This is a genomic window from Alteromonas sp. K632G (assembly GCF_017653625.1).
GTDB lineage: Bacteria > Pseudomonadota > Gammaproteobacteria > Enterobacterales > Alteromonadaceae > Alteromonas > Alteromonas naphthalenivorans.
This window is the reverse complement of sequence record NZ_JAGGDM010000010.1, coordinates 1-57671: the sequence shown is the minus strand read 5'-3', so window position 1 is coordinate 57671 and position 57671 is coordinate 1. Positions and strand designations below refer to the sequence as shown.

Below are 57671 nucleotides of genomic sequence, written 5' to 3'. Positions count from 1 at the left end.
CGTGCGAATGCGTTTTTGCATCATATGGTACGTAACATCACGGGGTCACTGCTTTGCATTGGGGCTGGAGAGCAACCTGTTGATTGGATGGCGCATCTACTTACCTTAAAAGACCGAGCAAAAGCCGCTACCACCGCCAAACCTAATGGGTTGTATTTGGTAGATGTGACTTACCCTGAGCACTTCGGTATACCAAAATCACCTCTAGGGCCTCTTTTTCTTCCAGAATCTTAAGAGCGTGAACGGTAGCAATGGGTTACCGTTCAACTTCTTAGACCAGTTTTGTTTTTTCCATTTTACTGTATTGTGGTCTAATAGCGCGCTATATTAGGTGGTTGTACTAACGTAGTGCGTATTTTTCTCTTGCGCTACAATAAAGTAACCGAAATATTCATGTAGTATTGACACAAAGCACGAATGAAAAAACAGTGTCGGTGCGCTAATAAATATAAAGGATTCCTTTTCCATGAGCTGGATTCAAAAAATTCTTCCGCGTACGCAAACATCCACAAAAGGTAATGTACCTGAGGGGATTTGGACAAAATGCGGCTCTTGCCAAGCTGTGTTGTACAAAACTGAGCTGGAAAAACTTCAAGAAGTTTGCCCTAAGTGCGATCATCACATGCGTATTACGGCCCGTCGCCGTATAGACGGTTTTCTTGATGAGGGGGATCGCGTAGAACTTGGCGCTGAATTCGAACCACAAGATATCTTGAAATTTAAAGACTCAAAGCGTTATAAAGACCGGATTGTAGCCGCGCAAAAGCAAACCAATGAAAAAGACGCCTTGGTTGTTATGCAGGGCAAGCTAAAAGGTATGCCGGTTGTAGTAGCCAGTTTCGAATTTGCCTTTATGGGTGGTTCAATGGCCTCTGTGGTAGGTGCTCGCTTTGTTGCCGCAGTAAATGCTTGTCTTGAAAACAACACACCACTAATTTGTTTCTCTGCCAGTGGCGGGGCACGTATGCAAGAAGCGCTTATGTCGCTAATGCAAATGGCCAAAACTTCTGCAGCATTGGCAAAAATGAGCAAGAAAGGTTTACCTTACATTTCTGTGTTAACAGACCCAACAATGGGCGGCGTTTCTGCCAGTTTAGCGATGCTAGGTGATGTTAACGTTGCCGAGCCAAAAGCCTTGATTGGTTTTGCTGGTCCTCGTGTTATCGAGCAAACAGTACGCGAAAAGTTACCACAAGGTTTCCAGCGTAGTGAGTTCCTTGTTGAGAAAGGCGCTATTGATATGATTGTTGACCGCAGAGAAATGCGTGATAAATTACACGGCTTGTTACTTAAGCTGCATCATCAGAATTAGTGAATACACAAAAAAATCAAAATACTGGCTCAACAACCACGTTGAGTCAGTGGCTTTCTCATCTTGAATCTATTCATCCAAGCGCCATTGATATGGGGCTTGAGCGCGTTAAATCTGTGGCAAATGCCATGGGTATCCATCTAAAAGACGCTTTACTTATTACCGTTGCCGGTACTAATGGCAAAGGCACGACCTGTCGCTTGTTAGAGCAAGCTATGCTTGCGAAAGGTAAAACCGTTGCGGTGTTTAGTTCTCCTCATCTAGTGAGTTACTGCGAACGTGTGCGGCTAAACGGTGAATTGGCTGAAGAAGGCGCATTTTGCCGTGCTTTCGAGCTTATCGAAAAAGCCCGTGGCGATATCACGTTAACCTATTTTGAATTCGGCACCTTGGCTGCAATGAAAATGATGCAGGATTGGGGTGTTGATGTGGCCGTATTGGAAGTGGGGCTAGGGGGAAGGTTAGATGCCGCTAATATTCTTGACCCAGATTTAGCCATTATTACGACTATTGATCTTGATCACCAAGACTGGCTGGGTGATACCCGCGAAGCAATTGCTCGTGAAAAAGCCGGTATCATGCGAAAAAATGGTAAAGCTGTTATTGGTGAGCTTTTACCGCCAAGTTCACTACGTGACGTTGTGTCTGAATTAGATGTTGATGCTCGATGGGCTCTGAAAGACTTTTTCATCGTTGAGAATACCGCGCCTGACAATAGTCCTAGCACCAGCACCAGTCGAACGTGGCAATGGAAGGGTAAGCATACTGAATTTACCCAGCTGCCATACCCACATATTCCTCAGCAAAACGTGAGTACGGCACTTGCGGCACTAGAATTATTAAACTTACTGCCAGATGAAACAGCGATAAAGCACATTATTGCCAATACCCGTTTGCCAGGGCGCCAACAAGAAATTAGCCATAACCCGCTAGTGGTGGTGGATGTCGCGCATAACCCCCAAGCAACCAAAGCAATGCGGGAATGGCTTAAACGTTACCCCGCAAGTAAAATACGCGTGGTAGCGGGTATGTTAAAAGACAAATCTATTGTAGAAACCCTTGCGCCTTTGTCGTCGCTGAATGCACAATGGTATTTAGCAAGCACATCAGGCCCTCGAGGCTGCGATGCAGACGTACTAGCGGAGGCGCTTTTGGATGCTCAGCTTGATAAAAGCTATATCCAAACCTTCAGCGATGTGACGAATGCTTATAAAGCAGCACGTAATGATTACCATGAAGGCGAACTTATATTGGTCTTTGGTTCCTTTGTTACCGTGGCTGAAGTGTTAGATTATTCCAACGCAAATGAACAACAATAAAATCGAACAATAAGTTCAACAGGAGATAATAGTGACGTCGGCATTAAAGAATAGACTCGTGGGCACCATCATCATTGTGGCGCTGGCAGTTATTTTTTTACCAGACTTTCTTGATGGCAAGAAGCAAACCAATAAAGAACCGTTTGTATCTGTTCCTGCAAGTCCTCCTAAGAAACCCATTGTAGAGCCCGAAGCCTTTCCTAGTGAGCGGGTAGCTAAAGCGGCACAGTTGCCCGTTACGGTAACAGATGACAAAGCGCTGGATGATGAAGGCGCACCGTCTAATGTGCCTAGTGAGACTCAAGCGTTGCCTGAGCCGGTAGAGGCTAAAATAACGCCAGAAGACACTCTTGCCAGTCAAACCATTGTTGAAGCACCAGATTCATCTACTGTGGATGACGCAGGTTGGGTGATACAACTAGGCAGCTTTCGCCATGAGAAAAACGTAAAGTCATTATTGAATAAGCTTGAGAAAGCCGGGTATCGTGCGTTTAGTCGCAGGATAATGACTAACTCTGGTCCGCTCAACAAAGTGTTTGTTGGGCCAGACTTAGAAAAACAAAAATTAGAGGCAGCATTGCCCCATTTACGTGAACTCACCGACCTGAAAGGTAAGGTCACCACGTTTAAAGTAGAATAGTGTAAACCGATAGGTACACAGCACGTTCTACGCCGTGAAAATCAGAAGCTAAAAATATTACACATTGGTAATTTTTCCGGCTTCTGTTAGAATGCGCGCCATCTCGCCAACGGCATGTCGCTACTAACAACTTCCGCGACTATAACGCAATTAAGAGACAATGAACTGGGTAGACTTTTCCATATTGGGTATCGTTGCGGTATCTACCTTAATAAGCCTTATTAGAGGGTTTGTTAAAGAAGCCACCTCTCTTGTGGTATGGTTTGGCGCACTCTTTATTGCCAGCCATTTTTATGCCGACTTAGCCGTATATTTTACTGCCATCGATGATTTGTATCTTCGAAATGGTGCTGCCATTGCCGCGTTATTTGTATCAACTCTGATGCTAGGCGGCATGTTAAATTTTGCAATTGGACAACTGGTTCAGGCTACAGGCCTGTCAGGTACCGATCGCGTTTTAGGCATTGTATTTGGAGCGCTCCGCGGCGTACTTATCGTTAGCGCGCTTCTCTTTTTCATGGACACTTTCTCTGCCGCTGCCTCATCGCAGTGGTGGCAAACGTCGGTACTTATTCCCGAATTTGGTGTCATTATTGAGTGGTTTTTCACATATGTGAAAGGCTCCTCCAGTTTCTTAAATCCCGCTTGATATAGGTAACGCACATGTGTGGTATTGTCGGAATAGTTGGTAAAACACCAGTAGCTCAGTCTTTGTACGATGGTTTAACGGTAATCCAACATCGTGGACAGGATGCTGCTGGAATAATGACCATCGACCAAAATATGTTTAATTTGCGTAAGGCAAATGGTTTGGTTCGTGATGTATTTCATACGCGTCATATGAAGCGTTTATCGGGTAATATGGGTATTGGGCACGTTCGCTATCCTACTGCGGGCACCTCAAGTTCAGCCGAAGCTCAGCCTTTCTATGTGAACTCACCGTTTGGTATTGCGTTTGCACACAATGGTAACTTAACCAATGCACACGATTTGCAAGAAGAAGTATTTCGAATTGCCCGTCGTCATATTAACACCACATCTGATTCAGAATTGTTGTTAAACATTCTTGCTCACGAGCTACAGCAAGTGGCAGGACTAAGTGTTACCGCTGAACATATCTTTGAAGTAGTTACTAAAGTACACAAGAAAATTCGCGGTGCGTACGCGGTTGTTGCCGCTATTATCGGCCAAGGTATTGTGGCATTTCGTGACCCACACGGCATTCGCCCGTTAGCGCTAGGTAAGCGTATGACAGAGCTTGGCGAAGAGTGGATGGTAGCATCGGAAAGTGTGGCACTGGATGCCGTTGGTTTCCAATTCATCCGCGATGTGTCGCCAGGTGAAGCCGTGTACATTACTGAAAATGGCGAGCTTCATACCAGACAGTGTGCCGAGAACCCCATTACTTCGCCTTGTATTTTTGAGTTTGTGTATTTTGCACGCCCAGATAGCTTTATCGACGGTATCTCAGTTTATGCGTCTCGCGTGAATATGGGTCGCCGATTAGGTGAAAAAATTGCCCGTGAATGGAGCGATTTAGACATCGATGTTGTTATTCCTATCCCTGAAACGTCTATGGATGTGGCACTGCAAATTGCCAACACCTTAGAGTTGCCATACCGTCAGGGCTTTGTGAAGAATCGCTACATTGGTCGTACCTTCATTATGCCTGGCCAAACTATGCGTAAGAAGTCTGTACGCCGCAAGCTAAACGCTATCTCGTCTGAATTTAAAGGCAAGAACGTGTTGTTAGTTGATGACTCTATTGTTCGAGGTACTACATCTGGCCAAATTATTGAGATGGCCAGAGAGTCTGGTGCTAAGAAGGTATACTTCGCCTCTGCAGCGCCTGAAATACGTTTCCCTAACGTATATGGTATCGACATGCCTTCAGCCAACGAACTGATTGCCTATGGCCGAGAAATCGATCAAATAGCCGACCTTATTCAAGCTGACGGTCTTATATTCCAAGATATCACTGATTTAGTTGAGGCAGTGCGGGAAGAAAACGATTCAATTCAACGTTTTGAAACTTCAGTTTTCGACGGCAACTATATTACCGGTGATGTAGACCAAGACTACCTTGAACGTATTGATATTTCGCGTGGTGAGAAGTCTCGTGAAGCGCCCATTCTGCAAGCAGAGTTGAGCAATTTAGATATGCATAATATCGATTCTAACGACTAGGATAATCGTCAGCAGATAGTTATCGCTATGTGCTGTAGTTGTAAAAAAAGCCGCTAATAAGCGGCTTTTTTGTGTTTATTATTTTATGGCTGAATAGGTAAAGTAAATTACAATTTTTTATTCGCTAGCTGGCGAAAATAGGGCCTGTTGTAATACCCCACAATAGTACTGCGCCAGTCATTAAAATAACCATTAATACTAGCCCACAGGTAACCACTGAGCTGGAATAGATAAACCCTTTTTCTTGTGGCAATTGTAATAACAAAGGCACACCAGAAAAAAGTAGGTAGACTGAATAGCTTACACCTACTAATAGTGCAGCCATTACCACCCAAAGCTCTGGATACAAACCAGCAAAACCCACCATAAATAATGGGGTAGCGGTGTAAGCGGCTAACTCTAGTGATTGCGTGAAAGTGGTGGTTGATTCAAACGCTTTAGCTAGCTCATGAATGACCACTGCCAAGGCCACTACGCCAGCAACTAAGCCGAAATACATACCCGTCGCCATTAATAGCGCACTGCTTTCGCTTAATTTGATGAGATCTCCGCCCATACTCCAACCTGTGTAAACAGTTGAGTAATACGCCACAATAGTGGGTATTAACGCAATAATAGCAATGTGGCTAAATGCGTAGAAAAAAGTTTCCTGGCGTCGATCGATATTACGGCATTCTTCTTTTGGATGTGTGTACATCCCAATAACATGGTTTAAAAGCATTGTCCTTCGCCTCTGAGAAAGTCTGAAGAGTATTATTTTTTATAAGAATCAATGTTAATACTAAAGTATAAAATGCAACATTTAATTTACACGACAATTTTGCTACAGGATGATGAATCAGTCAAATAAATAGTGTGAAAAATAGGTCTTAAAACGCACTTATTAATCTATTTGGGTGGGGTGCACCAAGATGGGTCGAAATCAGGCTGTAATTTAAACGAATTGAAGGCTAAATAGCTTAATTGATATAAGGATTATCTTAGGTAAGGCGGTGCTATCGACCCGGTTAGCCGCGTAAAGAAGAGCAATTAGGTAAGTGCAACCAAGTAAAAGTAATCAGGTAAGAGCATCAGACGAGACTAATTAGTTGAGAGCAACCAGATAAGAGCATTCAAATAACTAGAGAAGAACATCCAGACAAGAAAAAGGGTATGAATAAAAATAAGTAAACAAGACTCAAAGAGAAAAGGTGGCGATAAACGATGAGTTGAAAGCGTGACATGACACCACGCATTATCAACTTCCAACCCTTCATTTTAGAAAGCCTGTAAGGGCGTTATAAATACCTTAAGCTGGAAGCCCGCTATGGAATTTAAAATCGCTGTCATTGGTAGTGATTAATTCAGCCTCTACCTCACCAAAGTACGCAATTCTTTCTGAAATATCTTTGCCCGCGATATCGGTGGCCAGCGACAAGTAGTCTTGATAGTGCCTAGCTTCAGAGCGAAGCAAGGAAATATAAAATTCACCAAGCTTTGCATCTACGTGGGGCGCTAATTTTGCGAATCGCTCGCAAGAGCGGGCCTCGATATAAGCGCCACATATGAGTTTGTCGACTAAGGCATCTGGCTCGTGAGTTTTAACATGCCTTAGTAACCCTTTTGCGTAGCGCGAAGGGGTGATGCTTCGATACTCAATATCGAAATGGTCCATCATCTCCAATACTTGATAAAAGTGATGTAACTCCTCTTTAATTAGTAGCACCATTTTATCAACAAGGTCTTGGCCATATTTTGAATCAGAGCGTGGGATAACAGATTTCGACAGTTTATTTTTCGACGGTAAATCTCGCCAGTCACCTTCGCGTTTATACACGTATTGCTCGAAAGGTTGTAGCCACGCCAAAAGGGCATCGCCACTTTCTTTATCGACGGCATATTTTCGAATAAGAAACATGGCCGATTGAGATGCTTTAAGCTCACAAATCAAATGATCTAAAAGCAGCATGGAAAAGTTTTCAGGCTTGGTAGCTTCTTCAACCCATGCACCTGGTGTTGTAGCGTGTAAAAACGTATTTATAGGGGCGAGTAATTCTGCTGTATTCACTGTCTTTAAAACTAAATTAGGGCCAACGTAAAGTATAATTGTACCACACTAGAGGCATCGGCTGGCGATGGAAATGCACGTTATTATCATTGCACTCTCAACTATAACCTTCGCAAGCATAGCCCTTTTCAGGTATAGCCCCCTGAAGCATCGCCTCCGCAAGTTGTTTGCTAACTATGATTTTTTTGAGTTGATAACATCCTCTGCTTTAGCTGCTCTAACCACATCATGAAATAGCAGCATATCTAAATATCGCATTGAGGCACCCTGATAGAACCCGGTTTCACTTACAAAGGTTTTTGGGTTTTTAAATGTTCCAAAAATAATGTCAAAAATAGGTAAGTCTGAGTAATTGTAACGATGCACTCCCTTCTTGTGGTGAAAGGAGTGGCTCTCTGGCCTTTGGATAAAAAATCCTAACCATTGGGGCGTACTAATATTTGTGTGCTGAAAGATAGCTAAAAACGAGCTGAAGAATAGAAAGTATGTACTAGCCTCTGGGCTAACGCCCGCAAATACTACCAAAGCCAGACTGCTTAGTGCTGTAAAACCAATCATATCGAATGGACTAAAATAAAAAGCACCAAATGTATCGATGCGTTCTGCGCTATGATGAAATTGGTGAAATATTCGCCATAGATACCGATTTTCATGAATAGCACGATGCCAGCCGTAGAGTAAGAGTTCGAACACCAAAAGGGCAATAATACAAGCCGCAAACGGATTCATATCGGTAAGATCGAACAGTTGATATTGATAAAGGTGAGTGTCCCATATAAGGGGCAAATAACTTGATGCGTAGAAATATATTACAAAGGTCAATAACGCTCGCGCCTGCCAAAACTTAGTTGGCGGCAACGCTCTTGCAGGCCTCAATGTTTCGACCATGATAAGTAATAAGTACAAAGCGAAGAAACCAAGAGATATCGGATCTAGAAGTATAGCTAAAGGGGTTGGCATGTATTCCTCCGGTAAGCGTTAATAGATGTTGCCAAAAGTAGGTGCTATTTTAAGGTCGGCTGGGTGGAGAAACTTAAGGTTTAGATAATGATTAGCTAAAAAATAGCTAATCATTATGTAACTACAGCGCAGTGACGTTAGGTTATGGCTCTCGCGTTACTAATCTTTTCAAAATAGCGGTGAATAAAATGATTTACCAAGTGGCAGATTTTCAGATAGACACAGAAAACTTTGTCATCGTAAAGCATGGCGAGCCCCTAGCGGTCGAGCCTAAGGTTTTCGACTTAATTGTTTATCTTATTGACCATCGCGACCGGTTAGTAACTCGAGATGAGTTATTTAAAGAAATTTGGGCTGCTAGAGAGGTTTCAGACACCACACTTAGCAATCATATAAAAGCCGCAAGAAAGCTACTTGACGACAATGGTGAGATGCAAAGGGTCATCACTACGTTGCGAGGTAGAGGTTATCGATTTGCCGCGACAGTAACCCAGCTCAAAAACACGCCTACCTCTGAGCAGGCTTCAGCGAATAGCAATTCAACGTTAAAACAGCCTGAGGCTTTATTAAAGTATCTCTTTTCAAAGACCTCTGTGGTCATTTTCTTTACCTTACTGCTGGGTTTAATTTTTATTACTTTCTACAGGGGGGCAGCAGAGACTAATAACCAAAATAGTCAGCCATATATTTTAGTATTGCCGTTTGGCATATCAAGTGATGACGACAAAAAATGGCAACCCTTTACGGAACAAATAACCAGAGAAATGATTACAAAATTTGGCCATTTACCCGAACTTCGAGTTGTACCTTCATCTTCAGCATTCGTTTTTAAAAACGATAAATCGTTTACGAATATTAGAACCAAAATTCCAAGCGTTACGCATGTTTTAGACGCGACTGTGAACGTGAGTTCGCAGGGAAACATTAAAGTTTCTGCTACGCTATTTAGCCTTGAAACCGGCGCGCTTATTTGGGATCAAGCTTTTTTAGGGCAAGTTAATGATAGGAATTTTTTCTCAATTCAATCTGAAATTGCCAGTGGCGCAGCATCGTCTTTGTCGGTTGCCATTAGCCCTAAAATGGAAGAGGCACTGTATGCGTTGCCTACTAATAATGTAGCCGCTTATGAATTATACGTAGAGGGGCAGCAGCAGATGAATCTGTTAAGCCATGAGCCTTTGCGTAAATCCATTGAGCTTTTCAGTGGTGCTATTGCACTTGATCCTTCTTTTGAAGCTGCCTATGTTGCAAGGGCAAATGCATATCGTTTGATAATGTCTTATTTTGACACTCCCAGTGAAGTACTTCCAATGGTGGTGAGTAGCGTGCAAGGTGCGCTAGCGGTCTCGAGTAATAACGCAGATGCGCTATCGTCACTGGGTCTTGCCTACGTATTTGCGTGGAGGTGGAATGATGCTTGGAAGGTGCTTAATGCCGCGAAATCCCAAAACTCCGAACTGGTGTTAACCGAGCTAGGTTTCGCCCTATATTACGCTGGCTTAGGGGATGTTGAAGGTGTCAAAAGAGCGCTAAGGCAGGCCGATAAGCTTGATCCGTTAAATGTTGAGTTAGCAGATTGGGGGCATTGGGCATTGGCAATGGTAGGTGATTTTGATGCAGCGGTGGCCTGGGCTAGGGTCAAAATAAAGCAACACCCTCGGGTAAGCGTATTATATAGCGGAGCGAGTGTTTCGCTTTCGTTAATGGGGGAGCACGAAGAAGCTATTGCGTTTGCTCAAAAAGGAGTAGCGCTCGCTCCACAATATCCGTTTGCTTTAATTGCACTGTCTCAAGCATATGGTTATGCAGGTGATAAGCACAAAATAGCGCCGCTATTAAAGCAGGCCGAAACGTTAAACGCATTTATGTGTCCTTATGAAACCGCGATAAGTTACATTATTCTGGACGAATTTGATCGCGCATTCGAGCTGTTGAATAGTGCAATTTCATCACGTTCAAACTGCCTGGTATTCAGCCGGTTCGACTCTCGCCTTTCACCCATAAGGCAAGATGAAAGGTTTGAGGCTCTACTAAACCAAGTAGGGTTGGACGATGTCTCCATAGCCAGCTATCAACGCTGACGTTAAACCATGTACCCCACATTCCTACAAACTTTATTTGTAACTTTACGTATAATGGAACAATGAATTATCTAGCACACCTTTTTTTAGCCCAACCTACTGCCGATTCTCACTACGGGAATTTACTTGGCGATTTTCGCAAAGGTGTAGCACTCGCCACGCTCAGTAATGGCGTAAGTAAAGGCCTAGAAAACCACTATACAGTAGATAAGTTTACTGACAGTCATGCTAGCGTAAAACAAGCAAAAGCGTTGTTTAAACCAGAGCACAGGCGTTTTGCACCTGTGGCGATAGATATGCTGTTCGATCATTTATTAATTACGCATTGGACGCGATTCTCTACCATTCCATTTGAAGCATTTTGTGAGCAAAGCTTTTCATTATTGGAAAAGAAGTTGCCTGTTATGCCCACCACCATGCAGCGTAGTGTTTCTCATATGATTACGCACAACTGGTTTGCAGACTACGCGGAGTTTGAAGGGATAGGTTTCGCTATACAGGCAGTCGCGAAGCGTATACGATTTAAAAATGATTTTGCTCAATGCGTGCAAGATATAGAAGCAAACTTCACGCTCTTAAATAGCTTATTTCTAGGCTTTTTTCCTGCCCTAATTGAACATGTTCAGCAACACGGGCCTGAGCGCGGTACTCCCAGCGGACTTATCACGGTTTAGATTCGATCCTCGGCAAAAATACCTGCCGCCACCAACTGTTGTAATTGGTATTGGCATTGTGTCCTAAGGGTATCTCTTAGCAACCTTACGGCGGGCGTTATGGATTGCCTACTAGGGCAAATTAGCCATAATTGGGTAGGCTTAACAATATAGTCAGGCATTAAGGCAACTGCGCGGTTATTAAGTAGGTCGTCGCACATGTCCAAACTAGACTTTACTGCAAGGCCATGGCCATTCACACACCATCTTCGCACCATGTCGCCGTCATTAGCAGCACGGTTACCCTGCATTTTAATTTTCACGGGTTGATTGTTGCGGGTAAGCTCCCACTCGTTATAAATAATATCGTGTAGCTGATAAAAAAGGCCGTTGTGTTTAGGTAGGTCTTCTAAGGTTTTTGGTGTGCCGTGCTGTTTTAAATAAGCGGGGGAGGCTACCAATAACCTAGGCACTTCACATATTTTAAAGCCGTATAAACTGGCATCATTTGGCGAACCGTAACGAAGGGCGATATCAACAGGATCGCGATAAAAATCGATGTTGCTGTCGCTTAAATGCAGCTTCATGCTAATACCAGTATGCTCATCCATAAAGCGGTTAAGCCAAGGGGCAATAACATTGCGGCCTAAATCTGACGATAAGCCTATGCGTAATTCACCCTCAATATTTCCTGTATCTTCTTGTAAGTTTTGCTTTGCGTGTTCAAGCATGGTGATGGCTTGCTCGCAAACAGGTAAGTAACGCTCACCCGCAGCAGATAGGCGAAGCGAACGAGTTGTTCGAATAAAAAGGTCGGAACCTAGCGTACTTTCAACTCGCTTAACCGCAGCGCTCGCGGTTGCTGTGCGCATGTCTAAGCTAGATGCTGCTGCAGTAATACTGCGAAATTCAGCGACCTTTAAAATAACAATGAGATCTTCAAGCAACATAGATTATCTATTTTCTATTGAAAATGTTTCAAATATTGTGCTGTTTAATTTGAAACAGTCAAGGCGTATTATATTCTCATGGCATATGAATATGCACATTCGTTCAGTATTTTACTTAAGCAGAAGGGGATTTCTCGATGAAAGCAATTGGATACACTACATCTTTACCTATAACAGATGAAAACGCACTAACGGATGTAGAGCTTGCCAAGCCTGCCGCGTCGGGACGGGATGTCTTGGTGAAAATCAACGCAATTGCCGTTAACCCAGTAGATTTTAAAATTCGCCAACGTGTGTCGCCTGAAAATGGTGAACCTAAAATTTTGGGGTGGGATGCGGTAGGTGAAGTGGTTGAAGCTGGTAATGATGTAGAAACCTTGAAAGTAGGTGATAGAGTATATTACGCGGGCGATTTAACACGCCAAGGCACCAATGCTGAATTCCAGTTAATAGACGAACGCATTGTTGGCCGTGCTCCGAAAAGCTTGTCTGATAGCGAAGCGGCGGCATTACCGCTTACCGCGATAACTGCATGGGAATTATTGTTCCAACATTTGGCGCTTGAAAAACAACAAGCGGGTAATCCCAAGAAAACTAACGAAACCGTGTTGGTAGTAGGCGCGGCTGGCGGGGTTGGTTCAATCATGCTTCAACTGCTAAAAACCTTAACCGGTGCTACGGTTATAGCCACTGCTTCTCGTGAAAGTTCTATACAGTGGGTGAAGAGCTTGGGTGCTGATTATGTCGTTAACCACCGCCAACCATTAGCTGAACAAATTACTGCGCTAAATATTGGGCCAGTTACACATGTGGCAAGCTTGAATGCCACTGATGCATATCTCGATGCCTACGTAGAAATAATGAAGCCTATGGGTAAGATTGCACTTATTGACGACCCTGAAGCGTTAGATATTTCAAAGCTCAAGCCAAAGAGTATTTCTTTACACTGGGAGTTTATGTTCACCCGTTCAATGTTCCAAACAGAAGATATGAGCGCCCAAGGTGAGTTGCTATCCGATGTTGCCGCGTTAATTGACGCAGGCCACGTAAAAACGACAGTAGGTAAGCATTTGGGTAAAATTAATGCGGCGAACTTAATTGAAGCGCATAAAACCCTAGAAGCAGGCACAGCAATTGGAAAAATCGTTTTAGAAGGTTTCTAACTTGTTTGTTGGGGGACCGCATATCGAGTTTGATGTGATAAAACTAGCTCAATGCAATGTTGACTAGCGAAACATAACGTATTCAACGTGGCGTACTAAGTGGTACGTCACGTTTATCATCCTATTCACGTTTTTATTTAGAACCTGCCTATGCAAGATTTTTTAGTAAAAATACTACAAATGGCTATATTTCGAACAAATAGTTGGTTGTTTTTGCGTTTTCTCGCAGTGGTCAGCTTTTATACCTTAGAGGTTCTGTTATTGTACTAATCCTCAATTCGCTATCTTCTTATTAACAATTTTTTACCCTACACCCATTGTTAATAAATTCTAAAAAGGCGAAGTGTTAAAAACGGAACTTATAATATGAATATAAAAAAATTTACCCTTACGTTATTAACGGTGGGCATAACTATGTCGCCTTTTACCCTGCAAGCAAAAGAACATCCTAATCTTATTCTTACTAAACCTGGTGTGGAAAGAATGAGAGACAATTTAGGCCAAGTTCCCCTGTTTGACACAACATTATCAAGTGTTAAACAGGAAGTCGATGCAGAAATTGCTATGGGAATTGATACGCCTATTCCTAAAGACTTTTCAGGCGGTTATACCCATCAACGCCACAAGCAAAACTTCTTTGTAGCTCAAAAAGCCGGTGTGTTGTATCAGGTACTGAACGACGAAAAATACGCAAAATACATTCGCGATATGTTGTTTCAGTATGAAGCCATGTACAAAGATTTACCGCTACACCCTCAAGAACGCTCGTATTCGCGTGGTAAATTGTTTTGGCAGTGCTTAAACGACAGTAACTGGTTGGTTTACATGAGCCAAGCTTATGATGCCATTTATGATTATCTTTCAGCTGAAGAACGGGAAACGCTAGAAACGAATTTGTTCCGTCCGTTCGCTGATTTTATCTCACTAGAGAACCCGCAGTTTTTCAATCGCGTTCACAACCATAGCACGTGGGGCATCGCGGCGGTCGGTATGATTGGCCTAGTCATGAACGACGAAGAACTTATTCAGCGTGCCTTGTATGGTATTGAAGATGATGGTTTAGAAGTAGGCGGTAAAGATAACGACGGTGGCACCATTAAGGTAGAAGGTCAGCGCAAAGGCTTCTTTGCTAACCTAGAAGAACCTTTCTCGCCAGATGGCTATTATACCGAAGGACCATATTACCAACGCTATGCAATGTATCCTTTCCTTATTTTTGCTTTAGCAATGGACAACAGTCGTCCAGACTTAAAAGTGCTTCAGCACAAAGACAACGTTTTATTGAAAGGCGTAAACGCGCTTCTTAATTTGTCTGATGCTGATGGTGAATTCTTCCCAATTAATGATGCCCAAAAAGGGATGTCTTATTACAAGAGTTCCTTGGTGAGTGCGGTGGATTTAGCTTATTTCTACGGTGATAAGAATCCACAACTGCTTAGTGTTGTTGAAAAACAAGGCGAAGTGTTATTGCAAGAATCAGGGCTACAAGCGGCAATTGACGTTCGCGATGGTAAGGCTGAACCTTTTATCAAGCAATCAGTGAACTTAAGTGACGGCGTGAATGGCAAGCAAGGTGGCATAGGTGTGTTGCGCCAAGGTGATGAAGATATGACCTTGGTGTTTAAGTATGCGGCCCAAGGCTTAAGTCATGGCCATTACGACAAACTTTCTTTTTCAATGTATGAAAAAGGCGAGGAAGTATTACAAGATTACGGTTTAGCGCGTTTTGTAAATATTGAGCAAAAAGGTGGCGGTAACTACTTAAAAGAGAACAAAACCTGGGCGAAAACCACCATCGCGCATAACACTTTGTCGATAAATCAGAAGAAACATTTTAACGGCGATTACGATATAGCGAGTCAGCATCATTCAGAGTTATTTACTTTTGATGCAGAGCGCGAAGATATCAAAGTGGTAAGTGCGACAGAAGAAAATGCGTACCCTGGTACCTTGATGCACCGCACTATGGCTATGATCGCTAACGACAACTTCGAAAAGCCGTTCGTGTTAGACATTATGCGGGTTGAGTCAGATAAGAAAAATCAGTATGACTTTCCGTTCTACTATTTTGGCCAAGTATTAGATATGAACTTCAAATACGATACGCCAACGAGCCTGAATCCGTTAGGTGATGATAATGGCTATCAACATTTATACGTTGAAGGAAAAGGCGATGCGGCTGACCACAACACTCAGTTTTCGTGGTTAAGTAATGGCAAGTATTACACCATTACTTCTATCACTAACAGTGAAGATGAAGTGTTTTTTACCCGTATAGGCGCTAACGACCCTGAGTTTAACTTACGACGTGATCCAGCCATCATGCTTCGCAGAAATGATACACAGGATACCCTGTTCGTATCGGTAGTAGAGCCTCATGGGTCTTATAGCCGAGTTAGTGAATCATCACAGAATTCAAAAAGTAGTATTACTGACTTGAGTGTGGTGCTTGATAGCGAAGCCTATACAGGTATTAAAATTACCGACGTTAAAGGTACTGAGCAAGTGTTTATTATCTCCAATGAAGATGCGTCGAAAAACGCCAAACATAGTGTGAAAATAGACGGTGAAAAGTATAGCTGGACGGGCCCTTACTTGTACCAGTAACTTAGTTTCGCTATAGAAATTACGTTATAAAATCAAAGCATGGTAATCACAGTTTCATGGAAAGTGTATGCGAACGCTGTTTTTAAATAGCAATGCTTTGCGTAACGAAATGCGCAGTGTAACTAAAGCCGCACAAACTCCGATAGTTGTCGTTTACATTCATATGTTAACGGCAACCTAAAGAGCGTGCGGTTTTTCTTTTTTTTTAACCGCAACATTTAATGCTGAACCAAACATAAAGAGGAGGCGTAGTGAAAAGGTGAATGACAAATATTCAGCTAACTCCTGAGCAGTAATGGATTGATAGCTGTACGGTATAGGAAAACGCCATGTCCACTCTTTTTGTAAATGAAGAAGCTTATCCCCTCCCTGAAGATCCAAGAACCACGCTACTCGATTTTTTACATCAACACCTCTCTATGTTTGGTGCCAAAAAAGGCTGCGATCACGGCCAGTGCGGTGCCTGTACCGTATTAGTTGACGGAGAGCGAGTAAATGCGTGTTTGGTTTTCGCCTTTCAGCTTGAAGGAAAATCGGTTACCACCATTGAAGGAATAGCCAAGAATGATGAGTTACACCCCCTACAAAAGGCCTTTGTAGAGCGGGATGCTTTTCAGTGCGGCTATTGTACTTCAGGGCAAATTTGCTCGGGTGTCGCGTTAATGGATGAGCTAGCGGCAAAGAACCCCAGTGCGGTGACCTGTAGTGCTGACTACTCACCCAAAGAAGATATTAGTGAAAGAATGAGCGGCAATTTATGCCGCTGTGGCGCTTATCCCAATATTGTTGATGCAATACAAGATGTTATTGCTTTGGAGCCACAATAATGAACCCATTCAGCGTACAAAATATAAAGCATACTCAAGATATTACCGGTTTATCAACCGAAGACAGTGCTAAGTATATTGCGGGAGGTACTAATCTTATCGACTTGATGAAACTTCAGGTTGAAACCCCTTCACAGTTGATTAATTTAAGCCAATGGGAAGATGAGCAGAGTATTACTGAACACGACGATCATTATCGTGTTGGTGCCATGGTTACGAATACGGCGCTCGCCAATTACGCTTATCACAAACCATCACTTTCCTTGCTATCTCAAGCATTATTAAGTGGCGCCACGGTGCAGCTTCGAAATAGGGCGACGACCGGAGGCAATCTACTACAACGAACGCGGTGCTACTATTTTTACGATACCACTAAGGCCTGCAATAAGCGCCAACCTGGTTCAGGATGTGATGCGCTAACAAGTATGAACCGTATTCATGCCATTTTAGGCACTAGTGATGATTGCATTGCCACTCACCCATCGGATATGGCGGTGGCCATGATGGCTCTTGATGCAAAACTGCTGCTAACCGCAAAATCGGGTAACGAACGGGTGGTACCCGTACGTGAATTTTACTGCGAGCCCGGTAGTACACCTCATATAGAAAATATTCTAGAGAATGAAGAGGTTATTACTGCCGTCATTATTCCAAAACAACGTCATGGCAGCCAATATTACCGTAAGGTGCGTGACCGTTCTTCTTATGCCTTTGCTTTGGTATCGGTAGCTGCTGGGCTTGTGGTAAAAGGCAATAGAATTGAAAAGGTTACATTAGGTTTTGGCGGGGTAGGAACTAAACCTTGGTTCCCTGTGAGCGCTATTAAAGTGCTTACAGGCGCTGAGTTTTCTGATGAAGTTTTAGACCTCGCTATTGATGCTGAGTTGGCCGATGCGAAGGTATATGGCAGTAACAATTTCAAACCTGATTTACTCCGTAATACATTCAAAAGCGTGCTGAATTCACTTTATGAACATCAGTGTGAAAATGATGATTACGAAGGAGCGCTTTATGAAAATTGATACTTCGAAAAACGTATTAGGAAAGCCGAAAAATCGCGTAGACGGTGTTTTAAAAGTAACTGGACACGCACGCTACGCAGCCGAGCAGCAGTTCGATGAAAAAGCGTTAGTGGGGTGGCTGGTATCTTCTGACACTGCCGTAGGAGAAATTACTCATTTATCGACAGAGAAAGCTGAAAAGGCAGAGGGCGTGCATGCTGTACTAACCTATAAAAATGCTGGACCGCTTAAGCCATTCAGTAAGCCCGCAAGCGAAAGCCGTTTTACGCAGAGTAGGGCTGTACTAAACGAGCCTCATATTCGTCATTTCGGTGCGCCAGTTGCTTTAGTCATTGCCGATACATTGGAGCAAGCCCGTTATGCTGCAAGCTTGGTTGAGTATACGATTGATGCTAAAAGTCCAGATTTGCTTCTATCTTCAGAGCAGGCCACTACCGTGCCTGATTCCCTTGATGGCGGATTTGAAGCTGATGTCGAAAGTGGAAATAGAGAACATGATAAAAAGGCAGTGGAGATAGAGGCTGACTATACCACCCCCTCTCAAATATCCGCGGCTATGGAGCCACATGCAACCATTGCAAACTTTGATGGCGAAAAGCTAAGCGTGTATACCAGCGTGCAAATTATTGCTTCGGCAGTGGAAGCGTTAGCGGTTACTTTCGAATTAGATGAAGAGAACATTGAGGTGAAAAGCCCCTTTATTGGGGGAGGTTTTGGTTCAAAACTAGGTTTGCATTACGATGCCGTATTGGCCTGTTTAGGGGCGCGATATTTGAAGCGACCGGTGAAGGTTGTTCTAAGCAGACGCCAGGTATTTTACAATGCGCCTCATAGAGGACATAGTTTTCAGCAGATGCATTTGAGTTGCGACAGTGATGGTCTGATAGGTGATATTGAACATCATAGTGCTATGCCGAAAGCAAAAGGTTACGAGTTTGCCGAGGCTACTGGAGCGGGAGCACGTGTAACGTACGCTGCAGAATTTATAAACAGTACCCATAGAATAAAGGATGCAGACACCCCGCTTATCGATTCTACACGTTCGCCTGGTGATGCCATTGGCTCGCTGGCGTTTGAATCGGCCATAGATGAACTAGCCCTAAAAGCGGGGATAGATCCGCTTACCTTTCGAATTAAAAACCTACCTGAAGTTCACCCTGTTAGCGGTAAGCGCTTTACCACCCATAGGCTTGGCGACTGCTTGCAAGAAGGGGCACAGAAGTTTGGGTGGCAACATAAACCAGCGCCCAAGCCTGGGAAATTAATAGGCCACGGTGTAGCGAGTGCTATGCGTATGAACGTTCTGGTACCCAGTGCAGCCAGCATAAGCCTCGACAGCAACGGAAAGCTTACTGTGCGTTCGGATATGACAGATATCGGAACGGGATCTTACACAATATTGGCGCAGATAGCGGCAGGCGCATTCCATTCACAGCTTGATAGTGTAGATGTACAACTTGGTGATAGCAGCTTGCCACCATCCTGTGGTTCTGGGGGCTCTTTCGGCGCGGCAAGTACAGGCTCAGCATTAATGAAGGCCTGCGAGTCGTTGAAGAAATCGTTGAAGAAAGCACTCAGACAAAAGTTGCCAAACCTTACGCCGGAATGTGAATTGGTGTTAGAAGGCAACACGCTGGTGGTTTATGAAACAGATGTGGACACCCACACTAAAACAGATGTGGACACCCACACTAATAGTAGCGAGCCACAGCGTTTTCTTTTAAGTGAGCTTATCGATAAGGATGACTTTCCTTTAACGGAAGTAGGTGAAGTGAGCGAAGACGACACCAGTGAAGACGAGCAATACTCTTGTGGCGCGCATTTCGTAGAAGTGGAAGTGGACACCCACACAGGTGAAGTGCGACTGAAAAGACAATATGGTATTTTTTCAGCAGGTAAAATCCTTAATGAAAAAACGGCGTCTTCGCAAATTAAAGGCGGGATGGTATGGGGGGCAGGGTATGCACTTACCGAAGCCATTCATCATCACACTGATTCGGCCAGTTTTATCAATCCTGACTTCGGTGAATATCATATTGCGGTAAACCGCGATATTGCTGAGGTCACGTTAGATTTCCTAGAAACGCCAGATTATGAAGCATCTCCTATTGGCGCCAAAGGTATTGGCGAACTTGGTATTACAGGCGCTGGAGCCGCTATTACCAATGCGATTGCAGATGCAACAGGCGTGCGAATTCGGGAATTTCCAATCACAATGGATAAGGTGATGGAAGGACTGCAAAATAAGTGATTAGGCTAGGTATGAGCTTAGTCAATAATTTATGGAGAACCGATAGGCTTTAACCGTAAAACGTTACCATTATCCTTAACTTATGAAGATAAAAATATGTGTGACTCTTAAATCGCAAGGACGCGAAGAGTCACACGTTGAGAAGATATATAAATCACGTTGATTATTTTAAGATGATTTCACGGAAAATATATTCCCCAGTCAAGGTGCGGATTTTTGGGTATCCGGCGCTGAGTTCTTCAGACATAGTTTGATTGTCTTCCCCCCACTTTTTCATAAAGGCTTCATATTTTTTCTTACTGGGCTCCAAATCAGAAAGTTTCTCGTAGGTAACGACTAATAGCATATTGAAGTCACCAGTTAAGGGGAGTTCACTTGCGTATATTTTCCAGTCTTTGATGTAACCCATATCTTTTTGAATTTGCACGGCTTTAGCCCAAGATTGCTGTAGCCCAGCTAAATACATATCTTCCATGTTGGGGTCGACTTTAACCATGGTCATCGAAACAAGCTCGGTACCAATATCAAAATCTTCATAGACATCAAGGCGATCTTTGGCTTGTAGGTTTGTACAAACGCCAATTAGCGTAAGGACTAAAAGTATAATTTTCATTCATTATCTCCTGATAATATTGAAGTGAGTTAATGCCCCCTACTTCAAACTCCAAGAGACTTTCGGAGTGTAACAGTTTTTTCACATATTGATTAAATTTCATACTGATTTTATTTTTACTTCAATCAAAAAATCGAATATTTTGATAGAGTTCCAATATTTAGACATCCATACATCAGCTGCAATATAGGCCATTTATCTATTTGAGGTTTTAAGAGTAAATAATAGCCCCTCTTGTTGCTAAAAGTGATTTATTGGAGAGGTTAGAGTAATTCGTATGGTGCTTTTATTAAGTGGTCGAGATATAAAGTTTTTTATAAAATTGAACGTGCGATTGGTTACTATTAGAAGAGTTGCGCTGAGGGTGTCTTTTAGGTTTATGTAGCGTTTAGGTTTATACAGTTAGTTAGGCGGTTTCCAGTATCTTCTGTCTCCGTATAGCTATTGAAAGGCTAATTGACGATGAAAACTGTGTTTCAATTCCTTGGCACATGCCTTCCCAGTCTATATTTTGTAGACCAGTGCGATCAAGAATAGGCGAGTGAATATTGGAAATATAGCCATTCTGATCAGAACGGATTTTTCTTCCCAATTTATCGACGAGCTCTAGGTAATCATGGAGAAGAAAAGGAAGCCCTTTAACTACATTTCCGCTACCAGAAAAAGGTTGTAAATACTGAGGTTGCTTTCCAATCTTAGCTGCAGCAACTCTTTTTTTGATACTGGTGAAGTCAGATTGTTCTGGAGTTTCTGATAAACCTACGCGCAATGGATTTAAATCCACATAGGCCATGCAGGCGGCCAAGGCGGCTTCATCAAGTAATGATTGAGATTTAAACCGCCCCTCCCAAAAACGTCCGGTACATTCGTCTTCTTTGTTTGCTAAACGCGCAATAAACTCATTTAAAAGCCGCATAAACCAACTGATATCGTGCAACCTTTGACGATATATATTTGCAGTTGCTATTACGGATTCTATTTGGGCGTCCGAAAGCAAGCTACGCTGTTCAGCTTGCATATATTGACGGGTTAAGTTAGTGCCTTTGTGAAGCGTATGCCATCGTTTCAATACTTCGTGAGTAGTCCACGATAAGGCTTCATCTCTGTCGACATGCAAAACGACGTGTGTATGGTTGCTCATCACTGCATAGGCGCAAACGTTAATAGCAAATATGCTTCCTAGTTTGATTAGCCTGGCTTCAACCCACTGACGGCGATGCTCGTAGCTCTTTTTGCTGTAATGGTCTTCACCACACAGGAACGCTCTGCGCACGCACCGCGAAATACAATGGTAGTAAGGGGTATCTTGTAAGCAGATGAGCGATTTTCGAGGGCGCGGCATAGCGTAAACTCTGTAATTTTATAAGTTTCACAATAGTGCCGTTTACATAAATATTAATATACTGAACTTGTGGCGGGTTTGTGTGGCTGTCCGAGCTTAAGTTGCTAGTGTAGGCGAGGCATCGAATATGAAATTCGGTGGGTGTCTAAGTTTTGCTTAAAGAAAGTGAATACAGCCTATCAATATAAAACAAAGAAGCCCCTAAAAGGGGCTTCTTTATGAGCTTATCTGCTACGAAATACTACTCCGCTAATGCATCGGGTTTAGGAGGAGTGGGGGCTTTTATGACAGGTGCGTTAGCAGCTGTGCCTGTTAATATTTCACTTTTGCCAGTAAGTAAGTCATCGAGGGTACCACTTTCACCATTTACCAAACCAACTTCACGAAGCATTGCATCAACTACAGGTGCATTCGCTCGGTAACTTAAAGCCGCTTGTGTAACCTGGTCGGCTAAACCGCTACCTGTAGCAACGGTTTGGCCACTACCAGATTGACCGTTCCCTTGACCATAACCTTGAAGAATTTTAATTCCTTCGATGTTCTCAAGAGGTTTAACTGCTTGGGCGATAAGCTCAGGTAAAACTTCCATCATAGCTAGCGATTTTTGAAGTTCGATCTGTTCATCTTTAAGTGTATTTTCTGCTTCATAAAGTGCTTGTTTACCTGCGGCTTCTACGGCAAGCACTTTCTCGTCCGCTTCAGCTTGTAGCATTTTCGCATCAGCGCTAGCTTTTGCTTCCGTTAAAATAGCTTCAGCAGTATTTTCAGCCGCTTCTTTCTTCGCAGCTGCTTCAACAGTAATATTCACCGCATCACGTTCCGCTTCTTTTTGCGCATCGATAACTTCAATTTGTTTCTTACGTTCAGCATCGGCCACCAATTTTGCGGTAATAACGGCTTCTTCTTTTTCAACTTTGGTTTTCTCTGCTTCTGCGGCCTTCGCGCGTGCCGCAGATTCTTCTTCAGACTTATTAGCAACCGCAATTTGTTTTACTTGCTCAGCAACTTCTACTTCTTGCTGTTGACGAATACGCGCTTGTTCAAGAGCCTGGCTTTTCGCAATTTCTTGAGTTTCTATCTCGCGAGACTTTTCGATTTCAGCAGCTTCAATCGCACGATTTTTAGCAATCTCCGCTTCGCGCTCTTCACGCTCTTTCATTTCACGCTGTTTCGAGATTTCCGCTTTTTGTTCTTGGCGTTTAAATGCGAGGGTTTGTTCCTGCATCAAGCGGGCTTCTTCTTCATCGCGCTTTACTTCTAAAGACTGCTTTTCAGCAGCTAAGTTACGTTGTTCAATAAGGATACGGTTCTCTTGCTGAATATCATTAGTCTCTTTGCGCTTTTCTTCAATAATTTTAGCAAGGCGAGCACGACCTTCAGCATCGAATGCGTTGTTTTCATTGAAAAATTCAAGGTCAGTTTGATCGAAGCCAGTTAAACTGACTGATTCCAGTTCCAAACCGTTCTTTTCTAAATCGTTAGCCACGCTCTGTTGTACTTTCTGTACGAAATCGGCACGTTGTTCGTGCATTTCCGTCATGGTCATCTCGGCGGCAACCGCACGAAGTACGTCGACAAATTTCGATTCCATTAGTTTTTTAACTTCTTCAGCTCGGGTTGTGCGCGTACCTAAAGTTTGCGCTGCCATAGATATTCCGGCTGAATTAGGCGCTACTCGTAGATAGAAGTCAGCTTTAACATCAACGCGCATTCTGTCTTTCGTTATGAGCGCATCTTTTTGCGTTTTTTCCACTTCTATACGCAGTGTGTTCATATTGACTGGAATAATTTCATGTACAACAGGAAGTACAATTGCACCCCCGTCTTTGATGACTTTTTCACCACCAAGCCCAGTTCGAACAAAGGCAGTTTCTTTGGTCGCTCGAGTGTATAGTTTGGCAAAAATAAGCCCAATAGTGATAAGGGCTACTACAATAATACCTGCAATAAATAGCAATGAAGGTAAGTTTGATGTTTGAAGGGTTTCCATACTCAGTCTCTTATTTATTATTGATAACGGGTGGCTAACCAGCTGTGGGTGGTTTTCTTAACAAGGATAACGCGCTCACCTTGTTTGAAGAGTTCATTGTCTTCAAAAGGTTCGACTAAAACATAGTGGGGCTGTGAATAATCATCGGTGAATTTAGCTTCAGCAGGATTTCCCTTCGATGCAATCCCAATAGTTATATGTGCTACCGCACCTATGAAGTCGTCGTTTTGAATAGCAGAAGTTTGAAATTTCGGAATAACAACCGCAATTATCACACTGACTTTCGATGTGAGTAGGGTACCGACAATCGCGGAAAAAGGGAGCGTTACCCAAACGGGTAGGGTGATATTAGCAATAGATTGGGTGGCGAAATTAGTCACAAACCCAAGTAAACCGAAAATGGTTAAAAGTACCACCAGCCATATTAGTAGCGGGACTCTATCTAAATTGAGCCAGCTCCCAAAACTAAGAATAGAACTACTTTCTACATCAATATTTGAGTTAGGCATATCGTCAAGCAAACCAACCATGCTTATGCCAAAAACTAGCCCCACAATTTCTATAATAAATAGAATGGCTACCGTGGCTAACGCGATACTAAACCAAAAATTCGCATCGCTCAGCAAAATATCTAACATTTACACCGTCCCTGATGATGTTTTTATTAACCTTTTTATATCACATTCTGTTTATATATCCAGTGAAAAACGACCAAACTAGGGACAGTTTTATATGATAAACCTAAAGTTTAATGACGGTGACCTTCACCTATCGCATTTCCATTTTGGTCGTAAAATCCGCTAGCGCCTGCTTCTATAAACCCTTGATTTACCATATTGGTTAAAAAGGGGTCGGTATGATCATCGCCAATGTCAGCATAATCGGTAGCTTTGTATTTACCACGGCTTTCAAAAAATGCTTCTAAGTTTACATTGTCGTTAACTGAAACTAATGACCACTCTCGGGTAGTATTCTTTTCATTAACACGAAACTGTTGGATTAGTTTTAACTCAGGTAGCCAAGCGAGCGTCATATCCACTTTGCTATTTTGATAAGTTAAATACTCAATTTTCATACAACCTTTGCCTTCAGAACGCTCTAAAGTCATTTTGTTTAGCAAAGTATTGCTAATTAACTGATAACGAAATGAAAAATCTTTTTCTACTCGGCCGTGAATACTTTCGCCCGGCTGATATTCGATAGCGCGTTCGTGCTTATCAAAATAACGAACAGGCTTGATTAGCTTGTTTCGCACCATCGTCCAAGTTTCAGTAATGCCAACCTGTGGGTACTGATGAGCAACCGTATTGTTATAGCGTAAAAGCGAAATTTCCGTGCTATTACCGGGAGTGAATCCGCGGCGGGTAGTGACGGTATAGTCAGCTTTCAGGTTGCCCGCTTCAAGTTCGCATTTTGTGTGGGTGTCCAAATTATTCTTCGCCAGATTATTAGCATCCAGAATACTAGTTGTGTGGGTGTCCACCTTGCTGGAGTGGGTGTCCAAATCTGTGGTAACAGAGGTTGCGAGGCTAGGCGCTGCCGTTAGTAAGGCTGAAATAACATACGTGGCTAAAGCTAACGAGGGTAAAACTAGGTACTTCATGTATTTAAAACTCCGAAATAAGGGAGCGTGAACGCTCCCTTAGAACTGATGATAAACGTAATTTTTTATTCCACTACGGCGTCTGCTTGGGTAACGATGTCACCCGCGAAGTCCATAATATGGAAGATTACGCTTTGTTCGTTTGTGCCATTTACTAAGAAAGCGCCAGGGCCCTTAGCATGAATACTCACGTCTTCTCCTGAGTGAGTTTCTGAGCCCATAGGAACTAACGCTTCTTGGTGATAACCCGGGGTAGTAGTGTCGATATCAGTAAGGTCTTTGCGACCAGTATCGTACGCTGTAGCGTAACCCGCATCTGAATTGGTTTCGTCTCCAAGGTTTCTGAAGCCAAGACCATTGGTGTAACCCAACGTGGTATAGGGTGTACCATCAGACGCGGTAGCGGCTTCGTCAGCGCCAACATTTACCACTTTACCTAATATAGGATTACCACGTTTAGGGTAGCCTGCAATGGTAAACACATGGCCGTGGTCAGCAGTAACAATAATAAGTGTATCTTCATCGTTAGTCAGCTCGTCAGCCATAGCAACAGCGTCAGCAAAGGCTAAGGTGTCGTATAAAGCACCATAAGCATTACCAGCGTGGTGAGCATGGTCAATACGGCCCGATTCAACCATAAGGAAGAAGCCTTCATCGTTGTTATCAAGAATATTGATAGCCGCTTCAGTCATTTCTGCCACCGAAGGCTCACCAGCAATATCGTTGCCGCGATCAGCTTCATATTGCATGTGCGATTCATTAAACAAACCAAATACGCGTTCGGTCGTTTCAGTATCTAAGCCGTCAAAACCAGATTGGTCGACGATATAAACACCATTCTCATACATATCTTGCCATTCTGCGGTAAGGTCACGACCATCCGTTCTATCACCTTCAACTTCGCTTGCAGCATCTATACTATTAAATGCAGCATCGTTGGGAAGAAAGTGGCGGCGGCCGCCGCCCATGACTACTTCTAAGCCATCCACGTCTAAGCCTTCATAGTTAGCTTCTAAGTTGGCTTCGAAGTTTACTAGTTGATCGGCAATATCAGGGCAGCCAGCAGTAACCGCATCTTCAGGCATATCAGATACATCTTCCCAGTTACGATCGGCCGACTTGGCGTAGGTAGCGGCTGGCGTAGCATGAGTAATACGAGCAGTAGATATAATACCGGTAGATTTACCCGCTATTTCTGCAAGTTCTAATGCGGTTACGAGTTCGTTGCCAGCAACTGTACTGCATTCGCCTCGCTCAATATCTTCATCAACACCAATAACACCTACATCGGTTTTTACACCGCTAATCATGGCTGTCATGGTGCCAGCAGAGTCTGGGGTTTGTGCATCAACGTTATACGTTTTAGACAATCCAGAGAATGGGAATTTACCAAAGCTAAGCTGGTTTTCTTCGCCATCAAGCCCTTTCAATTGGCCATCTAGAATTCGTGCGGCTGTGATGGTTGAAATGCCCATGCCATCACCAACGAATAGAATCACGTTTTTCGCTTTACCGCGAAGGTCGGCTACCATAGCCTGTAATTCTTCATCGTCAGCTACTTGAGCTACTTCAATGTTAGCGTTAGATATGCTGGCTGAGGTGCCGGTAGCATCCATCCACACTTGCTTGTTGTTTTCCACTTCTGCACTGGCGGCTATAAACCAGTCGTTGTTTAAAGTAGTAAGTAGCTCACCGGTTGCAACTTCAGAGCTGCCTAGAGAACAAACGTAGCTTGTGTCGGTAATCTCGTCGCTACCTAAGGTGCCATCTGCATTGGTGTCTAGGCCAGAATCAAACTGTACACCGCTATTCGGGCAGTTGGTATCGCCTACTGCTAACGCTGTTTGCACGGTTAAGCTGTTAAGACCGTTTGAACCATCAACGCCTGCTGCGCCATCGTTTCCGTCATCGCCTTCAAGAGAGCAGGCGGTTAGGCCGGCAACTGCTAATGCAACAATACTCAATTTAAAAAGTTTCATTGTTCTTCTCCACTTATTCGTTTATCAGGCCAAGGGCTTGGTTGATTAGGTGGAAAACAACATTTTGTTCTATCACACCTTGTGCTAATTGACTTCCTGGTCCAGTTGCGTGTAATGCTATATCTTCACCAGAGTGTGTTTCAGATCCAAGTGGAATAAGTGCTTCTTGGTGATAACCGGCGGTAGTGGTATCTACATTGGTTAAGTTCATACGACCTGCCGCATTATCGTAGTTGTAACCTTCATCAGAATCGGTTTCTGTTCCAAGGTCACGAAAACCTAAGCCGTTGGTGTAACCTAATGTGGTATAAGGCGTGCCGTCAGACGCTGTAGCAGGTTCTTCTGCTCCAACATTAACCACTTTACCTAAAATGGGATTACCGCGTTTTGGGTAGCCTGCAATAGTAAATACATGGCCGTGATCAGCCGTTACTAAGATAAGTGTTTCAGATGGATCTGTGTTTTCATACGCGGCCATAACAGCGGCTTCAAACGCCAAAGTATCTGTAAGTGCACCGGCTGCATTGCCAGCATGGTGGGCATGGTCAATTCGGCCAGACTCAACCATTAAGAAGAAACCAGCGTCGTTGTTATCTAAGATGTTTACCGCAGCTTCGGTCATTTCAGCAATAGATGGCTCGCCCGCTACGTCATTGGCGCGGTCTGCTTCGTACTGCATGTGTGACTCGTTGAACAAAGCAAAAACCCGTTCAGTCGATTCAGTGTCTAAAGTGTCGAAGCCTGCTTGGTCAACAATATAAACACCATTTTCATACATCTGCTGCCATTCTGACGTAAGGTCTCGGTCGTCTGTACGATCGCCTTCTACTTCGCTAACTGCATCAGCGCTATTAAAAGACGCGTCTTTAGGTAAGAAGTGACGACGGCCACCGCCCATAACCACTTCAATACCGTCTACATCAACACCTGTATATCTGCCTTCTAGGAAGCTCTCAAAATTTACTAACTGATCGGCAATATCAATACAGCCAGCCGCAGCAGCCTCTTCTGGCATATCTGAAATATCTTCCCAGTTACGATCAGCTGATTTAGCGTAAGTGGCCGCAGGCGTAGCGTGTGTAATACGTGCAGTAGAGATAATACCGGTTGCTAACCCTTTAATTTCAGCAAGTTCAAGTGCAGTAATAACTTCATTGCCAGCAACGGTAGCGCATTCACCGCGTTCAATATCTTCGTCAACGCCAATAACACCCACATCCGTTTTTAGGCCCGACATCATCGCTGTCATCGTACCTGCTGAATCTGGAGTTTGTGCATCAACATTGTAGGTTTTAACCAACGCCGTGTGGGGGAAAGTTTCAAATGCCAAGTAACCTTCTTCGCCCAAACCGCCTTCAAGCTGCCCTTTGTGGATGCGCGCAGAAGTAAGCGTAGAAACCCCCATTCCGTCGCCTACAAACAAAATCACGTTTTTGGCTTTGAACTGGTTGTTTGTCACTAGTTTTTCAGTAAGTTTGCTTTGCGCATCTGAATACCATGCGTTATCTGTTTGGTGTTCGGGTAAAACAGCTGCTTGCAAACCAGATGAAGCAACCAGTGCAAGAGCACTAAGCTTCGTTTTCCAAGTACGATTCATCGTCGTTCCCTACATTGAATTTAAATTGTGATGGTCAGTTTTATTGTTAATTAGTACGCAAATCGACAAATGAAATTGATTCTCGTTATCATTTAAATGCGCTATTTTCAACGATATATCGTGAAAGTGACGTTTATTTGACAGATTTTTGAACGGGCTTTAACAAAGCAACTAATAGGTACAAAATTTAAGAAAAGGAGGGTAAGACTATTTGTAAGTTATCTTTACAAATTAGGGTGTTAGAAAAGCATGTTTAAAAGACAAATAATAAAATTAAATTTATGAAATTTTTAGTATGGCAGGAAGCTAAGTCTCAGATATCGCTACTTAAAAGTGTGATGTTGTAACATAACATTGGAGTGTGACACACACAATGTACTGCCTTGATCATACCAGTCACCTAACACGATTCTGGTAGCAGGTTTGCCATTGGCGGTAAGAGAATGAATGTTTGGGCGGTGTGTGTGTCCATGAATTAAGCGTTGAACATTGTGCTGCTCCATAACCTTAATCACTTCTGTGGGTGTCACATCCATAATGTCTGGCTTAAGGTGCTTTTGGTTCTCTTTACTTTCCGCTCGACCATTTCTTGCAACGCGGCGTCTGTACCATAAAGGCAAGGCTAGCATTAGCCTAGGCCACCACCAACCGCGAGATTTCTTTCTGAATTTTTGGTAAGCCACATCGTTAGTGCAAAGCTCGTCGCCGTGGGTGATAAGTGTGGGTGTCCCGTATAAGTCAATAACGGTGGGTTCGTTGATAAGTGTCATGCCCGCTTTATTTGTCCAGCCTTCGCGTATGGCAAAATCGCGATTGCCATGCATGAAATAGATAGGCACATGTTGGCTTAAAGTCTTGAATGCCTCTGCAATAGCGGTATTAAATGGGGTAACGTCATCATCGCCTATCCATACTTCAAATAAATCGCCCAGCACATATAAGGCATCGGCTTCCTTTGCATCGCTTTCTAAAAATTGCATTAGGCACGCTGTGATGTCAGGTCGATCTGCACTTAGGTGTAAATCGGCAATGAAGTAGGTAAATGACATAGAAATGGACAACTTTGAAAGGCGTTTGGAAAAAAGAGGCCGCTTTGAATGAGTACGGCCTTTGCTTAAGATGTAGCGATAGTGAGCATTTAAGGTTTGAAATGCTCACTTAACAGCACTAAGCGACAACCGCTTTTTCAATAACAACTGGCTCAACAGGTACATCTTGGTGATAACCGCTTGAACCGGTTTTAACGCTTTTAATTTTCTCAACTACGTCCATACCGTCGGTAACTTTACCGAATGCGCAGTAGCCCCAGCCATTCACTGATTCGCTAGTATGGTTAAGGAAGCTGTTATTACCCACGTTAATGAAGAACTGCGCAGTTGCTGAATGCGGATCGTTAGTACGTGCCATCGCAATAGTACCAATTTCGTTAGCAACGCCGTTGTTTGCTTCATTTTCAATAGTATCTTTGGTGTCTTTCTGATCCATATCTGCAGTGAAACCACCACCTTGAATCATGAAACCGTCAATTACACGGTGAAAAATAGTGTCATCGTAAAAACCTTCTTTAACATAAGCTAGAAAGTTCTCTACAGTTTTAGGGGCTTTGTCTTCAAATAATTCTAGGGTGATATCACCAAAGTTTGTTTTGAGAGTAACCATTTCTTCGTGTCCTGCCTTTAAATAAGTAAATACTTGGTAATATTACCGCATAACCAGCCATGCGGGGAAGTAGCGATGCTAAAAAGCATCGCAAAATCTTACCATTTGGCAACATACAGTGCTAAACTTTGCGGCCATTTTGATACTTAGGAATTCACTTTATGCTACACCTTTACAATACCCGTACCCGTGACAAGGCGAAATTCGTGCCGCTTCAAGAAGGGAAGGTGGGCTTGTATGTGTGTGGTATTACCGTGTACGACCTAAGCCATATGGGGCATGCTCGCACTTACCTTAGCTTTGATATCTTAGTTCGATACCTGCGTCATTTAGGTTTTGATGTGAAGTACGTTCGTAATATCACAGATATTGACGACAAAATTATTGCCCGTGCTAATGAAAACGGAGAAACCTTCGAAGCGTTAACTAAGCGCACCATTGGCATGATGCATGAAGACTTTGCTGCTATCAATTTACTTGAGCCAGACGTAGAGCCAACCGTTAGCGGCCATATGGATGAGATCATCGATATTATTAAGATATTGATGGATAAAGGCTTTGCATATCAGGCCTCAAATGGCGATGTATTATTTGATGTAAGCAAATTCCCTGAATATGGCAAGTTGAGTAAGCAAGACTTAGATCAGCTTCAATCTGGGTCCCGTGTTGAAGTGGCATTGGATAAAAACGACCCACTGGATTTTGTATTATGGAAGCCCGCTAAAGCCGGTGAGCCTGCATGGCAATCGCCGTGGGGTGAAGGCCGCCCTGGCTGGCACATTGAATGTTCTGCCATGAACAAAAAGCATTTGGGAGCACATTTTGATATTCACGGAGGAGGTTCTGATCTTACGTTCCCGCACCATGAGAACGAAGTGGCGCAGTCATGCTGTGCATTTGATACACCGTACGTAAACGTATGGATGCACGCTGGCATGGTGCAAGTAGACGACGAGAAAATGTCTAAGTCGTTAGGTAACTTTTTTACCCTTCGTGACGTATTACAAGAGCACGATGCTGAAACCTTGCGCTTCTTCTTAATGTCGGCACATTACCGTAGCCAGCTAAGTTACTCGCAAGATAACATTACCCAAGCAAAAGCGGCATTAGAGCGTTTATACACTGCGCTTCGTGGTGTATCAATAGATGAATCTACCGACCTTAGCTACGGCGGTTATTTAGCGCGCTTTGAAGCTGCCATGAATGACGATTTAAACGTACCTGAAGCATTTTCAGTATTGTTTGATGTGGCGCGTGAAATAAACCGTAATAAAGATAATGCCGAAGAAGCGAGTAAATTAGCGGCGGTACTTAAAGGTTTAGGTGCTATTTTGGGCATGCTGCAAAGCGACCCAGATGCTTACCTTAAAGGCGGTAGCGAAAACGATGATGAAGCCGCTGAGATTGAAGCGCTGATAAAACAGCGTAACGATGCGCGTGCAGCTAAAGATTGGGCAGCAGCAGATGCTGCGAGAGATGCACTTAACGCTAAGAATATAGTGTTAGAAGATGGGCCTGCAGGTACGACTTGGCGCAGAGGCTAGGTGCTCAAAACAAAAAAGGGCTTAGCTGACATCATCGGCTAAGCCCTGATTATCAAAAAACATTCGCTTAAAAACGCTTTTCAATACCAACTTCAAATCTACGTTGTGCACCATACCAACAGTTATTCGTGTCGTAACATGCACCAACATACTCTTTGTCGGTCAAGTTACTTACACTGCCTGTTAGTTTTAAATCGTACTCTGGCATGTCGTAAGACAATACCGCATCAACCAAGGTGTAAGAAGGCACAGTGTCGGTGTTGTACTTATCTGCTTGTGTTTCACCCACGTAGCGAACACCTGCACCTAGCATTAAGCCGTCTAGCGCATCATCGAAGAAGTAGTTCGCCCATACTGATGCACTTTCTTCTGCAACCCAAACTGGCGTTTTACCTACTACGTCTGGGTCCAATGTGTCTTCAGTTACTTCTAAATCTAACAAAGTAGCATTTGCTTGCAGTGAAAGGGCGTTGGTTACTTTAGTAGAAAGCTCTAGTTCAACACCTTTCGATTCAACTTCACCATTTTGCGTATATTGCGCAAAGTCTGACGTATTGACCACTACATTTTGTTTAGTCAGTACGAAGTACGCACCGGTAAACGTGGTTGCGCCATCACCGCTAATATACTTGGTTCCCACTTCAACTTGGTCAGCTGTAGTAGGTTTGAAAGCTTCGCCAGTAACTGAGTCGGTACCTGAAACTGGTTCGAAAGATTCAGCGTAGTTCGCATACATGCGCCAGCCTGAGTCAAACGTGTACATAGCGGCTACACGGCCTGAAAACTCATTTTGGTCAATTTCTGTGGTGCTGCCGTACTCAAAACCCGCATATACATTCTCTGCCACATCAGTGCTTTCAAATTGATCATATCGACCATTTAGCAAGAACGTGAAATTATCGATACGTATTTCATCTTGAAGATAAAAACCAATTTGCTCAATGTCGATAACGTGATCTTCTTGGTAGAAGTCGAGTGGTAGAGAATCTACATCGAACAAGTCATTATCGATATTGCTTAAATCTAGTACTGGCGTGTCGGTAGTTAATGTATCTCGATACGCAACGGTTGAGTCGGAATTTTGGTAATCGACACCGAACAATAGGTTGTGTGCCACATCACCGATTTGAACAAACCCAGCCACCTGCGTATCAACAGTCACACCGTCAATTTCTTCATCGGTAAGGTATGCTGAACGAGTTAGGTAAATATCGTCTGTAGGCGTACCTGAGTGATAGGTATTTTGTTGCAGGGCGTCAGCATCGGTATAGCGAAACTTTTGTAACACTGACCAGTTATCATTAAATTCATGGTTCAGTTTATAGCCAAGCATAAGTACTTCGCGAGAATAGCTGTTCCAGTTTTCATCACCTGCATAAACGCTGGCGTCAAGTTTTCCATATGGGGCTTCGTAAAGGGTACCAACGCCTGGAAGTGGGGTAGAGGGCACCATTTCAGGGTCGTCTTGATAATAGGCAGATAAGGTAAGCTCCGTTGCCTTGCTAAGATCAATGGTAACTGAAGGCGCAATGGTATAACGCTCGTTTTCAGTAGTGTCCTGGAAGCCATCTTGTTTTCTACCTAGTGCCACAACACGATAGCGCGCGTTGTCGGTAAGTTGGCCGGTAGTATCTAAACCAAGTTCGAATAAACTATCTGAACCCACTGCCGCACGAATTAAGGTTTCGTTTTCGTCTTTAGGGTATTTGGCAACTTGGTTAATCATGCCGCCAGGAGGAACGAGGCCATAAAGCGATGACGCAGGGCCTTTTAATATTTCTAAAGATTCTGTTGCGAAAGAATCAACTTGCGGATAAAGGTTCCAGCTGTTGTTACTTAAAAGAGGTAAGCCATCGTAAAAGGTTTGGTAGGTATCGAAGCCACGAATGGTAAATTGGTCAAAAATAGTGATGGTTGGGCGACTTTCAGTCGTTACTCCAGAGCTATAGCGCAAGGCTTCTGATACCGTTTGTGCTTGGCGCAATTGTAAAAGCTCTTGATCGATAACACTGATACTTACAGGCGAATCGATAGGGCGCAAAGAAGACTTAGTGGCCGTACTTCTGTACGACTGCATAGGGTTAACTTCAATGTGCTCAAGACTTTCATCTTCTTGTTCTTGTGCAACAGGTGATGTAGCTACCGCTATCGCTAATGCTGTTAAAGATGGGTAAAACCAACCTTTACGACCGTTCGACATTCTTATTTCCTCAAAATGTAAGACTAACAACCATTGTTAATGGCGAAAAGTCTACCACATGAGTTTATAAATGATAATAGTTATCATTAGGTTTTATTTAAATTGTCTTTAGGTTAGTTATAGTTATCGAGTAGCGTCGTTCGTCTCTGTAGGGGTAGTTGTAGGAACGGTAGCTTCCTTTTCCATCAATTCTGATTTCCAGCGCTGCTGTGCAATGTGTCCTTTCATCAATTCTAAGCATTCATTCACCACCTGTAATACTTCTTTATCTAATGCATCGGCTGTAGGGGTGTAATCGTGCATACCCACTGAGATGAAATGGTCGATGCGCTCAGCATCTAAATCAGACAATAAGTTTACCAGCGACATGGTGACAATATCAGTTACTGATTCTTCCAGCGTGTTCTCAATTGTTTTACCAATTATGGGTAAGTAATTAAGCGTAGACACCTGAGAGTTTCCGCGCACCGCTTTGCCTACACTTTTGCGAACATGTTCACGTATCACTTCGCCATGTTCATCGTTACTTATAGATTGCCCTAAGTGATTAATAACACCCGCCATCCATTGGGTAATAACAGGGCGGCGTGGTGCAAGGACTTGCTCGGTAATCTCATCTACCAAGGGAGAGCCTGCGGCAATGTCTTTTTGTGCATCGCTCAATACTTTTACCACAATTCTGTCGCTGAGCTCTTCAACAAATACATCGTAATAGAAGGCGAAGAACCGAAATATGGCGGTGCGGTTTAAATCAATAATTTGATATTTGTGCAGCCGGTGCAAAATTGAAAATATGCGTAGGAAGCGGAACAGCCGCGTAGCCCCAAGAGGAATTAGCCCGACTAAATCGTACCAATGTAGAAAAGGGAAAAAATACCAACGCAGGTGCTCTTTGCGCACGATGGCAACAATCCACCTAAAACAAAACTCAGTAAGAAAAATGCCAATGAAGACTAAATCAACCAACAAGAAGTTGTGGTGAATGGGGTCGTAAGCGTTAATTAAAGCGGGGAAGAAGGCATCTATTTGAGAATAGATAAAATCGGTAGCGTACAAGGCATCGAAAATTAGCCATGCTAGGTTTAAAAATAAAATACCCAGCATGACTAAATCTAAGATTAACCAGGGCGTTTCATGACTGTTACGTAAATTGTCCCGGTTAATCCTTAGCATTGCTCTTATCCTTTGCTATTTAGCCTGTGCTATTTAATCTAGTGACGTCTACAAACAGCTTTAGCTTCTGGCCCGGCTGTAAGTAACGCGATGTATTAATGTTATTCCATTTGCCAATATTACTGATGCTGACATTGAATTTACTCGCTATGCGCGACAGGGAATCACCGTTTCTAACCGTATAGGTTACGCGTTTGGTTATAGCATCTGCGTTTTTTGAGTTGCTTTTGTTATTCTGCCAAACCACTAATTTGTTCCCAAGACGGAGCATGTCGCCAGGCGCCATATTGTTCCAACTCGCTAGTTTTTTAGTCGTAACACCATATTTACGCGCAATATCCCATAACGTATCACCTGAGCGAATAGTATGGGTAACTTTATATGCACCGTGCTTTTTGTTTTGCACACTGGCTAAACGCTGGCCTTGTGATAGGTCGTAATTGTCTAGGGCTTTCAAAGCCACAGGTACCATAATAGGTTGGCCAATACGAATAACGTTAGAGTTAAGCTCGTTAACTTGCTTAATCACTTTCACAGTGGTGTGATATTTATTCGCAAGTTTCCCTAAGCTATCACCTGGCTTCACCGTATGACGTACCCAATTCAATCGGTCGGTACGATCAATTTTAGCAAGCGCATCACTAAAGTCAGCGGCTTTGGTTAACGGTAACACTAATCTATGCGGGCCCTCTGGAGCAGTAGCCCAGCGGTTAAAGCCAGGGTTCAATGCATGTAACTCTTTAAGCGTCATGCCCGCAAGGTCGGCAGCAAAGGCCAAATCTACCTGTGAACCAATATCAACCACTTCGATAACGGCGACGTTTTCAACTTCAGGCCATGCAAAAGCATATTCATCACGATGTTTTAAAATGTCTGCCAATGCTAATAATTTCGGTACATACGCACGGGTTTCACGAGGTAAGTTTAACGACCAAAAATCGGTAGGCTTACCGGCTTTTTTATTTGCGCGAATGGCTTTAGATACACGACCTTCGCCACTGTTATACGCCGCTAGAGCATGTAGCCAATCGCCATCGAACATGTTCGATAAATAGGTTAGGTAATCTAAAGCACCTTTGGTGGACGCTATAACGTCACGACGCCCATCGTACCACCAGGTTTGCTCCATTCCGAAACGCTTGCCCGTACCGGGAATAAATTGCCACATACCAGCGGCTCGGCCATGAGAGTAGGCAAAAGGGTCGAAAGCACTTTCAACAATGGGCAATAACACCAATTCCATTGGCATATCACGCTTCTCTATTTCGTCAACAATGTAATAGAGAAACGGCTTGGCACGAGTAACCACACGTTTCATGTACTCTGGATGCTTTAAATACCAGTTTTTTTGTACATCAACGCGACGATCATCAGGAATATATAAATTAAGCCCGTCACTTACTCGCTGCCATACATTGGTAATAATGGCTTCGGTTTCTACTGAAGGGTCGTCAATAAGTTCCTCTGCTTCCGACAGCAGATTATCTTTAGGGTGCACTACATCAATAACGCCTTCGCGCGCTATTTCACAGTCTTCAATTGCTTCTGGTGTGTCGTGTAATGTGTTGCAAGGTTCAGTAGCGCCTTCAACATTTTGTACATTCACCACGTCTTCTTGTATTTGTTCTTCGGTGATTTGGCACCCACTTAGCCCTAACGCTAATAAAACGGGTGACAAAACAAACAACTTCAACTGCATGTAGAAGGGACCTCTCGAATACCTGCAAACCGCACATTCTACCTTCAGTGCGTTAGTTTTGCATTAAAACTCATCTTTCCAGCGCCGAACTGCAGCAAATACCGCTACATCGTCGCCCATGTTTTTTTCGCAATAAGCTTCGGCAGCAGTTTGTACAGAAAGTTCATGAGAACGTAAGAAAGGGTTAATTTGTTTTTGTTCAGCCAAATTTGAGGGTAGGGTTGGCATACCCATTTCTCGCTTTTTATCTACCCAAGATGAATAGTTTTGAAGGTTTTGATTTTCTGGTTCTACTTCTAAAGCAAAGCGTACGTTCGATTGAGTATATTCGTGAGTACAGTAAACCAGAGTGTTGTCGGGCAAGCGCTTCAGCTTGTTCAGCGAGTGCAACATTTGTTCAGGCGAACCTTCGAACAACCGACCACAACCTGCTGAAAATAAGGTATCGCCACAAAACAAAACGTTATGGCCAAAAAACGCAATATGATCGAGCGTATGACCGGGCACTTCCATTACTTGGAATTCTAAATCTAATACTGGAAGCTGTAAGGTATCGCCTTGCGAAACGGATTTAGTGATGCCACGAATATGACCCCCTCTTGGGCCAATAACGGGAAGGCCTGGGTTTGCTGAGACTAATTTGGCAATGCCACCCGTATGGTCATGATGGTGATGGGTTATTAATACGGCCGCTAAATGTAAATTTTCACTTTTTAAAAACGAGAGTACGGGCTCTGCATCGCCTGGGTCGACAACGATCGCTTGTTCGTTATTGTGAATACACCAGATGTAATTGTCGCTAAATGCTTCTATTGGAAAAATTGAAATGCCGTGAGGAAGAACGTTAGTCGTCATTGTGCACCTGCTTGTGTAGGTATAATTATGCGATACTATAAGAACTTGTTGTACACAGAGCAACCTTAAGGCACGCTTAGCAACTATGAGATCAGCATTTCATTCCCAAGCCCCTCGTTATCCTGAAGACTGGACCGACTTTCCAGCAGGAGAGCAAATTAAGCAAGCCATCACGCAGGTGTGCGACGACTACACCCAACGCATTTTTGGGTATCACTTCGTGAAACTCGGCAGTTTAAGTGCGCAAATACCGTTGAAGCAAAGCCCTATACGCAACATTATTAGCCAAGTGCCATTTAGTGCTATGCATTTAGAGCACGATGAAATAAGTGAAAGTGCGAATAATAGTGGTGAGCGGACAGAAAGCGTTGATAGTTCAGCAAGCCCCAAAATAGTAGGACAGTCACATCAGCTGCCATTTTCTGAAAACAGCATAGATGGCTTTTTACTAGCCAATGAATTGGACTTTGCGCAAGACCCTCACGAAATTTTACGGGAAGTAGACCGAGTTATTACTCAAAGTGGTTACGTTATTATTAGCGGGTTCAACCCGTTGAGTTTAGCCGGCATCGCCAAGTACTTACCGGTCAAGCGCGACAATAAACTGCATGACGCTCGTTTTTTTACCTCATATCGCATTAAAGATTGGTTGCAGCTGTTGGGCTTTGAAATTGTAGAACAGCGCCAAATTATGTTTTCTACATTGTTTTTTGAACAGCGGTGGGGTTACGCGAAAAACATTCAGCAATACCTTTCCACTTACTTCCCGTGGTGCAGTGCCGTTTACGTAATACTGGCCAGAAAGCGAGTAATGCCTATGACGGCTATTCGGCCAAAACTTCAACTAAAACGCCAGTTCTCTCCTGTCGGTGCCGCCAGCGCCAGAACTTCTTCATACAATAAAGCCAAAAGCTGAGACACCCACAGTTTTGGTCTAAGCCGAAACTTGGACACCCACAGTTTAGCTAACCGAACCTAACCATGGACACCCACGATATTTCTGGGTGCTTAAACGTGGACACCCACGTTAATTTGGAATTTTAATCAGTGGATATCCATTTTTTGATTGGGGTTAAAACATGGATGTCCACTTTTATCACCGATTTGACGAGAGCCAAAAACAAGAAGCCAAAAACAAGACACCCACAACTCAGTTGGTCAATATAAAAGTGGGTGTCCGCAATAGAACTGGGATTTTAATAAGTGGGTGCCCATGTTTTTAGTGGCGTTAATACATGGATGTCCACTTTTAAACTTTTAGTGGCGTTAATACATGGATGTCCACTTTTAAACTAGGCAGAGAAACAAGAAAATCTACATCATTTTCCCATAAACAAAAAAGCCGCGTTGAGACTATCAACACGGCTTTCAAATTTTCTGGCGGTTCGTTTACCTAAAAAGTCAGCAACCCAGTTTTACTTAACGCGCATACCAGGCAATGCACCTTCGTGTGGCTCTAAGATATAAAGCTCATCACCACCAGGGCCGGCAGCTAATACCATGCCTTCAGACATACCAAAGCGCATCTTACGCGGTGCTAGGTTAGCCACCATTACGGTATGCTTCCCGATTAACGCCTCAGGCGAGTAGGCAGACTTAATACCTGCAAATACCTGCTTTGTTTCGCCGCCTAAATCTAGCTCTAAACGTAGAAGTTTGTCGGCCTTTTCAACATGCTCAGCGTTGGCGATACGTGCAATACGTAAATCTACTTTAGCGAAGTCGTCGAACGAGATTGTCTCGCTAATAGGATCTTTACCTAACGGGCTGTCTGGGTTAACCGTTGGCTTTGCTGGCTCTAGGTTTTCTTTTGAATCATCAACCATGGCGTCTACTTTCTCCATTTCTACACGTTGCATCATTGGCTTAAACTTGTTGATAGCGTGGCCCGTTAGCACGGTTTCAAGAGACGACCACGTAAACTCATCGTTCAAGAAGCCTTCCGCTTTTTCTGCCAATACTGGAAGCACAGGTTTTAAGTAAATGACCAACAGGCGGAACATATTAATACCCAACGAACATACATCGTGAGTGAACTGCTGTTTGGTTTCGTCTTTAATAGTTACCCAAGGGGCGTTGGTATCAATGAACTGGTTGGCTTTATCGGCCAATGTCATGATTTCACGTATTGCTTGATGGTAACGACGGCGCTCGAATAAATCGGCAATAGTGTCGGCTGCATTTTGGAACTCGGCAATAAGCTCGGGCTCTAACACGTTGTCAGACAATTTGCCGTCAAAACGCTTAGTAATAAAGCTGGCACAACGGCTAGCAATGTTTACTACCTTACCTACTAAGTCTGAATTCACTTTTTGAGCGAAATCGGTAAAGTTTAAGTCGATGTCGGTTACGCTATCGCCAAGCTTAGACGCAAAGTAATAACGTAAGTACTCTGGGTTTAAGTGGTCTAAATAAGTGCGCCCTTTAATAAAGGTGCCGCGAGACTTAGACATTTTCGCCCCATTCACCGTAACAAAACCGTGAATATTTACACCAGTAGGCTTACGGTAACCCGCACCTTCTAGCATGGCAGGCCAAAATAGGCAGTGGAAGTAGGTAATATCTTTACCGATAAAGTGGTAAAGCTCGGCGTCTGAATCGGCTTTCCAGAAATCGTCGAATTCCAAGTTATTTTGGTCGCAGAAGTTTTTAAAGCTGGCCATGTAGCCAACGGGGGCATCTACCCATACATAGAAAAACTTATTCGGCGCACCTGGAATTTCAAAGCCAAAGTAAGGTGCATCGCGGCTAATATCCCACTGCTGCAAACCTTCGGTAAACCACTCTTGAAGCTTGTTGGCCATTTCTTCTTGCAGGGCACCCGAGCGGATCCAGCCTTTAAGCATGTCTTCAAACTTAGGCAGGTCGAAAAAGAAATGTTCAGATTCTTTCAATACCGGCGTAGCACCCGATACCACACTGCGAGGGTTTTTAACCTCAGTAGGGCTGTAGGTTGCGCCGCACACATCACAGCTATCGCCGTTTTGATCTTCAGCACCACAGCTAGGGCAGGTACCCTTAACGAAGCGGTCTGGCAAAAACATTTCTTTTTGCGGATCGTATAATTGATTAATCGTACGCTTGCTAATGTAACCGGCGTTATCTAAACGAGTGTAAATTTCTTCACACAACGCCTTGTTTTCAGGCGAATGGGTTACATAGTAGTTGTCGTACTCTACGTGAAAATCGAGCAGGTCTTGGTGATGCTCTGCACGAGTTCTGGCCACCATTTCTTCTGGTGTAATGCCCAGTTCCTGCGCTTTAAGCATAACAGGTGTACCGTGTGCATCATCGGCACAAACACTGTAACATTCGTTTCCACGCAGACGCTGAAACCGTGTCCAGATATCGGTTTGAATGTGTTCAAGCAAGTGGCCTAAGTGAATAGAGCCATTGGCGTAGGGCAACGCACTGGTTACCAGAATGCGGCGATTTTCAGACATAATAACGTATAGATTCTTCGCGTTTCAAAATGGCTGCAAATACTAGCGGAAATCCGCGTTTTTTGCATTACGAAATTCACAAAATACCCCGTAGACAGGATAATTTATGTTCTTTTCCCGTAAAGCTAAGCCACTCATCGACAGAGTTGCGGCTATTTTAGCCAGCTATTTCAGTATTGAAGCCGACATTACCGCAAAATGGTGTGCAGATAAGTTAGATTCAGATCAAGCCATTGGTGACAAAAAAGCTGGTAACGAAAAAGCTGACAACACGAAAGCTGATCACGAAACTCCTTCCAACACATTCACCATCAACTTACCGTTTTGTTATAAAACTCAGCAAGCAACAATTAAAGCTTACGTGCTAGAAGCACTAAAAGGCGAGCTTACCGATCAGCAATTGATTGTTACCCAGCACATAGCATCGGGTGAAACTAAAAATACTGCCGTTAATAATATTAAAAACATTATAGCCGTGGCATCAGGCAAAGGCGGGGTAGGCAAGTCGACCACCAGTATTAATTTGGCCTTTGCACTTATGCAAGAAGGGGCAAGTGTAGGTATTTTAGATGCTGACATTTACGGCCCATCTGTGCCTATTATGTTGGGCAATACGGATGCACACCCTCATAGTAGCGATAACAAACACATGCAGCCGTTAAGCGCCCATGGATTGGTGGCAAACTCTATCGGCTACCTAGTGCCACAAGAAGACGCCGCTGTGTGGCGCGGCCCAATGGCGAGTAGGGCACTAAAACAGCTTATTGATGAAACCTTGTGGCCAGTGCTAGATTATTTAATTGTAGACATGCCGCCGGGTACTGGCGACATTCAGCTTACTATGGCGCAGCAAGTGCCGCTAACTGCTGCGGTAGTAGTAACCACACCCCAAGACTTAGCCCTAGCCGATGCCCAAAAAGGCATTAGCATGTTCGAAAAAGTGGGTGTGCCAGTATTGGGGCTTGTTGAAAACATGAGTTATTACCAATGCCGTGCCTGTGGCACCAAAGACTATGTGTTTTCAAAAGATGGCGGCGAAATCTTAGCTGAGCGACATGGCTTGCCACTACTAGGCCAATTACCACTCGATATCACCGTGCGCGAACACGCCGATGCAGGTACGCCACTGTTGGTAAGTGCACCTGAGAGCCCATTAAGTGAAAGCTACCGCGAAGCCGCTAGAGCGTTGTCGATGCAATTAGCGTTAACCGTCGCGCCCAGAGCGCAGCAAAGCAAGCATATTAAAGGCGACCCCATTGGCGTCAACAGTAAGCTTTAAATGACAAATTTTAACGGAAATTAGTCACTTTTATCCGTTTAAGTGACTAATTTTGTTATTTATGTAAATAGTCGCTTATAGCCAGTTGATTGGCGAGTGCTACATACGCATAATACCGCACACTTTATAGTAAGGACTTACCGCTCATGCGCCTTTGCGACCGCGATATATACGAACATTTAAAAGCTGGGAAAATAAAAATAGACCCAACCCCCGACTACGAAGAAATCAGTGGGGTGACGGTAGATATTCGCCTAGGTAATAAATTTCGCGTATTTGAAGATCATCAAGCACCTTACATCGATTTAAGCGGCCCTAAAGCGCAGGTACAAGAAGCGCTAGACCATGTAATGAGTGATGAAATTGAATTACCTGAAGGTAAAGCATTTTTCTTGCACCCAGGCGAGCTCGCACTGGCAATCACTCATGAATCTGTGACGTTGCCAGATTATATTGTAGGCTGGTTAGACGGGCGTTCATCGCTAGCACGATTAGGCCTGATGGTGCATGTAACCGCACATAGAATCGATCCAGGTTGGTCTGGCAATATTGTGCTGGAATTTTATAACAGCGGAAAATTGCCTTTAGCCCTTCGCCCAAAAATGAAAATTGGAGCGTTAAGCTTTGAAGTGTTATCGAACCCCGCCGAAAAGCCATACAATGCCCGCGTAGATGCAAAATACAAAGGGCAAGACGGCGCAGTCGCCAGCCGTATATCGTCAGACGATAAAAACAGCGCATAAGCTCTACAGCGAATAAATTCTATAAAGCAAAGCATGTAACAAAACATGAAATAAAGAATAAATAAGGATGCGCAATGAGTGCCGATAAGCCGTTCGATAAAAGCTCGTTTATTATCCTTGTTGCCCTTATTACTTCACTAGCGCTTGGCTCAGGAATATACTTTTCAGATCTAAGTGCTGATATTGCCCTTACCGCAGGCATTACCTTGTTTGTGGCTATATTATGGGTAACGGAAGCGCTGCCCATACCAGCCACTTCACTTATCCCGTTTGCACTATTTCCTCTTGCCGGGGTATTGACCCATGCCGAAGCGGCTTCATCGCTAGGTAGCCACGTTATTATCTTGCTAATGGCGGCGTTCATGCTATCGAAAGGGTTAGAGAAAGCTAACCTACATCAACGGTTCGCTATTTATATGCTACGAGTCACTGGGGCGGGAAGCCCGCTAAAGCTAATATTAAGTTTTATGCTGACCACCGCTATTTTAAGCATGTGGATAAGTAACACAGCCACCATTTTAATGATGCTACCTATGGCCATGGCCATTATTAATGCTATGGAAAACCCACGATTTGGTGTAGCCCTTATTTTAGGTATTGCTTATGCCGCAAGTCTAGGCGGCGTGGGCACGCCCATTGGCACGCCGCCCAATATTATTTTTATGAGCGTTTATGAAGAAACGCAAGGGCATGAATACAGCTTTATTGAGTGGATGAAAACTGGGGTGCCCATTGTACTGGTCTCTATTCCGCTAATGGCGTTGTGGCTAGCACGGGGGTTAACGCAAGTGGGTAACATTGCTTTACCTCAACCAGGCAAATGGACAGTGGCCGAAAAGCGCGTTTTGGCGATATTCGGCACCGTCGCCATGGCGTGGGTATTCAGGCCGTTCTGGAGTGCGTGGTTAGGTATTACCACTATTAGCGATAGCACCATTGCGGTAGCCGGTGTTGTGGCCATGTTTATGACCAATAACGGTGAAACAACGCCTGCCACTGAAACGCGCAAAGGCCAACACGACAAATTACTCGACTGGAAAACCGCCAATAATATTCCTTGGGGCATGTTGTTATTGTTCGCTGGTGGTATTTGTATTGCTAAAGCGTTTAAATCATCGGGCTTGAGCGTGCTAATGGGGGAGTGGCTTACCGGGCTTTCAACCCTACCGGTGATTTTCCTTATTCTGGGTATCTGTTTATTTGTAACCTTCTTGACCGAAATTACATCGAATACCGCCACAGCCACACTACTTATGCCAATATTAGCGGCAGCAGGCTTTGCGGTAGGTGTAGATCCTAAACTACTAATGATACCCGCCGCTATTAGCGCTAGTTGTGCGTTTATGCTGCCAGTAGCTACCGCGCCAAACGCAATTGCTTATTCCACCGAGAAGTTTGATATAAAAACCATGGCACGAGAGGGCATAGTGCTTAACGTAATTGTTGCCTTAGTGGTAACAGGTGTGTGTTATTTAACGTTATAAAAACGGCGTTGTGCACCGGAATTTGCAGTTTTATATTACAAACTGATTAGCAATTAAGCGCTTAATCAAGGATTTGTGTAATTGTCGTTGCATTGTGACTAAAAATAAGTAGACTTATCGGCTCTTTCGGTCGGTGTGTGGCGCAGCTTGGTAGCGCACTGTCATGGGGTGTCAGGGGTCGGAGGTTCAAATCCTCTCACACCGACCAACTATCTTCCTGATATCCTTGCAAAAATCCATTTTTCAAATGTCTAAACCCCAATTTTGCACCGTTTTGATATTTTGGTGCGAGTGAGACGCCACAAAGGGGCTCTACCCCATAAACGGTTCAAAGTCATCATTGCAGACGCATGGCCTAATTGCTGACTCACCCAGTGTATCTTCGCTCCCGATTGCAAAGCCGTAGTACAAAACGTGTGTCTTGTTTGATAGCTATTACGATGGCGAATACCACAGGCTTTTAACCCTTTATTCCACATCAATCTCGGCGAAGCGTTATTAGTAAAAGGTTCTCCTGTAGACGGGTGAACAAATACTTCGCTATTTTGTAAAAACGTCCACTGTTTCTGCCGTAATAATGCTGTTTTTGAGCGGGCATTAAACTCTACGTCTCTTACTTTGTAAGTTTTAGTATGTTTGCGAATTTTTTTTTTGATTTTGCTTCGTTCAATCCGTGAGTAACCACGATTAAAGTCTACACTATCCCAACACAATGCAATTTGCTCACTCGGTCTAAGGCCGCTAAAAAACGCATACTCAAAGTAGTTATGCCATAAAGGATGCTGTGTCCGTTCTACCCAATTTAGAAAAGTGTCTATTTCTTCAATGAGCAAAGGGTCTGCCTCTGGCTGCTGATGTCTACCATTCTCAATACCCTCAACAGGATTAAATTGAATAGCTCGATCTCGCAGAGCGAGTTTGAACACACCTCTTAGTGGAATTAACGCATTGTTACGAGTTTTATTATGCTGAAAATCGAAGCTTCCAAGCAAGGCCAGTAATTCAGAATGCTTAATCGACTTAACTAACCTGTCTGCCAAATTCGGATAATAAAACCGTTCTAATGCCTGAGTATATTTTTCCTTAGTGTTTTCAGTGCACGTTAACGTATTCAAATATAACTGCCCGTAATCTTTGAATGTCTGTGCACCCGTTTCTTCATTGGCATGTTTCGAGTCAGGGAAAAACTCTTGCCACGTGAAGGTTCCCCATTTTATCGCTTCCTGCGCTTGTTGCCGTAGTTTTCCTGCCTTTTTAATGTTTCCCGCAGTGGGACGCCAAGGCAGGCTCACATAGTGGCGTTTGTCGTTGTAATTCAAACGAACTTCAATCGACTGATTTCGAGGAACTATCCCCGTTGGCCATGTCGAACCCATTTCTCATACTCCTGTATGTTCCAGTGGATCCTCCCGTCAGGCGACTTTACAAAGTGTACACCTTGTCTGAAGATCCCGTCATGGATTTTTTTACGGAGTGCGCCAACTGAATACCCCGTCAACTCGGCTAGCTTTTTAGTTGTTATCAAATTAATTAGATAGTTCATTTGGACACTCCCAACTAATTATTAATTATGAGTTACTGAATTCAGTAACTTCATGGCCAATGATGCGTGATCAGACCTGGCCGGCTTTATAGAGATTATTTTTAACGGTAAGTCTCCTAGGCGTCCAAGCGTTCCCCTATAAGCTTGCCAAGATACAAACGATGATATTCCCTTATCCCAGCTTAAGTAAAGTCTTGAAAATACCAAGCCTTTGCCAAAATTTTGAATGATTAAAACGAGAGGTTCATCGGTCTCAACGTTTGAATAGTGGGTTAAGAGAACTTCATTACACACTTTAGCTAAAGTGCCTTGGTGAAAAGATGCTCCAACAGCAGAAATTAACGCTCGTTCCGCGATAATATTTACTGAGACTTCTTCACGTGTAACAGCTTTCTGAAATACAAATGCGGAATATTCAGTTAACGCTTCGATCGGAGTGAAAACTGTTTTCATTAGAGTAGCCATATGCCCGTCCTTAATAAATTGATTTGAAATAGCCATAATCGGCAAAGATAAAGTGTATTAGGTGCTCGTTTCGCAGAGAGATGCGTCTTCCTTCCAAAGTCAAATATGAAAGCGTCGATGCCTTTCGCGCTAACCTTTTAGCTATTTCACTAGATGGGCAAAGGTACAGAATCTTCTCCCAATGACCTTTTTTACGCATAGACAAATGTGAGGCAAATATTGTTCGCAATCGTTTGCTGCTCTTTATTTCACGCTCAACTTCAATGCAGTAGGTGATATTTGCAGGGGAGGAGGCAATTGCATCTGGGTATCTTGTAGCTTGGAGTCTTGTCCCCAAATGTTTTGCATTCCGCCAATCCTTCCAGTTGTTTTGGATTGCACTAATTCGCAGCTTTTGCAGATCATTCTCATGAGCAAACATAGCTGGCGAAATCTTACTTGAGTTGAACACACGGCGATTTGTTGGGCATTCATCGAGTTCCCAAGCATAAGCGTGCCCCAGTTCTGTTATGCCTACTAACTTTTGCGGGCGACCAAAACTTGCAGCAATATTGCTCGAAGCGATGAGGCCTTTGGCTTCTGCTCGTTTCAAATACTGATGCGTAGCCTGAATTGATTTTTGTTTAAGAGCGAGTTGAACATTAACGACCGTAGCCCAAGTATCTTCTCTAAGAAACATCAATAATGCTTTATCAAGAGGTGACAATGTCATAGCAGAGCATCCTCCAAACTTTCATTATTTAAACAATCGGTAGTGTTAATGGGAGACGCTTTATAGGTCTCTAGGTATGTGCTTTCACAATGTAAGATTGGTACAAAAATATAAGTTGGTCTCTCAAATATGCCGATAGCGATGGCGCATGACTGCGGTAGATTTTGAACAATATTTGGGTGAACGTACGGAACTTCTTGCCGACTTATTCTGCGTTCTAAAAAGTTGGTTTGCGACGCAATTTCATTTACCGCCGTGTGGCGAACCTCTTCATTTTTCATAACGGTACCGCAAAGGTTGCTAACCCTGAGAGCAGTTTCGTAGTTATTCGAACGAAATATAATTTTGAATGGGAGGTTATCCAACATTGATTCACGCACAGCATCTGGTGGCATTCTGAGCTGAACCGATTCGAAATCCGCCAGGCTTTGCTGGGTAACATGAAAACAACCGCCGAAGCTACGGATGTTCCCCATATAATTGATGACAGAAGTAGTTATGGTATATTTAACTTCGTCTAGCGCAATACACACCTTACGAGAACAGTCTGCTCGGCTAGTTGTTAATTGCGCTACTCTATGTAGCAACAGTTTCATTACTAACAAAATACTTTCGTCTTCCGTATTTCCCTCTATTACAACGCACCCACCTTTTTGAATAACTTCTGTTATGCATTTACCGTCAAGGGTTGCAACGCAGGGCAGAGCAGCAATTTCTTTTAGTTTTATGAATAGGCCGAGAGCGTCTTTCGATATCGTATCTCGTAGTGTATTCGCGAAATGAAGAAGGCCAGGAAGTGATGGGTTATCATCACTATCAGCATAGGCAGACAATGTTTGCGCCAGTTCTCGCTCGACATCTTTGTAATATCCTAGTCCTTCGGAGCTTGATTGAAGTTCGAATGTCATTTTCAGTAAAACAAACAATTCTCTGGCAGTAATATTGAATAATGGGTTAACTACAGGATGTGAAGCACGCAGATTTAAATAAAAGAATGGTTTTTCCGAAGTCTTGGCCGAAAATCTAAGTACATTTTTTAATGGCTTATCTTCTTTGGGGCAAAATACAAAGCACGCGCATCCTTTTTGTATAAACTGAAGATAGAACAATCCCAAAAATTGCCCCTTTCCCGTGCCAGTCAGGCCTAAAGTTTGATAGTTTGGATGAGTCGCAACCTTAAAATCTATCAAAATAGGTTTATCAGCAGATGATAGGCCCACACAAATCAGTGACTTACCCTTTGTTGACTTCAGTACCCTTGCAATAAAGTTTTTACTCTTAGGCCGCTTGGGTAGAAGTTTTACAACATTGTCGAAATCTGGAAAATCGTAATATTCGTTTACGGTTTTAGACACACTTTCTATGAGAGACGAGAACCAAGGTTCTATATAGCGCTTAATGCAGAAATAGATAACAAAGGCACCAATGGAAACGATTAACATCCCCAGCGAAGCGTTATTCAGTATTGCTATGCAAAACTCTTTGTAAATGCTCCATGGTTGACCAGTATTGATATAGCTTGAAAGTAGATATTTACTAAACAAGAGGAAAATACCAACACTAGCTAAAAGTGCTGTAAACGATAGGGCTGAAAAAACAAAACGGAGTGCTCTTGTGATGAGAGTCTGGTCCGCCCGTAAAAACGACTTCCCTGTAACAATTAACGAAATCACACACAAATAGCTGGCCACGATAAGTGTCATTGTTAACTTGTCAGATGTCGTAATAGATAAGTAATGCCAAAATGCATCTCGGGTTAAAGCGTTAACTTCACTAATTTGAGATAGGAGTGATTTGTCTATCCCGGTTGATAGCGGCTTCTGTTGAAATAACGTTCCTAACATATTTAAAACCTCGATAGTTTTGAAAAGTGCGTACATCACTTAATGTGCTAGTTTTTTTGGCTGATAAGCTTAAAATTGTGATTTTTTCTTGGTTTTACTTTAACTGATTGAAAATAAGATGAATTTTTATTGCAATATAACGTTCATTAGCTGCGCATTCAGCGCTCTAGCTCAGAGCTACATTCTTTTGTGCAGGAGAAGCGCTCCCAAGCGCTGATAGAGAGATTGTCACCCCAGTGACAGACGAAAGGTCTGCAGGCCGCCGTCGGAGGGAGTGAAACGAGCGGCAGACCAACTGTGTTTTAAATGATGCAATCAGCCGAAGGCCGGTCGAAATTCCCGTCAGTTTCGGAGCGTAGCGACTCGACCGTTTCAAACGCAGTTGGTCGGGCGGCACGACCGGCGGCGGCATCGGGTGAATTTTGTTGAAACGGAATGTCCAGTGAAGTGCAGACAAAAGAGGGTGGGGGTCATAGGCCTCGCGTGTAATTTACCCTCCATCATTGCATGAATCGTTCAGAGAAAAGCGATGATTCTCCATGTATTCATGTTTAATAAATATATTTAAAAAGTCGGTTGATGTGCGTAACGTTCTAATTAAATGGCTTCAACCGCACGAATTCATATTTATTTTTAAGTGGTTAAACCAAGGATTTAAAAAAGCAATTTAACGCACCGGTTCTGTAGGTTTATGGTTTTATACTCACTACTAAAGTATAGTGAAATTAAGTATTTGTGGTAGTCTCTTCTTTGCAATACACACAGAATAAAAAAGTACTACTGAGTTCTGATTGAACCAGCGTCAATGTGAAATGGAGTTTCTTAAACATGGCATCCTCTATCCAGCAAAGTAACTTTGGGTTTCTACAAGAGCATGATTCACTTTTAGTGGAAATTGCCTCCTCTGCTGAAAAAGCCTTCTCGAGCGATCCTAACACAACGTTAATGAAGCTTAGGCAACTGGGTGAGGCGCTGGCACAACACATTGCAGCATTGGTTGGAATTGAGTTTGACGATAAGACTTCCCAGGCTGATTTAATCTACAAAATAAACCGTGAGTTACAGCTAGAGCCGGTAGTCAGAGAGTTATTCCATACTCTTAGAATGGAAGGTAACAAAGCAATCCATACGTTTAGAACTCAGCACAAAGAAGCCATGAATGGTTTAGTGGTTGCACTTAAACTAGCCATATGGTTTCACCAGTCTTTCGGAAAATCAGGGGTTCAATTTAAACCTGGCCCTTTTATTCCACCTACAGACCCCAGCGAACAGTTACGTCAGTTACAGTCTGAAATTGCAAAGTTAAAAAGTGATTTAGAACAAGCCAATGGACGAGGAATCTCGATCTTTGGCGAAGCAAGCGTCTGAACATGAAGATGCCTTACAAGCACAACGTAAGGATTACGAAACAAAAATAAAGGCACTTCAAGCTCAGCTAGCGGCGGCTGATGAGAAAACGCAAACTGCCCAACGCAGTCAGATAAACAAAAATACACAGGCGGCAACGCAACACATTGTGTTGGATGAAGCGCTAACCCGCATTTTAATCGATCAGCAACTGTTAGAAGCGGGTTGGACAGCCGATAGCGAAGCGCTTACTTATAAAAGTGGGGCTCGACCAGAAAAAGGCAGGAATATCGCTATTGCTGAATGGCCTACTGAACATAATGGCGAAAAAGGTAGAGCAGACTATGTACTGTTTTACGGTTTAACGCCCATGGCCGTGGTTGAGGCGAAGAAAGAAAACACCAACGTTGCAGGAAAAATTTCGCAAGCGGAACGATATAGCAAGGGTTTTAGTGTTTCACCCCCTATGCTGGGCGCATGGGATTTAGCAGGTTTAACAATTGCCTGGCCTGATGAACAAGAAAGCCATTATAAAATCCCGTTTGTTTATTCTTGCAATGGTCGCCCTTACGTTCCTCAGCTGGCTGAACAGTCTGGAACCTGGTTTCGTGATGTGCGGGAACCTGCCAATATTAAACGTGCACTCCCTAAGTTTCATACGCCAGAAGGCTTAATCGACAAACTCAAACGCAGTAAAGAAGAGGCTGAGAAAAAACTAAAAACTGAGCCATTCGGCTATTTAAAAGTTCGCGATTATCAGCAAAAAGCCATTATTGCGGTGGAAAATACGCTAGCGAAAGAAGTACGCACGGCGCTGTTAGCTATGGCTACCGGTACGGGTAAGACGCGCACCATCATTGGTTTGATATACCGGTTTCTAAAGGCTGAGAGATTTAAGCGTATTCTATTTTTGGTAGATCGCACCGCACTTGGTCAGCAAGCCATTGATGCTTTTAATGAAGCACCACTAGAACAAAACCATACCTTATCTAAAATCTATAATGTTGCAGAGCTGGGAGATATGGCTGCTGAGGCTGAAACGCGTGTGCAGGTAGCAACTGTACAGGCCATGGTAAAGCGCATATTTATGAGCGATAACCCGCCACCGTTAGACCAGTTTGATTGTATTATTATTGATGAAGCCCACAGAGGGTATACGCTCGACCAGGAAATGACCGAAGGCGAAATCGCTACGCGGGATGCGAGTCAGTATCTTTCCAGTTACCGCCGGGTGCTCGACTATTTTGATGCCGTCAAAATTGGCTTAACGGCAACGCCAGCAAAACACACCAGCGAAATTTTCGGCACACCTGTTTATACCTATTCATACAGGGAAGCGGTAGCGGATGACTGGCTAATAGATCACGAACCACCTATTCGATACGAAACATTACTCACGCAAAACGGGATTAAATTTGCCAAAGGTGCCGAAGTTAGTGCCATTAACACCCAAACTGGTGAAGTACAAAGTGCAGAGCTAGACGATGAACTTAATTTTGAAGTGGAAGCTTTTAATCGCAAAGTAATTAATGAAAACTTCAACAAAGTGATTTGTCAGCAACTGGTTCAAGAACTCGATCCGTTCGGGGATGAAAAAACTCTGATTTTCTGCGCAACCGATTTGCATGCCGATATGGTAAAGCGACTTTTAGACGAAGCGTTTAAAGACCTTTATAACGGTGAATATAACCAAGCGGCAGTGGCTAAAATCACCGGGCAAAGCGACAAAGTAGAACAGCTCATTCGACAGTATAAAAACGAACGCTATCCAAATATTGCTATTACTGTAGACCTACTGACCACCGGTATCGATGTTCCCAAAATTTGTAACCTCGTTTTTATGCGGCGGGTTAAATCACGGATTTTGTATGAGCAAATGATTGGCCGTGCTACCCGCCGCTGTGATGACATTGGTAAAACGGTATTTCGAATTTACGACCCGGTGGATATTTATGCCGCGTTGGCCGATGTTAATACCATGAAGCCATTGGTTAAAGATCCCAATATTACGTTGGAACAATTGGTACACGAAATCACTAATCCGCAACAATTGGAACGCGCGTTGAATGCACCCGGTGATGCGCCTGAGCAAAGCCATGCTGATGTGGTGTTAAGTCAACTCAGTCAAAAAGTGATGCGCGTAATGCGAAAGGCCGATAAAAAAGCCGAGAGCAAACCAGTACTTAAACAAAAACTTGATGAATTATAGGGTTTATGGGGCGTCGAGCCCAAAAGCCTGCATAAACACTTACACGAGCTTGGGCCTAAGCTAGCTGCGGCTTTTATTACAAAACATAGCGGTTTGATAAATCAGTTGGCAGAAGTGAATGAGTTACTCGGCAGTGAACGCCAGCCTATAATTTCTGAACATCATGATGAGATAAGAGAACGCACCCAAAGCTACGGTGTACATCAAAAGCCAGAAGATTATCTGGACAGCTTTAACCAGTTTATAAAAGAGCAGCTTAACCAAAGTGCAGCTCTTGCGGTAGTGGTAAATAAACCTCGAGATCTGACTCGCGACCAACTAAAAGAAATTAAACTATTACTTGATGGTGCAGGATACTCAGAGGCTAAACTACAAAGCGCTGTACGCAACCAAACTAACCATGATATTGCAGCAAGCATAATTGGCCATATTCGCCGCGCAGCATTCGGCGAGCCATTGGTACCCTTTGAAAAACGTGTTGCACAGGCTATGTTGCGAATATTTGAAAGTCATAACTGGTTACCTGCACAGCGCAAATGGCTTGATCGCCTGGCAAAACAACTGGTTCACGAAGTCATTGTTGATAGAGAATTCGTAAACAGCCGATTTGCAGAGCAGGGCGGAGCAAAGCAGCTGGATAAAGTACTGGGTAACCAGCTGGATACAATACTGGATGGACTGAGTGATACAATTTGGCCTTCCCAAAGTGCATAAACTTTATATGTATAAGTAAACAGAAAAACTATACATGTTATAAAGTACATGTATAATTTTTTGCAAAATCTATACATATACAGTTCTAAATGTATAAAAAGGACATAATATTAATCATGACTGCATCTATCCCATTGTTACCACTTGATAATATAGAGCAGTGGGAAACCCGCGCAGTACTCAAAAAAGTGGCTGAAGCTCACCGATATCTGGCCGAATTAAAGGGTGTTGCCGCCAGCATTCCCAATGAAGCAATACTAATCAATACGCTTGCCTTACAGGAAGCAAAAGACAGCTCGGAAGTGGAAAACATTGTAACCACGCATGACGAGCTTTATAAAGCTAACTTATTTGAAGAAGCCATTACTAGCCCTGCAACCAAAGAAGTGCAGGATTACGCAGTAGCATTAAAGCTGGGCTTTCAAGCAGCACGGCAAAGTAAACTCATTCGCTTAAGTGACATCCTTGCCATCCAGCAAAACCTGGAGCACAACAACGCAGGCTTGCGAAAGCTACCCGGTACAGATTTAAAAAATGCTCGTACGGGGGAAGTAGTGTACACCCCGCCACAACATGCAGACGAAATAACGGCGCTAATGGATAACTTGGTGCAATTTATTAATAACGATGAGTTATGCGATGCAGACCCGCTGGTAAAAATGGCCATCATCCATCATCAGTTTGAAAGCATTCACCCATTCTACGATGGCAATGGCCGCACAGGGCGGATCCTGAATATTTTGTACTTGGTGGTTAAAGACTTGCTTAACCTGCCAGTACTGTATTTAAGCCGTTTTATTATTCAGCACAAAGCAGATTACTATAATAATTTGCAGGCCGTGCGTGATACCGGTAACTGGGAACCCTGGATAGCCTTTATGCTTGGTGGCGTTATCGACACAGCGCAAAACACAATTTCACTCATTACCGAAATGAAAAGCCTGATGGCTAATGTGAAACACGGTATTCGTGAACAATTGCCCAAAATCTATAGCCAGGACTTACTCAACAACTTGTTTCATCACCCCTATACCAAAATCGATTTTATCATCGAAGAGCTAGGGGTAACGCGAATAACCGCTACTAAATATTTAGAGCAACTAGTAGAACACGGCTTTTTAACCAAACAAAAAATTGGCCGCGCCAACTACTACATTAATGAGCCGTTGTGCAAAGTACTGATAGCACACAGTTAAGAACCAAATTATTAATTAAGAGACACACATGACAAATAACGATATCGTTCAAAAACTCTGGAACCTCTGCGACGTGCTGCGAGACGACGGCATTAATTATTCAGATTATGTAACCGAGCTGGTACTTCTGCTATTTATTAAAATGGTGCACGAAAACACAGAAGCGGGAGTATTAAAACGCCATCCTTTACCAGGGGGATGTCGTTGGACAGACATCAACGAAAAGTCGGGTATTAATCTGCTAAATGACTACAAACGCATTCTATTAAGCCTTTCAACAGGTAAAGATTCAGACGGCAATATTGTGCACGAAGACCACTTATCAGTGCAATCTACGCCGATGCACAAACTCGACTGCGTGAACCACGCCATCTAGAACAAATGATCAAAACCCTCGACCATATTGATTGGTTTAGCGCCCAAAAAGACGGGCTAGGCGATTTGTATGAGGGGCTTTTAGAAAAGAACGCTTCGGAAACAAAATCCGGGGCAGGTCAGTACTTCACTCCACGTGCGCTAATCAACAGCATGGTGCGCTGCATTAAGCCGCAAGTTGGCGAAGTGATACAAGATCCAGCGGTAGGCACAGCTGGATTCTTAGTTGCCGCCGACCAGTATATGCGTGAGCAAACTGATGATTACTTAGAACTTTCTGCTAAAGAAGCTGATTTCCAGAAAAACAAAGCTTTCGTTGGCGTTGAACTGGTACCTAATACCCGACGCTTAGCGTTAATGAATTGCTTACTGCACGGAATGGAAGGCGACGAAGAGGGCGTAGTGCACTTAGGAAATGCACTAGGCGATGCAGGGAAGGAGTTAAAACAAGCTGATATTATATTGGCAAATCCGCCTTTTGGTACCAGTAAAGGTGGTGAAGCATCCAATACCAGAGACGATCTCACTTACAAAACTACCAACAAACAACTGGCGTTTTTACAGCATATATATCGCAACTTAAAACCTGGTGGCCGGGCGGCAGTCGTACTGCCGGATAACGTACTGTTTGAAGCCGGTGTAGGTACCGATGTTCGCCGCGACCTAATGAATAAGTGCAATCTACACACTATTTTACGCCTGCCAACGGGTATTTTTTATGCTCAAGGCGTAAAAACCAACGTTCTGTTTTTTACCAAAGGTTCTGCAAAGGACAAACACCAGGAAGAAAACTGCACTGAAAATGTGTGGGTATATGACCTGCGCACAAACATGCCCAGTTTTGGTAAACGCAGCCCCTTTGGTAATGCAGATATTGGCTTTACACTCGATGAATTTGGTAAAGACCTGCACCTAGGTGCTTTTGAAAAGGTCTATGGCGAATCTTCAGATGGCATAAATAGCCGAAGTGAAGGTGAATACAGCTTTGGTGCACAAGACATTGAAGTAGACAAGGAAGTCGTTGAGGAAAACCAAGGTATTGATGAACGTCTTGCGCACTCCCGCTGGCGCTGCTTTAGTCGTGGGTGGATTCGCGAAACGAAAGGCGATTCTTTAGATATTTCCAGGTTAAGAGATAAAGACAGTATGGATGCGGCGGATTTGCCTGAGCCAGATGTTTTAGCTCGAGAAGCTAAAGGTGAGCTGGAAGAGGCGCTAAAGGAAATTGATGCGTTATTGGTAGCTTTGGAAGGTGCGAGCTGATGGCTATACCGGCATCTTGGAAACAAACTGAACTTAGTGAAATTCTGCTTTCGATAATTGGGGGCGGAACACCAAGTAAATCCATTCCAAGCTACTACGAAGGTAATATACCTTGGATGAGTGTAAAGGATATGAACAAAAGTATCCTACAAGATACTGTTGACCACATTTCAGAAGAAGCTGTAAAGAACAGCAGCACTAATGTGATTCCTTCAGGAACACCTATTGTTGCGACTAGAATGAGTCTAGGGAAAATTGTTGTCGCAAATTTTGATTCTGCAATCAATCAGGATCTGAAAGCATTGTTTCCTGCTAGTGGTGTCAATCACGAATACCTGATTGGTTGGTACAGGTCGATTTCGCGTAAGGTTGAAGAACTCGGAATGGGTACTACGGTTAAAGGCATTCGTTTAGAAGTTCTTAAATCATTAGAATTCCCACTACCTCCACTAGGAGAACAAAAAGTCATCGCCGACAAGCTCGACACACTGCTGGCACAGGTGGAAGCCACCAAAGCCCGGCTCGAGCGTATTCCCGAAATCCTGAAAACCTTCCGCCAATCTGTCCTCGCTGATGCAGTGAGTGGCAAGTTGACGGAGGAGTGGAGAGCAGTAAATAAATCGGATTTCACGAAAGAAGAGCGACTAGAAGAAATTCGAAAATATAAATATGAAACATGGATAGAAGAACAAGAAGCTAAATATCGGCGTTTTTCAAGGTAGTTGTCGCCTGAGCTGTTAAGCTGCTTCTTTTTTATTCTCCGGATTTAGCTCTACGCTTC

Annotated in this window: 42 protein-coding genes, 1 tRNA gene and 2 pseudogenes (1 of these 45 running past the window's edge); 23 read left to right on the top strand and 22 right to left on the bottom strand. The window is 43.4% G+C overall.

Annotation, left to right across the window (positions count from 1 at the left end; all coding sequences use genetic code 11):
• The 6 genes from truA to purF form a co-directional block, all read left to right on the top strand.
• A protein-coding gene (gene truA, locus J5X92_RS11325) for a tRNA pseudouridine(38-40) synthase TruA (protein ID WP_013783501.1) crosses the window boundary here: on the top strand, positions 1 to 234 show its 3' end. 558 nt of this gene lie to the left of the window's left edge; the window shows 234 of its 792 coding nt (coding positions 559-792); its start codon lies off the left edge, out of view; the stop codon is at positions 232 to 234.
• A gap of 232 nt (positions 235 to 466) precedes the next feature.
• Entirely contained in the window at positions 467 to 1312 is an 846-nt protein-coding gene (accD, locus tag J5X92_RS11320) for an acetyl-CoA carboxylase, carboxyltransferase subunit beta (RefSeq protein WP_013783502.1), read from the top strand.
• Positions 1312 to 2631 (top strand): bifunctional tetrahydrofolate synthase/dihydrofolate synthase, encoded by a 1320-nt coding sequence (gene folC, locus J5X92_RS11315; protein WP_208805802.1) that lies wholly within the window; start codon positions 1312 to 1314, stop codon positions 2629 to 2631. The genes accD and folC overlap by 1 nt, the downstream gene beginning before the upstream one ends.
• A gap of 31 nt (positions 2632 to 2662) precedes the next feature.
• A complete protein-coding gene (locus tag J5X92_RS11310) occupies positions 2663 to 3271 on the top strand; it encodes an SPOR domain-containing protein (protein ID WP_126871457.1) in 609 nt (202 codons plus the stop codon).
• A 160-nt stretch (positions 3272 to 3431) separates the two neighbouring features.
• Positions 3432 to 3920, top strand: coding sequence for a CvpA family protein (locus J5X92_RS11305; RefSeq protein WP_208805801.1), 489 nt, complete (start codon positions 3432 to 3434; stop codon positions 3918 to 3920).
• Positions 3921 to 3934: 14 nt separating this feature from the next.
• Positions 3935 to 5458: an amidophosphoribosyltransferase gene (gene purF / locus J5X92_RS11300; RefSeq protein WP_013783506.1), complete on the top strand. Its 1524-nt coding sequence runs from the start codon at positions 3935 to 3937 to the stop codon at positions 5456 to 5458.
• A 124-nt stretch (positions 5459 to 5582) separates the two neighbouring features.
• Here purF and J5X92_RS11295 read toward each other — a convergent pair whose 3' ends face one another.
• From J5X92_RS11295 to J5X92_RS11285, 3 genes are all read right to left on the bottom strand, one after another.
• Entirely contained in the window at positions 5583 to 6179 is a 597-nt protein-coding gene (locus J5X92_RS11295) for a Yip1 family protein (protein ID WP_013783507.1), read from the bottom strand.
• A gap of 567 nt (positions 6180 to 6746) precedes the next feature.
• On the bottom strand, positions 6747 to 7505 hold the full coding sequence (miaE, locus tag J5X92_RS11290) for a tRNA isopentenyl-2-thiomethyl-A-37 hydroxylase MiaE (RefSeq protein ID WP_013783508.1): 759 nt from the start codon (positions 7503 to 7505) through the stop codon (positions 6747 to 6749).
• A 174-nt stretch (positions 7506 to 7679) separates the two neighbouring features.
• Entirely contained in the window at positions 7680 to 8465 is a 786-nt protein-coding gene (locus J5X92_RS11285) for a sterol desaturase family protein (protein WP_208805800.1), read from the bottom strand.
• Positions 8466 to 8653: 188 nt separating this feature from the next.
• Between J5X92_RS11285 and J5X92_RS11280 the strand changes: the two genes are divergently transcribed.
• Both J5X92_RS11280 and J5X92_RS11275 read left to right on the top strand, forming a co-directional pair.
• Positions 8654 to 10546 (top strand): transcriptional regulator, encoded by a 1893-nt coding sequence (locus J5X92_RS11280; protein ID WP_013783510.1) that lies wholly within the window; start codon positions 8654 to 8656, stop codon positions 10544 to 10546.
• A gap of 62 nt (positions 10547 to 10608) precedes the next feature.
• Positions 10609 to 11220: an ACP phosphodiesterase gene (locus tag J5X92_RS11275; protein WP_013783511.1), complete on the top strand. Its 612-nt coding sequence runs from the start codon at positions 10609 to 10611 to the stop codon at positions 11218 to 11220.
• Here J5X92_RS11275 and J5X92_RS11270 read toward each other — a convergent pair.
• On the bottom strand, positions 11217 to 12149 hold the full coding sequence (locus J5X92_RS11270; RefSeq protein ID WP_013783512.1) for a LysR family transcriptional regulator: 933 nt from the start codon (positions 12147 to 12149) through the stop codon (positions 11217 to 11219). The genes J5X92_RS11275 and J5X92_RS11270 overlap by 4 nt on opposite strands.
• 137 nt (positions 12150 to 12286) lie before the next feature.
• Here J5X92_RS11270 and J5X92_RS11265 point away from each other — a divergent pair, with 137 nt between their 5' ends.
• The 5 genes from J5X92_RS11265 to J5X92_RS11245 all read left to right on the top strand — a co-directional run bounded on the left by J5X92_RS11265 (position 12287) and on the right by J5X92_RS11245 (position 20019).
• A complete protein-coding gene (locus tag J5X92_RS11265; protein WP_013783513.1) occupies positions 12287 to 13312 on the top strand; it encodes a zinc-binding alcohol dehydrogenase family protein in 1026 nt (341 codons plus the stop codon).
• Between the two features lie 414 nt (positions 13313 to 13726).
• Positions 13727 to 15919: a heparinase II/III family protein gene (locus tag J5X92_RS11260; protein ID WP_232363221.1), complete on the top strand. Its 2193-nt coding sequence runs from the start codon at positions 13727 to 13729 to the stop codon at positions 15917 to 15919.
• 329 nt (positions 15920 to 16248) lie between these two features.
• Positions 16249 to 16746, top strand: a complete 498-nt coding sequence (locus tag J5X92_RS11255; RefSeq protein WP_208805799.1) for a 2Fe-2S iron-sulfur cluster-binding protein — start codon at positions 16249 to 16251, stop codon at positions 16744 to 16746.
• A complete protein-coding gene (locus J5X92_RS11250) occupies positions 16746 to 17768 on the top strand; it encodes a xanthine dehydrogenase family protein subunit M (protein ID WP_208805798.1) in 1023 nt (340 codons plus the stop codon). Before J5X92_RS11255 ends, J5X92_RS11250 begins: the two co-directional genes overlap by 1 nt.
• Complete coding sequence (locus J5X92_RS11245; protein ID WP_013783517.1) at positions 17758 to 20019, top strand: xanthine dehydrogenase family protein molybdopterin-binding subunit; 2262 nt, start codon at positions 17758 to 17760, stop codon at positions 20017 to 20019. Before J5X92_RS11250 ends, J5X92_RS11245 begins: the two co-directional genes overlap by 11 nt.
• Positions 20020 to 20182: 163 nt before the next feature.
• On the opposite strand, the gene J5X92_RS11240 is transcribed toward J5X92_RS11245, so the two are convergent.
• From J5X92_RS11240 to J5X92_RS11200, 9 genes are all read right to left on the bottom strand, one after another.
• Positions 20183 to 20632, bottom strand: coding sequence for a hypothetical protein (locus tag J5X92_RS11240; protein ID WP_013783518.1), 450 nt, complete (start codon positions 20630 to 20632; stop codon positions 20183 to 20185).
• A gap of 406 nt (positions 20633 to 21038) precedes the next feature.
• Entirely contained in the window at positions 21039 to 21974 is a 936-nt protein-coding gene (locus tag J5X92_RS11235; RefSeq protein ID WP_013783519.1) for a transposase, read from the bottom strand.
• A 241-nt stretch (positions 21975 to 22215) separates the two neighbouring features.
• A complete protein-coding gene (locus tag J5X92_RS11230) occupies positions 22216 to 23964 on the bottom strand; it encodes a flotillin domain-containing protein (protein ID WP_208805797.1) in 1749 nt (582 codons plus the stop codon).
• Positions 23965 to 23981: 17 nt separating this feature from the next.
• Positions 23982 to 24602, bottom strand: a complete 621-nt coding sequence (locus tag J5X92_RS11225) for an OB-fold-containig protein (RefSeq protein WP_013783522.1) — start codon at positions 24600 to 24602, stop codon at positions 23982 to 23984.
• A gap of 110 nt (positions 24603 to 24712) precedes the next feature.
• Positions 24713 to 25567 carry a hypothetical protein gene (locus J5X92_RS11220; RefSeq protein WP_208805796.1) on the bottom strand — a complete coding sequence of 285 codons (855 nt, stop codon included), beginning with the start codon at positions 25565 to 25567 and terminating at the stop codon, positions 24713 to 24715.
• Between the two features lie 65 nt (positions 25568 to 25632).
• On the bottom strand, positions 25633 to 27546 hold the full coding sequence (locus J5X92_RS11215) for an alkaline phosphatase (RefSeq protein WP_126871475.1): 1914 nt from the start codon (positions 27544 to 27546) through the stop codon (positions 25633 to 25635).
• Positions 27547 to 27559: 13 nt separating this feature from the next.
• Complete coding sequence (locus tag J5X92_RS11210) at positions 27560 to 29143, bottom strand: alkaline phosphatase (protein WP_126871476.1); 1584 nt, start codon at positions 29141 to 29143, stop codon at positions 27560 to 27562.
• A 323-nt stretch (positions 29144 to 29466) separates the two neighbouring features.
• Positions 29467 to 30192: a UDP-2,3-diacylglucosamine diphosphatase gene (lpxH, locus tag J5X92_RS11205; RefSeq protein WP_126871477.1), complete on the bottom strand. Its 726-nt coding sequence runs from the start codon at positions 30190 to 30192 to the stop codon at positions 29467 to 29469.
• 118 nt (positions 30193 to 30310) lie between these two features.
• Positions 30311 to 30802 (bottom strand): peptidylprolyl isomerase, encoded by a 492-nt coding sequence (locus J5X92_RS11200; RefSeq protein WP_013783527.1) that lies wholly within the window; start codon positions 30800 to 30802, stop codon positions 30311 to 30313.
• 161 nt (positions 30803 to 30963) lie between these two features.
• Between J5X92_RS11200 and cysS the strand changes: the two genes are divergently transcribed.
• Positions 30964 to 32346: a cysteine--tRNA ligase gene (gene cysS, locus J5X92_RS11195; RefSeq protein WP_126871478.1), complete on the top strand. Its 1383-nt coding sequence runs from the start codon at positions 30964 to 30966 to the stop codon at positions 32344 to 32346.
• Positions 32347 to 32413: 67 nt separating this feature from the next.
• On the opposite strand, the gene J5X92_RS11190 is transcribed toward cysS, so the two are convergent.
• The 4 genes from J5X92_RS11190 to gloB all read right to left on the bottom strand — a co-directional run bounded on the left by J5X92_RS11190 (position 32414) and on the right by gloB (position 38273).
• A complete protein-coding gene (locus J5X92_RS11190) occupies positions 32414 to 34546 on the bottom strand; it encodes a TonB-dependent siderophore receptor (RefSeq protein WP_208805795.1) in 2133 nt (710 codons plus the stop codon).
• A gap of 123 nt (positions 34547 to 34669) precedes the next feature.
• Positions 34670 to 35719 (bottom strand): ion transporter, encoded by a 1050-nt coding sequence (locus tag J5X92_RS11185; protein WP_208805794.1) that lies wholly within the window; start codon positions 35717 to 35719, stop codon positions 34670 to 34672.
• Between the two features lie 19 nt (positions 35720 to 35738).
• Positions 35739 to 37418, bottom strand: a complete 1680-nt coding sequence (locus J5X92_RS11180) for a LysM peptidoglycan-binding domain-containing protein (protein ID WP_013783531.1) — start codon at positions 37416 to 37418, stop codon at positions 35739 to 35741.
• 63 nt (positions 37419 to 37481) lie between these two features.
• Positions 37482 to 38273, bottom strand: coding sequence for a hydroxyacylglutathione hydrolase (gloB, locus tag J5X92_RS11175; protein WP_013783532.1), 792 nt, complete (start codon positions 38271 to 38273; stop codon positions 37482 to 37484).
• A gap of 85 nt (positions 38274 to 38358) precedes the next feature.
• Between gloB and J5X92_RS11170 the strand changes: the two genes are divergently transcribed.
• Positions 38359 to 39189, top strand: a complete 831-nt coding sequence (locus J5X92_RS11170; RefSeq protein WP_013783533.1) for a methyltransferase domain-containing protein — start codon at positions 38359 to 38361, stop codon at positions 39187 to 39189.
• Between the two features lie 499 nt (positions 39190 to 39688).
• On the opposite strand, the gene metG is transcribed toward J5X92_RS11170, so the two are convergent.
• The gene (gene metG, locus J5X92_RS11165; protein WP_208805793.1) at positions 39689 to 41716 is read right to left on the bottom strand and encodes a methionine--tRNA ligase; all 2028 of its coding nucleotides are present in this window, start codon (positions 41714 to 41716) and stop codon (positions 39689 to 39691) included.
• Between the two features lie 106 nt (positions 41717 to 41822).
• On the opposite strand from metG, the gene apbC reads away from it, so the two are divergent.
• The 4 genes from apbC (at position 41823) to J5X92_RS11145 (ending at position 45430) form a co-directional block, all read left to right on the top strand.
• The gene (gene apbC, locus J5X92_RS11160; protein WP_208805792.1) at positions 41823 to 42995 is read left to right on the top strand and encodes an iron-sulfur cluster carrier protein ApbC; all 1173 of its coding nucleotides are present in this window, start codon (positions 41823 to 41825) and stop codon (positions 42993 to 42995) included.
• A 146-nt stretch (positions 42996 to 43141) separates the two neighbouring features.
• Positions 43142 to 43738 carry a dCTP deaminase gene (dcd, locus tag J5X92_RS11155; protein ID WP_057791038.1) on the top strand — a complete coding sequence of 199 codons (597 nt, stop codon included), beginning with the start codon at positions 43142 to 43144 and terminating at the stop codon, positions 43736 to 43738.
• 74 nt (positions 43739 to 43812) lie between these two features.
• Positions 43813 to 45222 (top strand): SLC13 family permease, encoded by a 1410-nt coding sequence (locus J5X92_RS11150; protein ID WP_208805791.1) that lies wholly within the window; start codon positions 43813 to 43815, stop codon positions 45220 to 45222.
• A 131-nt stretch (positions 45223 to 45353) separates the two neighbouring features.
• Positions 45354 to 45430: transfer RNA gene (locus J5X92_RS11145), tRNA-Pro, on the top strand.
• Positions 45431 to 45473: 43 nt separating this feature from the next.
• Here the strand turns inward: J5X92_RS11145 and J5X92_RS11140 are convergent.
• The 4 genes from J5X92_RS11140 to J5X92_RS11125 all read right to left on the bottom strand — a co-directional run bounded on the left by J5X92_RS11140 (position 45474) and on the right by J5X92_RS11125 (position 49786).
• Complete coding sequence (locus J5X92_RS11140) at positions 45474 to 46598, bottom strand: site-specific integrase (protein ID WP_013783554.1); 1125 nt, start codon at positions 46596 to 46598, stop codon at positions 45474 to 45476.
• Between the two features lie 188 nt (positions 46599 to 46786).
• On the bottom strand, positions 46787 to 47230 hold the full coding sequence (locus tag J5X92_RS11135; protein ID WP_013783556.1) for a hypothetical protein: 444 nt from the start codon (positions 47228 to 47230) through the stop codon (positions 46787 to 46789).
• Between the two features lie 10 nt (positions 47231 to 47240).
• Positions 47241 to 47942: a hypothetical protein gene (locus J5X92_RS11130; RefSeq protein WP_208805790.1), complete on the bottom strand. Its 702-nt coding sequence runs from the start codon at positions 47940 to 47942 to the stop codon at positions 47241 to 47243.
• Positions 47939 to 49786, bottom strand: a complete 1848-nt coding sequence (locus J5X92_RS11125) for a TraM recognition domain-containing protein (protein WP_208805789.1) — start codon at positions 49784 to 49786, stop codon at positions 47939 to 47941. The genes J5X92_RS11130 and J5X92_RS11125 overlap by 4 nt, the downstream gene beginning before the upstream one ends.
• 828 nt (positions 49787 to 50614) lie before the next feature.
• Between J5X92_RS11125 and hsdR the strand changes: the two are divergent.
• From hsdR to J5X92_RS11105, 4 genes and pseudogenes are all read left to right on the top strand, one after another.
• Positions 50615 to 54056 (top strand): annotated as a pseudogene (gene hsdR, locus J5X92_RS11120) (type I restriction-modification system endonuclease).
• Positions 54057 to 54172: 116 nt separating this feature from the next.
• On the top strand, positions 54173 to 55252 hold the full coding sequence (locus J5X92_RS11115; protein ID WP_013783559.1) for a Fic family protein: 1080 nt from the start codon (positions 54173 to 54175) through the stop codon (positions 55250 to 55252).
• A gap of 28 nt (positions 55253 to 55280) precedes the next feature.
• Positions 55281 to 56890: pseudogene (locus J5X92_RS11110) on the top strand (N-6 DNA methylase).
• Complete coding sequence (locus J5X92_RS11105; RefSeq protein WP_208805788.1) at positions 56890 to 57612, top strand: restriction endonuclease subunit S; 723 nt, start codon at positions 56890 to 56892, stop codon at positions 57610 to 57612. The pseudogene J5X92_RS11110 and the gene J5X92_RS11105 overlap by 1 nt, the downstream one beginning before the upstream one ends.
• The last annotated feature ends 59 nt before the right edge of the window (positions 57613 to 57671 follow it).

What these genes read in the sequence shown, in the direction of transcription:
- accD (WP_013783502.1), top strand. Translation starts at nt 467, where the DNA reads ATGAGCTGGATTCAAAAAATTCTTCCGCGTACGCAAACATCCACAAAA.
- J5X92_RS11305 (WP_208805801.1), top strand. Translation starts at nt 3,432, where the DNA reads ATGAACTGGGTAGACTTTTCCATATTGGGTATCGTTGCGGTATCTACC.
- purF (WP_013783506.1), top strand. Translation starts at nt 3,935, where the DNA reads ATGTGTGGTATTGTCGGAATAGTTGGTAAAACACCAGTAGCTCAGTCT.
- J5X92_RS11295 (WP_013783507.1), bottom strand. Translation starts at nt 6,179, where the DNA reads ATGCTTTTAAACCATGTTATTGGGATGTACACACATCCAAAAGAAGAA.
- J5X92_RS11285 (WP_208805800.1), bottom strand. Translation starts at nt 8,465, where the DNA reads ATGCCAACCCCTTTAGCTATACTTCTAGATCCGATATCTCTTGGTTTC.
- J5X92_RS11280 (WP_013783510.1), top strand. Translation starts at nt 8,654, where the DNA reads ATGATTTACCAAGTGGCAGATTTTCAGATAGACACAGAAAACTTTGTC.
- J5X92_RS11275 (WP_013783511.1), top strand. Translation starts at nt 10,609, where the DNA reads ATGAATTATCTAGCACACCTTTTTTTAGCCCAACCTACTGCCGATTCT.
- J5X92_RS11270 (WP_013783512.1), bottom strand. Translation starts at nt 12,149, where the DNA reads ATGTTGCTTGAAGATCTCATTGTTATTTTAAAGGTCGCTGAATTTCGC.
- J5X92_RS11265 (WP_013783513.1), top strand. Translation starts at nt 12,287, where the DNA reads ATGAAAGCAATTGGATACACTACATCTTTACCTATAACAGATGAAAAC.
- J5X92_RS11260 (WP_232363221.1), top strand. Translation starts at nt 13,727, where the DNA reads ATGTCGCCTTTTACCCTGCAAGCAAAAGAACATCCTAATCTTATTCTT.
- J5X92_RS11255 (WP_208805799.1), top strand. Translation starts at nt 16,249, where the DNA reads ATGTCCACTCTTTTTGTAAATGAAGAAGCTTATCCCCTCCCTGAAGAT.
- J5X92_RS11250 (WP_208805798.1), top strand. Translation starts at nt 16,746, where the DNA reads ATGAACCCATTCAGCGTACAAAATATAAAGCATACTCAAGATATTACC.
- J5X92_RS11245 (WP_013783517.1), top strand. Translation starts at nt 17,758, where the DNA reads ATGAAAATTGATACTTCGAAAAACGTATTAGGAAAGCCGAAAAATCGC.
- J5X92_RS11240 (WP_013783518.1), bottom strand. Translation starts at nt 20,632, where the DNA reads ATGAAAATTATACTTTTAGTCCTTACGCTAATTGGCGTTTGTACAAAC.
- J5X92_RS11235 (WP_013783519.1), bottom strand. Translation starts at nt 21,974, where the DNA reads ATGCCGCGCCCTCGAAAATCGCTCATCTGCTTACAAGATACCCCTTAC.
- J5X92_RS11230 (WP_208805797.1), bottom strand. Translation starts at nt 23,964, where the DNA reads ATGGAAACCCTTCAAACATCAAACTTACCTTCATTGCTATTTATTGCA.
- J5X92_RS11225 (WP_013783522.1), bottom strand. Translation starts at nt 24,602, where the DNA reads ATGTTAGATATTTTGCTGAGCGATGCGAATTTTTGGTTTAGTATCGCG.
- J5X92_RS11220 (WP_208805796.1), bottom strand. Translation starts at nt 25,567, where the DNA reads ATGAAGTACCTAGTTTTACCCTCGTTAGCTTTAGCCACGTATGTTATT.
- J5X92_RS11215 (WP_126871475.1), bottom strand. Translation starts at nt 27,546, where the DNA reads ATGAAACTTTTTAAATTGAGTATTGTTGCATTAGCAGTTGCCGGCCTA.
- J5X92_RS11210 (WP_126871476.1), bottom strand. Translation starts at nt 29,143, where the DNA reads ATGAATCGTACTTGGAAAACGAAGCTTAGTGCTCTTGCACTGGTTGCT.
- lpxH (WP_126871477.1), bottom strand. Translation starts at nt 30,192, where the DNA reads ATGTCATTTACCTACTTCATTGCCGATTTACACCTAAGTGCAGATCGA.
- J5X92_RS11200 (WP_013783527.1), bottom strand. Translation starts at nt 30,802, where the DNA reads ATGGTTACTCTCAAAACAAACTTTGGTGATATCACCCTAGAATTATTT.
- cysS (WP_126871478.1), top strand. Translation starts at nt 30,964, where the DNA reads ATGCTACACCTTTACAATACCCGTACCCGTGACAAGGCGAAATTCGTG.
- J5X92_RS11190 (WP_208805795.1), bottom strand. Translation starts at nt 34,546, where the DNA reads ATGTCGAACGGTCGTAAAGGTTGGTTTTACCCATCTTTAACAGCATTA.
- J5X92_RS11185 (WP_208805794.1), bottom strand. Translation starts at nt 35,719, where the DNA reads ATGCTAAGGATTAACCGGGACAATTTACGTAACAGTCATGAAACGCCC.
- J5X92_RS11180 (WP_013783531.1), bottom strand. Translation starts at nt 37,418, where the DNA reads ATGCAGTTGAAGTTGTTTGTTTTGTCACCCGTTTTATTAGCGTTAGGG.
- gloB (WP_013783532.1), bottom strand. Translation starts at nt 38,273, where the DNA reads ATGACGACTAACGTTCTTCCTCACGGCATTTCAATTTTTCCAATAGAA.
- J5X92_RS11170 (WP_013783533.1), top strand. Translation starts at nt 38,359, where the DNA reads ATGAGATCAGCATTTCATTCCCAAGCCCCTCGTTATCCTGAAGACTGG.
- metG (WP_208805793.1), bottom strand. Translation starts at nt 41,716, where the DNA reads ATGTCTGAAAATCGCCGCATTCTGGTAACCAGTGCGTTGCCCTACGCC.
- apbC (WP_208805792.1), top strand. Translation starts at nt 41,823, where the DNA reads ATGTTCTTTTCCCGTAAAGCTAAGCCACTCATCGACAGAGTTGCGGCT.
- dcd (WP_057791038.1), top strand. Translation starts at nt 43,142, where the DNA reads ATGCGCCTTTGCGACCGCGATATATACGAACATTTAAAAGCTGGGAAA.
- J5X92_RS11150 (WP_208805791.1), top strand. Translation starts at nt 43,813, where the DNA reads ATGAGTGCCGATAAGCCGTTCGATAAAAGCTCGTTTATTATCCTTGTT.
- J5X92_RS11140 (WP_013783554.1), bottom strand. Translation starts at nt 46,598, where the DNA reads ATGGGTTCGACATGGCCAACGGGGATAGTTCCTCGAAATCAGTCGATT.
- J5X92_RS11135 (WP_013783556.1), bottom strand. Translation starts at nt 47,230, where the DNA reads ATGGCTACTCTAATGAAAACAGTTTTCACTCCGATCGAAGCGTTAACT.
- J5X92_RS11130 (WP_208805790.1), bottom strand. Translation starts at nt 47,942, where the DNA reads ATGACATTGTCACCTCTTGATAAAGCATTATTGATGTTTCTTAGAGAA.
- J5X92_RS11125 (WP_208805789.1), bottom strand. Translation starts at nt 49,786, where the DNA reads ATGTTAGGAACGTTATTTCAACAGAAGCCGCTATCAACCGGGATAGAC.
- J5X92_RS11115 (WP_013783559.1), top strand. Translation starts at nt 54,173, where the DNA reads ATGACTGCATCTATCCCATTGTTACCACTTGATAATATAGAGCAGTGG.
- J5X92_RS11105 (WP_208805788.1), top strand. Translation starts at nt 56,890, where the DNA reads ATGGCTATACCGGCATCTTGGAAACAAACTGAACTTAGTGAAATTCTG.